Consider the following 57,671-nt stretch of genomic DNA (forward strand, 5'->3'; position numbering starts at 1 on the left):
ACCTTCGGTCAGGACGACATCCGCTGCGCGCAGGCCTGGATGGCGCAAAACCAAATCCGCACCCTGATCCGCACCGCCGCCGCCGAGGGCGCGACCGCCATGCAGGACGGCACCCTGTTCACCGCGGCCGGCTATGCGGTCGAGGTCGCCGATGTCACCGGTGCCGGCGACACCTTCGGCGGCACTCTGGTCCATGGGCTGGAACAGGGCTGGACCCTGCAAGACACCCTGGCCTTCGCCGTCGCCGCCGCCTCCCGCTCCGTCACCCAACACGGACCCCGAAGCGGTCGAACAACACCACAAAATGTCAAAAACTGGATCCAAAAAAACCAGAACAAGAAGGGCTGAGACGTCAGAAAAATCATACTGTCCCGCGCTCCAGAAATAATGCGCGGGGCATGGTTGCGTCAATCCCCGGCCGGGTTAGGGGCTGATTGAAAGACCTGACTTGCCCTTGGCGGTGGATTAGTCATGCACTGCCCAAAACCGCCCCTCGGGTCGCGGCCAAGCTTGCTTGGGTCGATCCTGATCCCATTACCCACCGATGGCGATGCCTTCGCGGCGGGGGTCGGCGCCGCCCTCAAGTCCATCGGGGGTGATCGCGATGGCTTGCAGGCCAGAATTCAGCTCGGTCTCGTTCACCTCGAAGCCCATCTCGGCAAGCGGGGCGGTCAGGGCCGCGGCCTTGGTTCCTGCCTCGATATCGACGGGGCCGAAGCGCGACAGGAGATGAGGGGCTGCCACCGCCTGCTGCACATCCATCCCCCAATCCAGATGCGCGATGATCGCTTTCGCGACATAGCCGATGATCCGGCTGCCACCCGGAGAGCCGATGACCAGCACCGGCTTGCCACCCTTCATCACGATGCTGGGCGCCATCGAGGATCTCGGGCGCTTGCCCGGTGCCAAGGCGTTCGCGATGGGCAGTCCCGCCTTGTCATGGGTGGTGAAGCTGAAATCGGTCAGTTCGTTGTTCAGCAGGAACCCCCGCACCATCAGGCGCGAGCCGAAGCCGTTCTCGATCGTGGTGGTCATCGACAGTGCATTGCCCTTTGCATCGACGATCGAGATATGCGTGGTCGAGGGCAGTTCCAGCGCTTGATCCGCACCCCAAAGCATGGCGTGGCTCCAGCCGGGCGACCCGGCGCTGACCTCGGGCAGGCTGTCATCGCCCGCCAACAGCTTGCCGCGCTCGGCCAGATAGGCGGGGTCGACCAGCCCTTTGGTCGGCATCGGGGTAAAATCGCTGTCGGCCATGAAGCGTTCGCGATCCGCAAAGGCCAGACGCGAGGCATCGGCGATCAGCCGCCAGCTTTCGGGATTTTCGGCCCCCAGCGCCGCCAGATCATAGCCGCCCAGCATGCCAAGGATCTGCCCCACGCTCAGCGCCCCCGATGAGGGTGGCCCCATGCCGCAGATATCATGATCGCGATAGGTGGCACACAGGGCAGGGCGCTCGATCACGCGATATGCTGCCAGATCGGATATGGCCAGCAGACCGGGATTGACCGGGGCGTGGCGCACGGCGGTTACGATGTCCTGCGCCACCGGCCCGGCATAGAAGCCTGCCGCCCCGTCGCGCTGCAGGATGCGCAGCGTATCAGCATAGGCCGGGTTCCTCAGCGGCGCGCCCGCGGCGATGGGTTTGCCGTCGGGAAAGAAATAATCCGAGGTTGCAGGGTCGCGGCGCAGCGCGTCGCCCTCGGCGGCGACCAGACCGGCAAGGCGTGGCGAGACCGCAAACCCATCATCCGCCAATGCAATGGCGTCTTGGAACAGGCTTGCCCAATTGGCCCGGCCCCAGCGTCGATGCGCGGCCTCAAGCAGCGCGGGAGTGCCAGGCGTGCCGACCGAGCGTCCGCCGACAACCGCTTCCATGAATTTCAGCGGCTCGCCCTTGTCGTCCTGAAACAGCGTCGGCCTTGCCGCCATCGGCGCGGTCTCACGCGCGTCGAGTGTGGTCAGCTGACCGGATTGCGCGTCATACCAGACCAGAAAGGCCCCGCCGCCAAGGCCAGAGCTTTGCGGCTCGACCAGTCCCAGCACCGTCTGCACCGCGATCATGGCATCGGCAGCGCTGCCGCCCGTCTCCAGCACCCGCGCACCGGCCTGCACCGCCAAGGGGTTCGCGGCGCTGATCATCCAGTTGGCTGCCTTGACCGGCTGGCCTGCTGCCTTGGCCTGCAGCGCCGCCTGCGCGGGTTGGCCCAGATCGCCAAAGGTGACGGGTGCCGCAGCGGTAGCGGCCTCGGGGGCGACGGCGTCGGTGGCCTGTTGCGCCCATGCGCCGGTGCCTGCACAGAGAGTCAGAGCCGCCAGCAGAGATCCTGTCCGCGTCATCCGCTTTCCTTTGCGTTGGAATGTTCCAGAGGAAGTCTGATCCCCTTGTTCCTTTGGCGCAAGGCGTGGTGACGCGAGGCTGTCGCAACGCAGACCGAAGGTCCGCAGACTTTCCGGCGTGGCATTCTGACCTTACGTCGCGCGCCAGATAAAACATTGATTCGATTGAATGCGCCCAACAGTATGCCGCTGTTTGCGACACCTATCTGACCATCTCGATCAAATTCGGATTCCACATAGAATGCTGACTAACTTTGGTTCCGCGCCGAATGGCAAGGTGGCCTTGGCCACTTCCGCCATGGCGCTGTCGGCGGCTTTGACCGCCCCCGCATTTGCACAGGCTGCTGATGCCTCGGCTGAAAAACCCAACGTCCTGATCATCCTCTCGGATGACATGGGCTGGTCGAATGTCAGTGCCTATGGCAATGGCGTCATGGGCTACAAGACCCCGAATATCGACAAGCTTGCTGAAGCGGGCGCGATGTTCACCGAACATTACGCGCAGCCTTCCTCGACGGCGGGCCGGGCCGCGCTGATCACCGGGCAATATCCGATCCGCTCGGGCATGACCACGGTGGGCCGTCCGGCGGCAAAACTGGGGCTCAAGCCGGAAACCCCGACACTGGCCGAGGTGCTGAAGGAACAGGGTTACGCCACCGGCCAGTTCGGCAAGAACCACCTTGGCGACCGCAACGAACACCTGCCGACGCTGCATGGTTTCGACGAATTCTATGGCAACCTGTACCATCTGAACACGTCGGAGGAGCCCGAGCAGAAGGACTATCCGGCTGCGCCCTTCTTTGACAAATACGGCCCGCGCGGCGTCATCCACAGCTGGGCGACTGACGCCGACGACCCGACCGAGGATCCGCGCTTTGGCCGCATCGGCAAGCAGAAGGTCGAGGATACCGGCCAGCTGAACATCGAGCGGATGAAGAATGTCGACGAAGAGTTCATGGATGTCTCGGTCGATTTCATCAAGCGCGCGCAGGACGCCGACAAACCCTATTTCGTCTGGCTGAACCCCAGCCGGATGCACATGTTCACGCATCTGGACGACAAGGACCGCTATCTGGCGCAGGAAGCCACGACCGAGGATGACCTGTACGGGTCGGGCGTGATCCAGCATGACCGTCAGATCGGCGAATATCTGGCCGAGCTGGAAAAGATGGGGGCGCTGGACAATACCATCGTCATCTATTCGACCGATAACGGCCCCGAGGAAAGCGCCCGCTATCATGGTGGCACCACGCCTTTCCGGGGTGAAAAGATGACCACCTATGAAGGCGGCGTGCGCGTGCCCTTCATCGTCAGCTGGCCCGGACATATCCCGCCCGGTCAGGTCATCACCGGCATGCAGTCGCATATGGATGTGATGACCACGATCGCGGCGGCGGCGGGTATTCCCGATGTGAAGGAAAAGGTGCTGGCCGAGCAGAACCAGGTGCTGGACGGGGTCAACAACCTCGACCTGTGGCTGGGCAAGACCGACAAGTCCAACCGCAACGATTTCATCTATTACTACGAAGGTGACATCAAGGCGCTGCGGGTCGGTAACTGGAAGCTGCACTTCCAGACCTCCGAGGGCTATTATGAGCCTTGGGTGAAGCAGAAATTCCCGATGCTCTACAACCTGCATTTCGATCCCTACGAATCCCACGATGACATCACCCAGCGTTCGGACATCACGCAGCGCAAGCAATGGCTGTCCGAACCGGTGCAGGTCCTGCTGGGCGCGCATCTGAAATCGCTCAAGGAACACCCGCCGGTGCAGGTCGCGCCGACGCTGGATTTTTCGGAGTTGATCAAGCAGATGACCGCCAGCACCAACTAAGCCCAGAGTGGCGTGTCCCGCAGCGGCGCGCCACCGTCACATCCGAGGTTTGACGTGAATCCCCAATATCCCGCCCTCGACCGGGCCGGTCTTTTGCAGGGCCGGACCTATCGCTTTCACGCGATGGTCAAGCCCTCGGGGGCCGAATGCAATATCGACTGCACCTATTGTTTCTACCTGCACAAATCCGGGCTGCTGCATCACCGCCCCCAGTCCCGGATGGGCGATGACCTGCTGGAAAACCACATCCGCCAATATATCGAGGCCCAGACCGGAGAGCAGGTCGTCTTCTCGTGGCAGGGCGGCGAACCCACGCTGATGGGTCTGGCCTTCTTTGAAAAGGTGGTGGTGCTGCAGGCGAAATACGCCAAGCCCGGCCAGCGGATCGAAAACGACCTGCAGACCAACGGGCTGTTGCTGGACGCGCGCTGGATCGGGTTTCTTAAGGCGCATGGCTTTCATGTCGGCCTGTCGATCGACGGCCCGCGCCAGTTGCATGACCGTTTCCGCGTCACCAAGAACGGCAAGCCGACCTTCGATCTGGTGATGAATGCTGCCCGCATGTTGCGTGAGGCCGGGATTCCCTTTGCCGCGCTTTGCGTGGTGAACCGCGAAAACGCCCTTCACCCGCGCGAGGTCTATCGCTTTCTGGCCGATGAGCTGGGCACATGGCGCATCCAGTTCACCCCCGCCGTCGAGCAGCGCCAGTTCGAAACCGACGCCCCCGCGCGGGTTCAGGACCAGCCGCTTGAGGACGACCCACGCGCCCGCCCCGGCCATCCCGATTCCATTGTTACCGACTGGTCGGTTGATCCGGTCGATTACGGCCGCTTCCTGTCCGAGGTCTGGGACGAATGGATCGCCACCGATATCGGCCGCGTCCATGTGAACCTGTTCGAAACCGCGGTGGCGCAGGCGGCGGGCCAGCCGGCGCAGATGTGCACCCAATCCGAATTCTGCGGCAAGGCCGTCGCAGTCGAGCATGACGGAGAGGTCTATTCCTGCGACCATTTCGTCTATCCCGAATACCGCATCGGCAATATCGCCGACGCGCATCTGGGCAATCTGGCCTTTTCCCCGGCGCAGCAGGATTTCGGCCACGCCAAAAGCGCGACTCTGCCGCGGAAATGCCGGGACTGCGCCTATCTGCGGCTGTGCTGGGGCGAATGTCCCAAGAACCGGCTGATCCGCTCTGATACGGGTGAGGCTGGGCTGAACTACCTGTGCGCCGGGCTTTTCGCCTTTTACGACCATATCGGCCCGGACGTGGTGCGTATCCTGCAACGGCTGGGGCGGATCTGAGCGCATCGACCGAACGGGGCCCTCATTCGGATTACACTGCCTGATCATTCATGTTTCGAATTGGACGATAGGTTTTCCATACGGATAACAAATATGGCGCGACCTGGGGAGGGGCAGCCATGTTTGACCAGCCAGCCGATAAACGCTTGGATTTCGACCTGTCGGATCGTCTGACCAAAACCGAGGGTTGGGTCTATATGACGGGGATGCAGGCGCTGGTGCGTCTGCCCTTGCAGCAGCGCAAGCGTGACATGGCGGCGGGGCTGAAGACCGGCGGCTATATCTCGGGCTATCGCGGCTCGCCGCTTGGGCGCTACGACATGGAATTGTGGCAGGCCCATGCCGAACTCAAGGCGCATGACATCGTCTTTCAGCCCGGCCTGAATGAGGATCTGGCCGCGACCGCCGCCTGGGGCAGCCAGATGGTCGGGCTGTTTCCGGGGGCCGAGGTCGAGGGCGTCTTTTCGATCTGGTATGGCAAGACGCCGGGATTGGACCGGGCGATGGACCCGATCCGGCACGCCAACCTTGCCGGGACCAATCCCAAGGGCGGCTCGCTGCTGCTGGTCGGGGATGATCACGGGGCAAAATCGTCCTCGGTCGCCTGCTACTCGGATTTCAACTTCGTCTCGGCGGGCATTCCGCTGCTGGCCCCGGCCAATGCGCAGGAGGTGCTGGATTACGGGTTGCACGGCATCGCGCTAAGCCGTTTTGCCGGTTGTCTGGCCGGGATGAAGCTGGTGACCGATGTGGTCGAGGGCGGTGGTTCGGTGCGGATTTCGGCGGATGAGCCACGGATCACGCTGCCCGAGGCGCCGCCGGTGCCGGGCATCGCGGTCTTTGCCACGGTGCTGCAACAGGAGCGGCAGCTTTACGACGCCCGGCTGGCGCGGGCGCTGGATTACATCCGTGCGAACGGGCTGAACCTCATCATCGGGGCCGGCGCTGCGCGCATCGGCATCGTCGCCGCGGGCAAGGCGTGGCAGGACCTGTCGCAAGCCCTGAACGAGATGGGCTGGTCCGAAGGCCGACTGGCCGGGATGGGGCTGCGGCTGCTGAAAGTCGGTGCGGTCTGGCCGCTGGACGACCGCATCGTCCGCGACTTTGCCGAGGGGCTGGATACCATCGTCGTGGTCGAAGAAAAGCGCCCGCTGCTGGAGGACCAGATCCGCGCCACGCTTTATGGTCAGGCGCGCGCGCCGCGCATCATCGGCAAGACCTTTGCCGGACAGGCCTATGCCAGCGACGCGGGCGAGGTTGCGTTTCAGAACTACGGCGAAATCGACCCGAACCAGATCCGCGGCGTCTTGACCCGCGCCATTCGCGATCTGGACCCGGCCGCGCCGATTTCCGCCCCCAATGCCGCCAGCGGCACGGTCCTGCTGGACACGCCCGGCGCGCTGCGGATGCCGTCCTTTTGCGCGGGCTGCCCGCATGGCCGTTCGACCAGGGTTCCCGATGGCAGCCGGGCGCTGGCCGGGATCGGCTGCCACACCATGGCGGTGCTGCGCGACCCGATGAAGACCAACTCGATCACCCAGATGGGCGGCGAGGGGGTGGCTTGGCTGGGCCAGTTTCATTTCACCAAGGAAAAGCATGTCTTCGCCAATATGGGCGACGGCACCTATTTCCATTCCGGTCTGCTGGCGATCCGCGCCGCCATCGCCGCCAAGGTGAACATCACCTACAAGCTGCTGCATAACGGCTTTGTCTCGATGACCGGCGGTCAACCCGTCGACGGAGAGATCGACCCCTTGCGGATGATCGATCAGCTGCGCGCCGAGGGCGTCGCCGCCATCGCGCTGGTCGCTGATGAGCCGCAGAAATATCAGGGCACCGCGCTGCCCGCCAATGTCACCCTGCATCCGCGCACCGAAATGGATCTGGTCCAGCGCCAGATGCGCGAGCGTACTGGCGTCACCGCGATCATCTATGACCAGCCTTGCGCCACCGAACGCCGCCGCCTGCGCAAGCGCGGCAAATGGGTCGATCCCGACAAGCGCGCCTTCATCAATCCCGAGGTCTGCGAGGGCTGCGGCGATTGCTCGACCGTCTCGGGCTGCATGGCGATCGAACCGATAGAAACCGAGCTGGGCCGCAAGCGGCAGATCAACCAATCCTCCTGTAACAAGGATTTTTCCTGCGTCGAGGGTTTCTGTCCCAGCTTTGTCACCGTCGCGGGCGTGAAACCCAAACGGGTCAAGGCCGCGCACGTCAATATCGATGCCGGGGCGCTGCCGCAGCCCGTGCTGCCTGCGGTCGCGGGTTCGTGGGCGGTGCTGGTGTCGGGGATCGGCGGCGCGGGTGTGGTGACGGTCGGGCAGACTCTGGCCGTGGCCGCCCATGCCGATGGTTGGTTCAGCTCGAACCTCGATATTACCAGCCTGTCGCAGAAATACGGCGCGGTGCATTCGCATATCAAGATGGCCCGCACGCCCGAGGACATGGCCGCGACCCGTATCGCCACCGGCGAGGCTGATGCCCTGATCGGCTGCGATCTGGTGGTTGCCGCGGGCGATGAGACGCTGTCGAAGCTGAACCTTGGCCATGCGCTGGCTGTCACCGACACGACCGTGGTGCCGACTTCGGAATTCGCCAAGAACCCCGACTGGCAGTTGAACGGAGGTGAGCAACTGTCGCGCCTGACCCGCCTGCTGGGCGACCGCGCGCAGGGTCTGGACGCGCAGGGGCTGGCCACGCGCCTGCTGGGCGATGCGGTCTATGCCAATATGCTGCTGGTCGGTGCAAGCTGGCAGTCGGGCGCTCTGCCATTGTCGCTTGAGGCGATGATGCGCGCGATCGAACTGAACGGCGTCAAGATCGCCGAAAACCGCCGCGCCTTCGATCTGGGCCGGTTGGCGGTGGCCGATCCGCAGGCCGTCGCCGCCTTGCTGCGTGGCGCGCAGGCCCCGGTCGATCTGGGCGGCCGCCGCAAGCAGTCGCTGGACGATGTGATCGCCCATCGCGCGGGCGAACTGACCGCCTACAAGAACGCTGCCCTTGCACGCCGCTATACCGACATGGTCGCCCGCACCCGCAAAGCCGCCGATGCGGCAGGTTTGGGCGAGGCCCCGGTCATGGCCGTCGCGCGCTGCTACTACAAGCTGCTGGCGGTGAAGGACGAATGGGAGGTCGCGCGGCTTTATTCCAAGCCGGAATTCGCGAAATCCTTGGCCGAGAGTTTTGACGGTCAACCCGAACTGACCTTTTATTTCGGCGCATGGCCCTATGGCGGGCGGGACGAAAAAACCGGCGCATGGGTCAAGGGCGCGGTCAGCGGGCGCAAGGCCTTGCGCTTGTTTGGACTGATGCGCCGCCTGGGCTGGTTGCGCGGCACGTTGCTGGACCCCTTCCGCAACAGCGAGGAAGCGCGCCTGGCCCGTCGCCTGCTGGCCGAATACGAGGCCGACATCGCCTTTGCACTGGCACGTTTCGGAACGGCCGCGGGGTCCGATCTGACGGCGCTGCTGTCGCTGCCCGAACATATCCGCGGCTATGGCCATGTGCGCGAACGCCACGCGGCCGATGTCGACACCCGCCGCGCCAAGCTGCGCGCGGCCCTTACGACCACGACGGCTGCGGCCGCCTGATCCCAGGAGAATGAACATGAAACTGCGTTCCGACGCCGTCACCAAAGGTGTCCTGAATACCGGCGCGCGCGCGCTGTGGCGCGCCACCGGCACCAAGGCAAATGAATTCGGCAAGCCGATCATCGCCATTGCCAATTCCTTCACCCAATTCGTGCCGGGCCATGTCCATCTGCGCGACGTGGCCCCGCTGGTCGCCGAGGAGATCCGCGCAGCCGGCGGTGTGCCCAAGGAGCTCAACACCATCGCCGTCGATGATGGGATTGCGATGGGCCATCAGGGGATGATGTATTCGTTGCCCTCGCGCGATGTGATCGCGGATTCGGTGGAATACATGGTCAATGCCCATGCCGCCGATGCGCTGATCTGCCTGTCCAATTGCGACAAGATCACCCCCGGCATGATGATGGCGGCCTTGCGGCTGAACATCCCGACGATCTTCGTGTCGGGCGGGCCGATGGAATCGGGCAAGCTGAACTACCGGGGCAAGTCCATGCGGATCGACGCCATCGACACGCTGATGGTGATGGGCGATCCCACCGTCACCGCGCTTGAGGTCGATACGGTCGAGGAAGCCGCCTGTCCGACCTGCGGTTCCTGCGCGATGATGGGCACGGCCAATTCGATGAACTGCCTGACCGAGGCTTTTGGTCTGGCTCTGCCCGGAAACGGCACGACGCTGGCCACCCACAAGGACCGCGAGCGCCTGTTCCGCAATGCCGCCCGCCGCATCGTCGGCATGGCCGAGGAGTATTACCGCGACGGCAACAGCCGCGTGCTGCCCCGCGCCATCTGCTCGCGCGAGGGGTTTGAAAACGCGGCGCGGCTGTCGATGGCGATCGGCGGTTCGACCAACACCATCCTGCATCTGATGGCCGCCGCGCAGGAGGCCGGGGTGGACTGGACGGTCGAGGATTTCAACCGCGTCTCGAATTCGACGCCCTGTCTGTGCAAGGTCTCGCCCAATGCACATGAGATCTTTGTCGAGGACATGCATCGCGCCGGAGGCGTCATGGGGGTCATGGCCGAGTTGAAGCGCGCGGGCCTGCTGCATACGGGCAATCCCGCCGTTTCTGCCGACACCATCGGCGAGGTCGTCGACCAATGGGACATCACCCGTCCCGGCAATGACGCGGCCGAGACGCTGTTCCGCGCCGGTCCCGGCGGCGTCAGGACCATGCGCCCCTTCAGTCAAGAGATGCGCTTCGCGGAACTGGATACCGACCGCGATGCAGGCGTGATCCGCAATACCGCCAATGCCTTCAGCGAAACCGGCGGGCTGAGCGTGCTTTACGGCAATATCGCCCCCGACAGTTGCGTGGTGAAATCGGCGGGCGTGCCTGCGAACCTGTTCGAGTTCACCGGCCCGGCGCGGATCTTTGAAAGCAAGGACGATTGCGTTCTGGCGATCAACAGCGACCAGATCAAGCCGGGCGATTGCGTGGTCATCCGCTACGAGGGTCCGCGTGGCGGGCCGGGGATGCAGGAAATGCTGACGCCCACCGGGATGATCAAGGCGCGCGGTCTGGCGGATAAGGTTGCGCTGATCACCGATGGCCGCTTCTCGGGCGCGACCTCGGGCCTGTCGATCGGGCATATCTCGCCCGAGGCGGCCTCGGGCGGAGTGATCGCGCTGATCGAGGAAGGCGACCAGATCCGCATCTCACTCAGCGACCGCCGCGTCGAACTGCTGGTGGACGAGGCCGAGATCACGCGCCGCCGCGACGCGATGTCTGCTCGCGGCGCGTTGGCGTGGCAGCCGGTCGCGCGGGTGCGCGAGGTCTCGACCGCGCTGCGTATCTATGGGCTGATGTCCAGTTCAGCCGACAAGGGCGGTTCGCGCGACACCGAACGTCTGGCCCGTCTGGAACTGGCCGCCGCGAATATGTGACGAGATATCGCCCCAAGCCGCGAACCCCCGCGCATCGAACGATGCGTGGGGGGATAGTTGGTTATGGGGAAATATCCCCGTCATTGTTGTCGGGAAGATTCCCGATCAATGTGCTTCCGGAAACTCATAGTTAAATCGGTCCGGCATTCAAAAAAATATTACGCTGACGCGTTGCGCGGGAAAAAAAGCCGAAGTCATGGCAAGAAATAGCCGCGCTACGCAAAGCCGATCAAGGTGATGATCGCGGCAGCGCTGTCGTGCCGCTGCCCCCCCGAAGTTCGTCTATGGTCCGCACGAGTTTTCTTGAGGTCCAGGCGTAAAGATGGGCCAGGGCGACTCCGACAATGACCGACGAAATCAACGCCATCCATGGTTTCTCGACGCCGAATATTTTCCTTACGACGGATATCATCACGTAATGGGTAAGATAGATAAACAGTGATGCCCCGGCAATTTCCGCCACCAGTACCTTGATGGGAATTGGCACAATGAATGCCTCAACGAACAGAACGAGTGCGCATCCACCAGCCACATAAAAAGCAGCAGAAGTTGCACCCCACTTTAACAAGACCGCCGCAATGGCCACGAACAAGGCCAGTAGCCGTTTGCTCGGGTCCTTTGCGAGCGCCAAAACAATGCCCAAAGCAAAGGCCCACGCATAGTTCCAAGGTGTTCGGTGGTAATTATAAGTGCTATCCCAGAAGAACTCGATGATCTGATTGAGCGCGGCGACTGCCAGAAGCAGAACAAGCGCGCTCAGCATCGGGCGGCTCTTGAACGAATCCTGTACTTTCGAGAATGAAAAGAATGCCGCTGCTAACACCAGCAATTGCAGATAGAATTCCGAGAAGTAAAAAATGAAACCCTTAAGCTCACGAGGATCGAGATAATTCGAGACCAGCAGCAGCGGCAATATTTCGAACCGTTGTGTCGCCCCTTGTAGAAAGGCGACCATGAGTAGCGTGGGTATCGCCACATATTTGATCGTTCCCCAAAGGGTTCTGGTACTGCCGGTGCGGATGATTTCGGGCAGTTGAAAGCGCGCGACCGAATACCCGGCAAGCAGGATCAGGAAATAGGCTGCGCCCCAATTCGAACTGTAGACAAACGCATCGGTATGCAGCGCGACGATGCAGATCATGAAAAATGCGCGCGTCAATGTCGCGGATTCCAGCCGTCGCCAATTGGACTTCTTGGTCGTGCCCAGACCTTGCTGCAACTCGGCTGCGCTAAGTTGCGGCCAGTTGTTCGGCAATTGGCCGAAGCGCTGTTCAAAACTCAGCGAGAACTGAATGTAGTGAAGGGAGTCGCCGCCAAGGGACTCGAAGGAATCTTCAGGCCGAACCGGTTGCCCGGGGAACTCATGCCGGAACAAGGAAAGAACGTCGCTGATCTCACCTGTCGGGACATGCGATCTGTCGGGGGTCAGCTGCGAGACGAACTGCTCTGCCAGAACCGAACGCTTTACCTTGCCGGTTCCCGTGACGGGCAGGGCATCCACGGCCATGACATGCAGTGCGCTGCCCGCCACAACCCCCATACTCTGCAACGCGGCAGCCGCCAGTTCCTTCACCCGTGCGGTGCCAGAGGGACCGGCCTTGACGGCGACCAGAACGCCATCGCCACGCTGGGCATCGGGGACTTTCGCCACCGCAATCTGCATGCCCGGCTCAAGTCCGGATCGGATACGCTCCTCGAGCAGGTCGGGCGAGACCTTTACGCCGCCGCAATTGATCAGATCGTCCGCGCGGCCGTCAAAGAAAAGACAGCCGTCCCGCATGTGCCCAAGGTCGTTGGTCTGCAGCCAGCCATCCGCATCCTGCAGATTGTGCAAGCCCTTGGCGTCGATGCGCCACCTGGCGACATGGGGTCCGCGGATCCGGATACGACAGTCCGCGCCAAGCTGGATCTCGGTTCGTCCCACCGGTCGGCCTACGGAGTGCAATTGGCTCTCTGACGCGGATGAGACCTGCAGGAAGGTGCTGCGCGAGGCCTCGGTCAGACCATAATGCTGCACGATCAGCGCATTGGGGAACATCGTCCGAACGCGGAGCTTTTCATCCGCTGTCATATGCTGCGATCCGATTTCCATCCAGCGCAGGTTCTTGCCCGCCTCGCCGATCAGGTCGGGAGCATCCAGAAGGATGCGAAGCAAGGTCGGCACAGCCGACAGCGCGTTGACCTGATTGGCGGCCAGCATGCGGGCAAGCTCAAGCGGGTCGAAACCGCGGGGCGGCAGGTAAGCATGTCCGCCCACGGCGCTGATTGCCCGGTAGCGCCCCATGCCAAAGCTGAATGTCGCCGGGACACCGACATATTCGCGAATCTCGGCCGTCATCTGCATTTCGGCGATGATTCGCTCGGCCGCGTCGGCCAGGTTCGCGTAGGTCAGAAGAACGCCTTTGGGTTGCCCCTCGGTCCCCGACGTATAGCTGACTTGCGCTGGAAGATCGTCATGGATCAGCGGATGCCTGGCGGTGTACCAGCCCGACTGTTCCGCCGGAGTGATGCAGCGGTCAATCACGATTCCGGACAATCCGCTTGCTTCTTTTGCGTCGTTGACCATCACGAATGGCCGCCGCGCGTCATTCAATGCAAATACATTCTCGATGAAGGCTATCGAATTCTTGCGAATGACCGCGGTTGCTTCGAGCTTCTGAAAGTCCATGATCCCTGCAAATCAGTTAATTGTTAAAAACAGCTTTGAGTCTGGAATTGCTCTTTGGTGACTGGCAGTTGGGCGCAACGGATTGGTCTCATTGCGTTCCTGACAATCGGGTCGGTATGGAAGTTCTCATCCCACTTTTATTGTTTTGCAAGTAGAGGTTTGATTCAATTTGCGCAGCATGTCGAAAATGACAGTTCCAGGTGCCGCTTGCATCTAAGGGTTGATGTTCTTTTGCATTAATATCGGTTTGCGGGTTGCGGCGCGCTTCGCGGAATTTTCCGGTTGCTCTGGCAACACTCTAGGGTGGTACGTCTTTCGGTGCCTTCACCGCGCAGTCCAGCACTGCTCAGGCAACAGGGTGGAAAGCGGCGGTGATCTTGCCCCGTAATCCCGGACCGGGTCATGTTCACTATGCGACCGTTGCGAAGGATCGTGTCGATCTTCGCCTGCTCCGCTATGCGCAATCCGATGCTCGGATGTCATCGGTACCGGTTACAGAAGCTGGCGACCTACGCGAAGAGTGTAGTTTGACTTTCGCGTTGCGTACTGAAACGGGTGCGACGAACTAGGTCGTTCTACGAAGCGCCAAGCAGGCTTTCAGTCAGGGTGTTCTACGCCTTCCAAACGTTCAGCAGCGTTGGTGTTTGCTGCTGGCATCCATGATCGGAATAGCAGATCGTGTCTAGGGCGGGGGCGGTTTGGCAGCGCGATGCGCAGGCCGCTTTTCAGATAAAGCAAGTCCTCGTTGCTAGGATCATAACTGATGCTAGATATCCTTACCCTGTCGGGCGCCACGAGATAGGATTTTCGTTCGCGATCAGGATTTCAACGGCAAATGCGCAAAAAGCCGAAGCTTTCCGCTTCACGCCCACCTCCTCAGACAGTCGACGGTTTCGCTGCTACTCAACCAATTATCCTACCTCTACCTTTTGACGCCTCATCGTCTCGACGGAGCCAACCGTCCCAAGTTCGAGCCGCCAACCTTTCAGTTGTGACGATGTGAGGTAAAGCTTCTGACGACGCTAACCTGCGTAACGATTCGCTTGGACAGGCGCGCAACTGCCTGTTCCTTAAGTTCCGGTGTGTTGCTGCAACTGACCGGGGCCTTGCGATGCGCCGAGGCGAAGGCGACATTGTGCGGGCTGTGATCGCGCATTCCCTCACCGTCACTGCGCTTGTTGACGGCGTGTTCGCTCAGTCATCTAGGCTATCGCTCCAGCGCTTCCAGAGGTGTTCGCTGGGCCGTATTCCTTCGGAGCATCACACCACCTCAACCCATCGCGACCGACGAAGATTATCCAACTCAGCCCGCGTCGGTCATCAATGAAGGGCTTGCCATCGCAGGCGGGCAGAGCGATTTCACGCATTCCATCTGCGCGTCAGTCGGCTGATCGATAGTCTCCTTCCGTCGCCTGAACCGCGCCGGCCGCCCGAAATCGGTGGTTCCTGAGTTTGAAGTGGTCAGATACGGACCCCCAATCTGGCTAGCGCGGTCATCACCCGCGCGGTCTAGCTCTGCGGCGGACTTGCAGAGGGGGGAACATGTCCGCCATCCAGAACCAATTCGCGGCCCTGCTGCGGCAGAATGCCAAAGGGGCCTCGCCGCCGGTGCTGACCCCGGACTTGGCGCGAAAGCTGACCCAACGGCTCGACGGCATCCGGCTGTTTGCGCATGGCTATACCTTGCTGACCAACCTGACCCATGGCCGGGCCACGCCTTGGGACTTGCTCGATTTCGCTTGGCGGCACGAATTGCAGGGGGTCTGCCTGCATGTGCTGGACGGCGGCCGCAACAGCCTGTCCGGGATGGACGATCAGGCGCGGCAGGCATTCGGCCGACGCGCGCGCGAATATGGGCTGGACCTGCATCTTGAGATCAGTTCGACCCTGCGCCCGGATCTGGATCAGGCGGTCGCGATCGCCCTTGCGACGGGTTCGTCCAATATCCGTGTCTATTCCCGCTATGAGGGGCTTCTGTCCGAGGTCATGGCCCGGATCGCGACCGATCTGCGCTACATCTCCGAGCTTGCCGACCGGCACGGGCTGAACTTCGATTTCGAACAGCATGAAGAGCTGAAAAGCCACGAGATCGCCACGCTGCTGCGCCGGATCAATCATCCCCGGCTGAATGCGCTGTTCGATTTCGGCAATATGATCAATGCCAATGAACACCCCCTGCCAGCCTTGCAGGCGATGGCGCCGTTCATCCGGCAGGTCCATCTGAAAGGCGTGCGGATCGTGCCGCAGGGCAAGGGAACGGGCCATTACGGCGTGTTGCAGGGCAGCGCACAGGATGACCTGCCCGGTCCGCGGATGTTCTACGAATTGCTGATGCTGGGTGAGGACGCGCCGCAGGTCATAGCCTTCGCGCTCGAACAGGAAAACCATTACGCCGCTCCGGCCTTCCGCATGTCGGACGAGGCTGACGACCCCTTCATCCCCTATCGCGAGATGAGCGATACCGCCCTGCCGCCCGGCCATACGCTGGACAGCATGATGGCGGCCGAGCATCGCTGGCTGGAAAACCAGCTGGCCTATATGCGCGGGCTCATCCGCGAGCTGCGCCTTTTGGCTGCGCTTGTTCTGGCCGAGGCCGAGCAGCCCTGCAAACCCCATGCCCTTGTCGGAGACCAGCAATGACAACCGCAAACCGCGCGAAATGGCTGCGCTTTCTTGTCCTGATCCTTGGCGGCGGGACGATCTACAAGTTGGCGAATGTCAAGGACGCCTTCTATGTGCCGCTGCAAGAGGTCATGGGCCTGTCCCATACCCAGATCGGAACGTTGCTTAGCGTCAACTCCATCGTGGCGACGGCGCTTTTTGTTCTGGGGGGCATGCTCGCAGACCGCTTTGGGACGCGAAAGCTGATCCCTCTGGGGCTGATCGGTGCGGGGCTTCTGGGTCTCTATATGGCGACCTTTCCCGGCTTTGGCGGAATGCTGGTGGTCTTTGCCTTGCTGGCGGTCTGCGCCGATTGCCTTTACTGGCCCGCGCTCTTGAAGGCCGTGCGCAATCTGGGCAGCGATGATGAACAGGGCCGGATGTTCGGCTTTCTGGAAGGCGGGCGGGGTGTCGTCGATACGGTCGTCGCCTTCTCGGCGCTGGGGGTCTTCGTGGTCGCGGGCTCGGGTGCGCTGGGGCTGAAATCGGCGATCCTGTTCTATGCGATCATCGATATCGTCGCAGGTATCGCGGCATGGTTCCTGCTGAATTCCGCCGCCGAGAAACGCGCGGAGGCCGAACCTGTGGGCCTGTCCGGCCTGATCGAGGCGATGCGCGTGCCCGCCATCTGGCTTGTCAGCCTGAACGTGTTCATGGTCTATACCGTCTATTGCGGCCTGACCTATTTCATTCCCTACCTGAAAGAGATGTACCAGCTGCCGGTCGCGCTGGTTGGGGCTTACGGCATCATCAACCAGTATTTCCTTAAGGTTCTGGGTGGTCCGGCAGGCGGCTACATGGCGGATAAGTCATTCCGCAGCGCCAGCCGCTATATCAAATGGGCCTTCCTTGCGCTGCCGCCGGTGATGGTCCTGATCCTCGGCCTGCCGACGGGGGCCGCCTATATCTATCCGGCGATGGCTGCGATGCTGTCATTCGCCTTCATCGTCTTCAGTATGCGCGGCGTATTCTGGGCCCCGATGAGCGAGATCGGAATTCCCTCGCGCATCACCGGCTCGGCCTTTGGTCTGGGCTGCCTGATCGGCTATGCGCCGGGCATGTTCGCTTACATGGTCTATGGCGCGATCCTTGACCGCTTTCCGGGCCAGCAGGGCTATACCTATGTCTTTGCCCTGATGAGCGTGCTTGCGGTAATCGGCTCGCTGGTGGCGGGGCGGCTCAACCGCATCATCGGCGGTCCCGATGCCAAGGCGGCGGTGCCCGCCTGAGCCTTAGCGCAAAGCGTCCGCGACGATGCGCGCCAGCGCCTCGAGCCCCGGCTCGAGCTGCTGGGGCGTGACCCCCGAAAAGCCAAGGATCAGGCCCGGACGCGCAGACGGGCGCATCCAGTAGTCGCTTAGCGCATAGCCATGCACCCCCGCATCTTTGGCGCGTTCGGCAATCATCCGGTCGTCCAGCCCATCGGGCAGCCATAACAGCGCGTTCATACCGCTATCGGGCCGCTCGACATGGAACAGTCCCGCGCCGACTTGCCGCGCCACGGTCAGGAACCGGTCGCGGCGCTCGCCGTAAAGCTCGCGCATCTGGCGCAGATGCGTCGCGAAATGCCCCTCGGAAATGAACTCGGTCAGGGTCATCTGCGAGGGCAGCGGCGCGCAGCGGAACATCAGCGCCATGGCATTGCGGAACATGTCGATCAGAACCGGCGGCAGGACCAGATAGCCGACGCGCAGGGCCGGGAACAAAGCCTTGCTGAAGGTGCCGACATAGATCACGCGGCCAAAGCGATCGGCGCTGTGCATGGATGGCAGGGGCCGCCCCGTATAGCGAAATTCGCTGTCGTAATCGTCCTCGATGATCCAGCCGCCATGGGCCTCGGCCCAGTCCAGAAGCTTGAGCCTGCGTTCCAGCGCCAGCGTGGTTCCGGTCGGATGCTGGCGCGAGGGCATGACAAAGACCATGCGGATGCCCGGATCCTTGGCAAGGATTTCTTCAAAGGCCATGCCGTCGCCATCGACCGGGGCCGTCACGATCCTGCGCCCGAGCGACGCGAACATATTGCGCGCGATATAGGGGCCGGGGTCCTCGACCAGAATGCCGTCGCCGGGATTGGTCAGAAGCATTGCGGCCAGCATGAACCCGGCATGGGCGCCGGGCGTGATCACGATCTGGTCGTGATGACAGGCGTCACTGCGATGCAGCGCAAGGTAATTGGCGATGGCCTTGCGCAGCGGCGCATAGCCCTGCGGTTCAGCATAGCCCAGATTGCTGCGATAGCCGAGGCGGGTTTGCCGGTTCACGCATTTCTGCCACAAGGCAAAGGGAAAGCGATCATAGGCGGGCGTGTTGGGCAGAAATGGCCGCGCCTGCCGCGCCTCGATGTCGATGGTCAGATCCTGCAGCCTCGCGCCCATCTCGGAGAGTTGCGGATGGGCACCGGCGCCTGCGGCCGCGTCCTCGCGGGCCATGGCGCGCGGCAAATGCTGGGGTACCGAGCCCGCGACAAAGGTGCCCGCGCCGTGGCGCATTTCCAAAAACCCCTCGGCCTCGAGCCCTTCCAGCGCCAAAACGGCGGTCGGGCGCGAGATCGAGAATTCGGCCGCCAGCATCCGGCTGGAGGGCAGCTTGGCTCCGCCGGGCAGCACGCCCGAGACGATTGCATTGCGCAACTGTTCCTTAAGCTGCTGCGCCAGCGAGACATGGCTGCCACGATCCAGACTGATCCATGTCAGGATTGCTCCGGACGGGCGTCGCGCCATGTTTCCTCGCGTCAGTCGATCTTCAAAGCGGCCAGTGCCGCGCGGTGCAAGACCGCATTGGCCGAGATCAGGACGGTATCGAATACCCGGCCGTCGGGCAATGGCAAGCCCGCCCAATCGGTGATGATCCCGCCCGCGCCAAGAATGATCGGGGCCTGTGGCAGGATGTCGTAATCGTAGACATTCGCCTCGGCCAGAATATCGACCAACCCCAGTGCCAAAAGCCCCGCCGCATAGCAATCATGCGAGCTGCGGTTGAAGCGCGTGCTGCAAGCCAGCCGGTCATAGCGCGGCGCCTGCGTCCCATCGAAATGGTCCCGCGCCGAGGTGTACAGCACCGCATCGGCCAGATTTTCGACGCTGCTGCACCGAATGGGTTGCGTGCCGAACAGGGTGGGCAGGCCCGTCCGACCCAGCCATCTTTCGCCGGTGATCGGCTGGTCGATCAGCCCCAGCACGGGACGCCCGCGATACAGCAGCGCGATCTGCGTGCCAAAGGCCAATGAGCCCGAGATAAAGGATTTCGTGCCATCGATCGGGTCCAGCACCCAGACCCATTCCGCATCCGCCTGATGCAGGCCGAATTCCTCGCCACGGATGCCGTGATCGGGAAAGGCATCGGCGATCATCGCGCGCATCAGCGCCTCGGCCTCGCGGTCGGCGATGGTCACGGGGCTTGCATCATCCTTGGTCTCGATGGTCAGACGTTTGCGGAAATGCTGCGCGATCAGCGGGCGCACGGCATCGGCCATGGACAAAGCCAGTTCGGTCATGGGTTCGGGGCTGGATATGGTCTGGTCGCTGGTCACGACGCGCTCCTGAAATAAGGCAGATGGTCATGCTTGGCGTGCAATCCCGCGCTTGCGCAGGACGCCCCAAAGCACGGCACAGATCACCGTCAGCGCGACGAAGATGATTCCGATGGCATTGATCATCGGGCTGATGCCAAAGCGCATCCGCGCGCCGATCTCGGTGACCAGGGTATGATCGCCGCCGATTGAAAAGATCGTGGTGTTGTAATTCTCGAAGCTTTGCAAAAAGGCGATGACGGCGGCGCTGATCATGGTCGGGCGCAGAAAGGGCAGGGTGATGCGCCGAAACGCCCGCGCCGGGGTTGCGCCAAGGTCAAGGGCTGCCTCTTCCAGCGTGATGTCCTGCCGTTGCAACCGGGCCATGAACATCAGCATCGCATAGGCCGAGATGAATGCCGATTGCGCCAGAATGGCGGTCAGGACGCCGCCAGAGACGCCCAGTTGCGACCAAAGCGTGACCGTCGCAATGCCGATGATCAGCCCCGGCGTGAGCAAGGGCGAGACCATGATGATGTAAAGCAACCCCGCCGAGCGCCGCCCCAGCTTTGACAAAAGCAAGGCCCCGGCCAGACCCATCGGCAGGGACAGCGCGACCACCGCCCCCGCGATCATCAGCGAATTGGCCAGTCCCGACCACATGCGGGCGTCCTGCCAAAGCGCGCTGAACCAGCGCAGCGTAAAGCCTTTCCAGACGGTGATCGAGGGGGGCGAATAGTCGTTCACGCCCGCCAGCATCATCGCGATCAGCGGCAGGAACATATAGGCAAAGAACAAAAGCATATAGACATGCAGCACCAGATCGCCTGCCTGTCTGCCGCCGCGCGGGGAATGCGTCATTTCGCGATATCCTTCAGGCTGACTTTCAACAGGCGCATCATCAGAAAGACAAAGATCATGCAGACGATCAGCAGGCTCAGCGCATAGGCCGCGCCGACATTCCAGTTGGTGGCCTCGAAGAAGCGGTTGTAGATCAGCTGGGTGAACCACGGCGCGGCGGTCCCCCGCGTCATGATATAGGGCACCGAGTAAGACCCGACCGACAGCATGAAGGTCATGATGCAGCCCACCGCAATGCCGGGGCGGGCATGGGGGATGACCACGCGCCGATGGATCTGCCAGACGGGCGCGCCCAGATCGCGCGCGGCCTCGATCTGGTTTTTATCCAGCGTTTCCAGAACGTTATAAAGCGGAAAGACCATGAACAGGATATAGGCGTAAACCATGGCGATAAAGACGCCCGCGCCGCTTTCCAGAAACGGCACGGCAGGCAGGCCCAATGCGCTCAGGACCGCGTTCACCGGCCCATTCGGGCCAAGCAGCATCTGCCACGCGAAGATGCGCAAAAGCTCATTGATCGCATAGGGCACGACCAGCATCAGCATGATCAGCGCGGCGGTTCTCGCGGTCTTGAGTTGCGCCACCGCAAAGGCAATCGGATAGCACACCACCAGCGCAAGGGCGGAAACCGCCAGCGAGGCCAGGATCGTGCGGACAAAGATCGCGAAATGCGCCGCACCCATCTGGCGGAAATTGTCCAGCGTATAGGTCTTGACCGGGGTGGTTTCGGCACGCTCCAGATCGGCGATCTGGGCTTGGATCGTGCTTGTCTCGGTGTCGATCGCCGCCAGCTTTTCCGGCTGATCCGCAACGGTGCTGCGGTCCAGCGCCAGCAGGTCCAGCCGGTTGTAAAGCCCGTCGATCTGCACCGACAGTTCGGCGGCACCCACGGGACGCTCCATCCGCCATAGGGATTTGTCAATCATGATGATCTGGGGCGCGGCGATCAGCCCCAATACCCAGACCCCCGAGAAGAACAGGATCAGGCAGGTCAACGGCCCGCCAAAGGCCCGGATAAGGCTAGTCATGCGAGATCTCGCCCTTGGGCAGGATCAGGGCCTCGGCTGCTTCAAAGCCCAGCCGGACCTCGCCCTCGGGCGGCGCACCGCGCCCGTCATTCGGCATATTGACCAACAGCTTGCGGCCTTGGGCCTCGGTGACGATCATCGACCATGCGCCTTCCATGTCGCGGCGCGTCACGCGCGCGGGAAGGGTGTTCTCGGCCTCCTCGCCGGGGGAAAGCGGGCGCAACCGCTCGGGGCGGATGAACAGCATGGCGTCAGAGGAAGCGGGCAGGGCATTGGGATTGCTTGCCCTCAGCAGGCCCAAAGGCGTCTCGCATTGGGCGATTGGGCCAGATTCGGTCAGCTTGCAGGGCAGGGCGTTCATCTCGCCGACGAAAGTGGCGACGAAACTGTCGCCCGGATGGTCATAGATCCGCGCGGGTGCCCCGATCTGGATGATCTGGCCCTTGTTCATGACAGCCACGCGGTCGCTCATGGTCAGTGCCTCGCCCTGATCATGGGTGATATAGACAAAGGTGATCCCGGTCCGCGCCTGTATCTGCTTGAGTTCCGCGCGCATATGCTGGCGCAGCTTCAGATCCAGCGCCGAAAGCGGCTCGTCCAGCAGCAGGACAGCGGGCTCGACCGCCAGCGCGCGGGCAATCGCGGCGCGCTGCCTTTGCCCGCCGGAAAGCTGGTCGGGCAGTTTCCCGGCATGGTCGGCCAAGGCCACGGTCGCCAGCAATTCCTCGGCGCGGGCGCGGCGCTTGGCGCGCGGCCAGCCCCGCATTTCCAGTCCGAAGGCCACGTTTTCCCAAACGGTCATCAGGGGAAACAGCGCGAGGTTCTGAAAGATCAGCGCCGTCGGGCGATCCGACGGCCCCAGCCCCAGCATCGAACGGCCGCCAATGCGGACATCCCCCTCGGTCGGCTCAAGAAACCCCGAGATCATGCGCAAAAGCGTGGTCTTGCCGCAGCCCGAGGGGCCTAGGATCGAGAAAAACTCCCCCGCCCTGATCGTCAGGTCGGTGGGTTGCACGGCCTGAAAACGGTTGAAACGCACCGATGCGCGCTGCAACTCGATTTCCATGCCGATCGTCTGGCCAGTCATATGGGACTCCGTCGCGATCTTGGGGGCGGCGCGGGATTGGTCGCGCCGCCCAGCCGGGGCAATCAGGCGTTGGTCAGCTTCTCGACATATTCTTCGCGCACGGTCGAGAACCAGGGCGTGAACATCGGCCACCACCACAGATTGTCGATGGCATTGCCGGAATAGGCGAATTCGAACGCGGCCCGGCTGGCCTCGGACAGATGCGGCGCGGTGCCGCCCGCGGCCGAGTTGTAGCCGGTATTATCCGCGAACATGGCCCCGATCTTGGGCGTCAGCATGAAGTTCAGCAGCTCATAGGCCTGCTCGATATTCTCGGCCCCCACGGGAACGGCGGCGGTGTCCATCCATGCCAGCGCCCCTTCCTTGGGCGAGGCATAGCGCCATTTCGGCGCGGCATCGGAATGCAGCTTGATCCCCGTCGTGTCCCATGTCTGCCCGATCGAGCAGCCGCCATCGGTAAAGGCCGAGGTGGCCTCGGTCGAGTTGTTCCAATACGAGCCGATATTCTTCTTATGCTTGGCCGCAAATGCCACGCAGGCATCGAAAATGCGGCGGGTATCGGCCTCGGTCTTGTAAAGGTCCATCGCCCGGTTCGAGGGCAGTTCGCCCGTTGCATCCAGATGGATCGCAAGGGTGATCAGGACCGATTTCTGGCGCATGGCAACCTTGCCATCCAGCCCGTCCTTCCACAGGTCGCCCCAGGACAGCGCGCCGGGGGCGAAGTCATGGGTCTCGCTGTCATAGGTGATGCCCTCGGTCCCCCAGCTAAAGGGGATAAGATAGCGCTTGCCACGCCGCGCCGCGCCCAGCGTCAGCGAGTTGCGCCACAAGGGCGCCTCGATCTGGTCGACCCGCAGACGGTTTTCGTCGATGGGGGCAAGCAGATTGCCCTCGTCGTAATTGGGGCGGGTGTCGACCGAGGGGAAGATCAGATCGAACCCCTTGCCGCCCGCGGCCCGCAGCTTGCTGACCGCTTCCTCATTCGAGCCATAGGTCGAGATGTTGATCTTGATCCCGGTCGATTTCTCGAAGGCCTCGACGATATTGGGCTGGAAGTAATCGCCCCAGGCAAAGACATTCACAGAGCCGGACGAGGCCAGCGAGCGTCGTGCAAAAAGCGGAGCGGCTAGTGCGGCGCTGCCCGTTGCCAGAAGCGCGCGGCGGGTGAGATCGGTCATGGACTTATCCTTGTCTGGACAGAGGCGGGTTCATGGGGAACGGACCTGCCGTGCAGGTCTGCGACGATGAAAACCCGTCGCAGCCAAGGGCCCGGAAGGCGAAACAGGCGTCTTGTGGAAGCCGGTCTGCGGGTGCTGGTGTTGCCTTCATGCGGGTCCTCACACGGCTGTGACGGGTGATGTCCCCGACATGCCAGCAATCCCCGATCTCGGATTTAGCCACTCAAATGGATTCTTGCTGTTCACTTTCACGCAAACGCAATATTCGGAGTCTGGTCACAGATATGTCCGTGAAAATAATATGTTGCGGTCGGTCTGGCCGCCGCAACATGGGGTCGGATTTCGACCTTTTCGACCAGTCGTTGGTGCTGGCCAGTTTCACGTCTGGGGCGTCGTTCGCGCTCAGGCAGCTTTGCGCAACACCGACACCATAAACGGGCCTTTCCACTGCGCCGCGACCGATTGCGCGACGAGCTCGGCGGTGGCGGCGGACAGGGTCCAGCCCAGATGGCCGTGGCCGGTATTATAGAATACGCCTTCGCGCCGTCCCGGCCCCACCCGCGGCATCATCGAGGGAGTCATCGGGCGCAATCCGGCCCAAGGCACGCATTGCCGGGTCGAGACCTGGGGGAAATGCCGGTTCACCCATTCGACGATCGGACGGATGCGGCAGGCGCGGATATCGCGGTTCTCACCGGCGAATTCCGCGGTGCCGGCAACACGGAAGCGGTCGCGGCCAAGGCGGCTGGTGACGATCTTGGCCGCGTCGTCCAGCAGGCTCAACTGCGGCGCTGCGTTGCGCGACACCTCATCGGGCAGGTTCACGGTGATCGAGTAGCCCTTGACCGGATAGACATTGATCCGGTCGCCAAGCGCATGGGCCAGATCACGACTGCCGATCCCGGCGCAGATCACGATGGCGGCATGGGTGCTGTCTGCGACGCCCTGTGGTCCTTGAGCGCGGATCGCGATGCCCTGCGCGTCATGGCGGCAGGACAGGATCTCATGCTCCATGGCGAAATCGACGCCCATCCGGCGGCAGGCCTCGGCCAGACCTACGGTGAACAGATGGATATCCCCGGTCGCATCGCCCGGCGTGTGAAAGCCACCGATGAAGTCGCCCTTGAGGCGCGGTTCCATGCGACGCACCGCATCGGCGTCCAGTTCGACCCGCTCGACCCCGCCCTTGGCCAGCAGATCCGAGACGCGGCGGGCATGGTCCATCTGCCGCTGATTGGCGTAGAAATGCAGGATGCCCCGGTCGTCGCGGTCAAAGGCGATGCCCTCGGCGCTGGCGATGTCTCGCATCCGCTGGCGCGCGGCGACGGCCAGACGGGCGGTGGCCGTGGTATTGCTGCGATAGCGCGGAATATGGGCCAGAAACTCGGCCAGCCAGCTGTATTTGTGCCAGCTGGGCGACAGGCTTAGCGACAAGGGCGCGTCAGGCTTCAGCATCCATGACAGGCCCTTGATAATGGTCGAGGGATGGTTCCAGACCTCGGCATTCGAGGCCGAAAGCTGGCCGCCATTGGCAAAGCTCGTCTCCATCGCGGGGTAGCGCTGGCGGTCATAGACGGTGACGGGAAGGCCGCGCGAGGCAAGCTCATAGGCGGTGGTGATGCCGGTAATCCCGGCACCGATCACGGCGATCGATTGCATCATTCACTCCGATATTCAGGCCAGAACTTCGCCGCGATCGACCATGATCGCCTGTCCGGTGATGTTCTTGGCCGCGTCCGAGGCGAGGAACAGATAGGTCGCGGCCATGTCCTCGGGCTCCATCAGGCCGGGCAGGATCTGGTTGCCGACGATTTCATCGAGCAGATCAGCCTCGCTGCGGCCCGTTTCCACCGACATCCGCGCCAGCGAGCGCATCGAGGCGACCGTGCGCACCCAGCCCGGACAGACGCCGTTCACGCGGATGCCGCGCGGGCCCAGTTCCTTGGCAAAGGTCCGGGTCAGGCCAAGGCTTGCATGTTTCGAACTGGCATAGGCGGCGAAGCCCGGCTCGGAGGTGCGGCTCCAGATCGAGCAGGTATTGACGATATTCGCGCCGGGACGCGTCATCAAAGGCAGGGCCGCGCGGGTCATCAGGAATGTCCCGGTCACGTTGATATCGACGATGCGGCGGAAGTCGCTTTCGATCTGCAGGGCATCACCGCCTTCAAGCGGGGTCAGCAGTTCCAGCCCGGCATTGTTGACCAGAACGTCGATCCGGTCGAGCTGCGCCACGGCACCGGCAACCGCCTCGGCCGAGGTGATATCGCAGGCTAGCCCCCGCACCGCCACGCCGCAATCCTGCGACAATTGGGCTGCGGCGGCGTGGACATCCTCGCCTTCGGCCAGAATGGTCAGATCGGCCCCGGCGCGGGCAAAACCCGTCGCCACGCCGTAACCGATGCCACGGCTGGCGCCCGTCACCAGCACGCTTGTGCCGCGAAAATCAAAACTGGTCGTCATCCCTACCTCCTGATCTTGTGGCCAGCATTTCCCGGTTGTCCGCTCCGGAAAAATAGGAAAAACTGGCATTCACTTCGAAATATCCGATATGAATGTGGTACCAATCCGGGGGAACCAATGCGCCGCCTGCACGATGTCGATCTGAAATTGCTCAGGACGTTCAAGGCCATCGTCGAGGCGGGCGGGCTATCGGGCGCGCAGGCGACACTGAACAGTTCGCAATCGACGCTATCGACGCAGCTTGCCGATCTGGAGAAGCGGCTGGGCTTTCGGCTGTGCCAACGCGGGCGGGGCGGATTCGCGCTGACGCCTCAGGGGCAGAAACTGCTGGACGCGCTCGAGGATTTTCTTGCCGCCGCCGATCATTTCCAGAATGAGGCGGCCTCGATCTCGGGCGAGATGCGGGGCGTGCTGCGGCTGAGCGTGGTGGACGCGATGCTGTGCAATGCGGCATGGGATCTGTCCGCGATCCTGCGCGACTTCAATGCCCGCGCCAAGGCGACCCTGATCGAACTGTCCGCGGCCTCGCCCTCGGATATGGAAAGGCTGGTGGCCGAGGGCAAGCGCGACATCGCCATTGGCCCGTTCTTTCGCCGCAATGCCGGGCTGAGCTATGTGCCGCTGTTTCAGGAACATCACGCGCTGTTTTGCGCGGCCGCGCATCCCTTGGCGCGATCAGGGCCGGTTCAGGCCGCGACCCTGCGCCAGCACGCTTTCGTGGCGCGCGGCTACCTGCATCGCTATGACGTCGAGCGGGTCGGCCATGTCGAACCGGCAGCCCTAGTCGATACGATGGAGACACAGGCGCTGCTGATCCGCTCGGGGCGGTTCATCGGCTATTTGCCCAGCCATTATGCCCAGACCGTTGACGGGCTGACCCGGATCGAGACGGTCGAACCCGTCGATTATCTGTCCCCGATACAGCTGGTCCACAGCACCGGGGCCTCGGAAAACATCCTGATCCGCAGCTTTCTCAACCGCGTGGCGGAACATCCGTTGCGGCTGGACGGACCGGCGGGGCAGGGGCCGATCCGTCCGTTTTAAGGGGGCGTTCAGCGCCCCAGATGCACCGGGCGCTGGTAATAGGGCAGGTTCTCGACCCGCACGCCGCGCCCGGCGCGATGCTCGGCCTGGACGTGGCGGGCGATGTCTTCAAGCGGCGCGAACCAGACATCGTCGCGGGTCCGCACCTGTTCCAGCCATTTTTCCATCTGCATCCAGCGCGCCAGACGCCCGGTCAGGAAGGGATGCAGCACCGGCATCCAGAAGCCGCCCGCCTCATAGGCGGCGTCGAATTCCTCAAAAAATGCGCGCAGCCCGTCCGAGGGGGCCCGCACCGGCATCAGGTAGCCGATCTCGGCGTAATGGGCGAAGGGGGGCCAGTCGTCATTGCCCCAATGCACCGGCATCTCGATCAACTCACCCGCATCGGTGCGCATGACATAGGGATTGTCATCGGCCATCAGCGAGCTTTCATACAGGAAGCCCCGCGCGATCAGCCGGTCGATGACCTTCTGCGTGACGTTATAGACCGGGGCGCGATAGCCGCGCGGCTTCTGGCCGGTCATCGCGACATGCACATCGGTGGCCTTGTCGAACCAATATTCCTGCTCGGCATCGGATTGCGCCGAGGGGTCCTCATGCAGGTAGCTGTGATGGGCGATCTCGTGGCCGCCCTGCAGGATCGTATCCACGGCCTGCGGATATTGCTCCATCACCCAGGCGGGCATGAAGAAGGTCTGCTTCAGGCCGAGGCGGCGATAGGTTTCAACGATGCGCGGCACGCCGACGGTCGGGCCATAACGGCCCATGCTGATCGGGGACAGGCGGTCGAAACCGTCGGTGGGCCGCGAGATATGGATCAGGCTGTCCGCATCGACATCGAAGGTGATGGCGCAGGCGCAGCGCGCGCCATTCGGCCATTGGATCTTGTTGCTGAGGATCATGGGGTTTCCTTAGTGCATCGCCGCGCCGCCATCGACGCTGTAGCATTGCCCGGTGATGAAGCTGACCTCGGGAGAGGCGAGGAAGGCCGCGACCGCCGCGATCTCGCGCGGCTGGCCGATGCGACCCAAGGGATTGGCGGTCTCGACCGCCTGCTGTTCGGGGGTCATCTGGTCAAAGGCCAGAAGCGGCGTCTCGACCGGGCCGGGGGCGACGGCATTGACCAAAATCCCGCGCGGCGCCAGTTCCCGCGCCCATGAGCGTGTCATGGTCAGCGCGCCGCCCTTGGTTGCGGCATAGGCCGACAGGTTCTGCCGCCCCAGATAGCCCAGTTCCGAGGCGATGTTCACGATCCGCGCGCCGCGCTCCATCAGGGGCAGTACGGCTTGGGTCACTAGGAAGGGCGCGCGCAGATTGACCGCCAGCATCAGGTCAAGCGCCGCCAGCGTCTGTTCGGGCAAGGGGGCCTCGATCAGCACCCCGGCATTGTTGACCAGCACATCCACCCGCGCCGTCATCGCGGCAAGGCGTTCGCCCGCCGCGGCGATCTGGGCGGCGTCGGTCAGGTCCAGTTGCAGCCATTCGCCCACCTCTGGCTGATTGCGGTCCAGCACGATCACCCGGCAGCCATCGGCCAGCAGCCTTTCGCAAATCGCCCGCCCGATGCCGCTGGCCCCGCCGGTGACCACTGCCACCCGTTTGTCATTCGCCGTCATTTTTCTGCCTTTCGTGTCTTATTGATTTCGGGATGCGATCACCGGGCCGTCGCGCTTATCTGCCGGACCGGCGTGCCGGTCCGCTGGCGGGTTTCCCAGCCCTCGGCCAGCCCGATGGGGGCGTTCGATGCGGGCAGCGGCGGCTTGCCAAGGATCAGGTCCGAGGCGCGCTCGGCCAGCATGATCGTAGGTGCGTTCAGGTTGGCGTTGGGCTCACTCGGGAAGACCGAGGAATCGATCACCCGCAGCCCCTCAAGCCCGTGGACGCGCAATTCGCTGTCGACGACGGCCATGGCATCCTCGCCCATGCGGCAGCTTCCGCAGGGGTGATAGGTGCTTTCCATGGTCTGGCGGACAAAGGCGTCGATCTCGTCATCGGTCTGGACATCGGCGCCGGGGGCGATTTCCTCGGCGCGGAACGCGTCCATCGCGGGCTGGGCGATGATCTCGCGGGTCAGGCGGACGCAGCGGCGGAAGCCCTCGCGGTCCTCCTCGCGGTCAAGATATTTGAACAGGATCTCGGGATGGATGCGCGGATCGTCCGAAACGGCGCGGACATGGCCGCGGCTTTTGGGCTTGTTCGGCCCGGTCAGGACCATGAAGCCATGGCCCTTCAGCGGCTGCTTGCCGTCATAGCGCATGGCGGCGGGCAGGAAATGGAACTGGATATCGGGCCATTTCACCGTCGCATCCGAGCGGATGAAGCCACCGGATTCGAAATGGTTGGAAATCCCTAAGCCCCGCTTGAACAGCATCCATTCGACGCCGATGCGCAGCTTGCTGAGCAGGCCCATCTTGCCATTCAGCGTGATCGGTTGCTTGCAGGCATATTGGATATAGATCTCGGAATGGTCCTGCAGGTTTTCGCCGACGCCGGGCAGGTCGTGGCGTATCGCGATGCCCGCCGCTTGCAGCACCTTGCCCGGCCCGATGCCTGAGCGTTGCAGCAGATGCGGCGATCCGATCGGCCCGGCCGAGACGATGACCTCGCGCCGGGCCAAAGCGATCTGGATCTTGCCGTCCACCTCGAACTCGACCCCGGTCGCGCGGCCATTTTCCAGCAGGACGCGGCGCGTCATCGCATGGGTGACGACGCGCAGGTTCGGGCGGCTCATCGCCGGTTTCAGATAGGCATTGGCCGCCGACCAGCGCACGCCGTCCTTGACGGTCATATGCATCGGGCCAAAGCCCTCTTGCATATGGCCGTTGGGGTCCTCGGTCCCGATATAGCCCGCCTCGATCCCGGCATCGACAAAGGCGCCATAAAGCGGGTTGGCCATGCGATTGCCATTGTTGACATGCAGCGGCCCGTCATTGCCGCGATATTCATCGCCGCCAAAGGCAAAGGTCTCGGCCTTGCGGAAATAGGGCAGGCAATGGCGATAGCCCCAGTCCCGCGCGCCAAGGCTTTCCCATTCGTCGAAATCACGCGGATGGCCGCGCATATAGACCAGCCCGTTGATCGAGGACGATCCGCCCAGCACCTTGCCGCGCGGGCAATGGATGCGGCGACCGTTCAGGCCCGGCTCGGGGGCGGTCTCATAGCGCCAGTTGTATTTGGTGCCGTTCATCGGGATCGACAGCGCGCTTGGCATCTGGATGAAGACGCTTTTGTCGCTGCCGCCGAATTCCAGCACCAGCACCTTGTTCGCGGGGTCCTCGCTGAGCCGGGCGGCCAGAACGCAGCCTGCCGAACCCGCGCCGACGATGATGAAATCATAGGTTTCGGCCATGGCCGGTCCTCCTCTGTTCAGATGGGAATGCGATGCCGCCGCCCGCCGCATCGGGGCGGGCGGTGGATCGGTTCAGGGTTTGCGCGGGTAGCCGCCCCAGCCGCGCGGCTGCGTGATCGCCTTCGTCAGCGCGACATGCACCAGCGCCGCCGCCACGCAGGACGGGATCGAGGCGCTCAGCCAGACAAAGACCGGCAAATGGTCCAGCGTCTGCGGGTTGAAAATCACCACATAGACCAGAACGCCCACTGCCAGCGCAACCAACCCCGCCGGATTATAGCCATGCCAGAAGCCATAGGCGTGGTCATGTCCTGGGGTGAAAAGCGCGCGCATATCAAGGCGTTGGCGGCGCAGATAGAAGTAATCGGCCAGACCGATCCCCGCCAGCGCGCTGTTTAACGCCGAGGTCCAGACGAGGAAGCGGAAGAACCCGTCATAGACGCCGGGCGTGAACAGAACCAAGCCCAGCGGGATCAGGCAGAAGACCAGACACAGGACTTCCCAGCGCAGGCGGCGGATCGCGTCGGTGCTGACCTGCCGCAAGCCGATGACCGAGGTGTAAAGGATATTCGCCATGCTGGTGATATTGGCGAAGGCGACAAATCCCAGTGCAATGACACCCACCGCCACCCCACCGATCTGCGCCATCCAGATCGTCGGGTCGCTATTGCCAAGCGCCACCGCGGCCAGCAGCCCGACCACCTCGCCCAAGGCCGCCGCCGCGAAAATGCCGATCAGGTTCGGCCAGACGGCGACGCGCTCATTGCGGGTCAGCCGCGCAAGGTTGCCGATATAGGGCCACCATGACATTCCGGCCGCGATATTCACCTCGACCGCGATCATGAAATTGGCGGCGCGGCTGTCAAAGGGCGGGTCCAGCGGCGGCAGGCTCATCAGTTCCGAGAATGAGCGTTCGGACAGGATCAGCCACATCATCACGATCATCAGGATGACCAAGGCGGGCGAGACGATCATGTTGAAGAACTTGATCGAGGTCGGCCCCTTGGCCACGATGAACCATGTCAGCAGGATCGCGCCCACCCCGGCGATGGTGACCGCACCGCCCGAGGTCGCAGCCGCCGGATCGCCGCCTTCTATCAGCGCGCCAAGACCGCTGATCGAGCGTCCGAACATCAGCCCCAACACCGCAAGCCAGCCCATGGTCAGGACGATCACCGCCAAGACATAGACCAGCCTGCTGCCATTGCCGCCAAAGGCGCTGCGCAGAAAGACGAATTGCTCGAGCCCGTAGCGCCCGGTCGCGACGCAGGTCGCAAGCGCGGTGATGGCGACGCCGATCACGTTGCCGATGACGATGGCGGCGATGCCCTCGCGCGGGCCGACGAACAGCCCGACCGCGCCGCCGATCAGAAAGGCCCAGGTCGCGATGGCAAGGGCCGAATTGGCATAGGTGAATTCCCAGAACCCCCACAGCCTCTCTGAGGGCAGTAGCGGCAGGTCGCCGCGTTCCGCCGCAAGGCGGTAGTCCCGGTCTTCGGTAGCGGCCATCAGATGCCCCCCCACGCCCAGAACCCGCCAGCCAGAACCACGACCATGGCGACCAGCGCGGTGTAATCCACCATGCCCAGCCGCCCCGCGATCCCGCCGTTCTGTTCCAATTCCTCATAGACGCGGATGCGTCTTTCGATCTCGTCGTCCCATGCTGTCGACATGGCCATACTCCCCGTTGCGAAGGTTTTTCCCTTCGATGTTCTGAGATGCGGGCACGGGACGTCCTGATCTGGCATGGTGCGCCCCGGACCGCGCGGATGCCTGCTGTCCATTGGGGCGATCCGGCCCCGGAAAGCGTCGCACCCTTGGATGAAACGGTCAGCCGATTGTTTAGAAAATATCTGTTTCATTATATTCACTTCAGGTATTTCTAATGTAATGCAGCAGAAATCCGGCCTTGGGCGCCCGTCCTTCACCGATATCGACCTGAAACTTTTGCGGATCTTTGCCGAGATCGTGCGCTGCAACGGCTTTTCCGCCGCGCAGATCAGTCTGGGGATGAGCCAGGCGACGATCTCGCAGCAGATGCGGCATCTTGAGGAACGCCTTGGCCTGCGGCTATGCGAACGGGGCCGTGCCGGGTTCTACCTGACCGAGCAGGGACGGCAGGTGCATGGTGCGATGCTGGACCTGTTCGGCGCGATCGAAAGCTTTGGCACCGCAATCGGTGATGTGCGCGGCGAACTGACCGGACGGCTGAATTTCGGCACGGTGGATGCCATGGTGACCAACCGGGCGCTGGGGCTTGATCGCGCCATCGGCGCCTTTCACCAGTCTGCGCCCAAGGTCAGCCTTGATATCGACATCGCGCCGCCGCAGGCGTTGGCGCAAGGTCTGCTGACACGGCGATACGAGGTAGCACTTCTGCCGGTCCGCGATGCCTTGCCGGGGCTCGACTCGCGGCGTGCCTTTTCCGAGCGGCAGTTTCTTTACTGTGGCCAAAAGCACCCGCTTTTCGGGCGTCCCGACGGTGGGATCACCGATGCGGATCTGGCCAGGCAGGCCTTTGCCGGGCGGACCTATATGCCGGATGAGCGGATCTGCGGCATTGATTTCCAGTGGAGCGCGCAAACCGCCCATATGGAGGGAACGTTGACCTTGCTGCTGTCGGGGGCCTTCATCGGTTTTTTGCCCGACCATTTCGCGGCAATCCCGGCTCGCGAAGGACAGTTGCGTGCGATTGCCCCTGAACGGCTGTATTTCGACGACATCTTCCACATCGCCTTCAGCCCCGGACGTCGCAACCGCACCGCCCTGCTGCTGGCCGATCTGATTGCGCGCGAATGCGATATGGCGGGCGCCTGATCACATCCGAAATCCCGAAGCAATGATCAATAATATGGGATATATCGAAGAAACTCGCGGCCGATAATCGACGTGAACCGGTACCAGCCGGCCCATGTCCCATCGGAGCGATTGATATGCACGACACCTCGTCCTCGCACGGCTATGCCAGCGGCCGCCTGAACCTGCCGTTCGTCGGCATCTCGACCTTTGGCAAGCGCCCCTATGTTGCGGATTGGTCCCAGATCGACGCCGATGTCGCCGTGCTGGGCGCGCCCTTTGATTTCGGCACCCAGTTCCGCGCGGGCGCGCGCTTTGGGCCGCGGGCGCTGCGCGAGGCCTCGACCCTGTTCAGCTTTGGCCATGCCGGGGCCTACGATCACGAGGATGACTGCACCTATCTGGGCGCGGATGTGCGCATCGTGGATATCGGTGACGCCGATATCGTCCATACCGACACGGTGAAAAGCCACGCCAATATCAAGGCAGGGGTCAAGGCGATCCTTGATGCCGGGGCCTTTCCGGTTGTGATCGGCGGCGATCACTCGATCAATATTCCCTGCATCGACGCCTTCGAGGGGCAGGGCGACATCCATATCCTGCAGATCGACGCGCATCTGGATTTCGTCGACGAACGCCACGGCGTCCGCAACGGCCATGGCAACCCGATGCGCCGCGCGGCGGAAAAGTCCTATGTCACCGGGCTGACGCAGGTCGGCATCCGCAACGTGTCCTCGACTGCCAAGGAAGGCTATGAAGACGCGCGCCGCATGGGTTCGGATATTCTGTCGGTGCGGCAGATGCGGGCGCTGGGGCCCAAGGCCGTGATCGACCGTATTCCCAAGGATGCGCGGGTCTATGTCACGCTGGATATCGACGCCTTCTGCCCCTCGATCGCGCCGGGGACCGGCACGCCCTCGCATGGCGGCTTCGTCTATTACGAAGTGCTGGAGATGTTGCAGGAACTGGCCCGTCGCAATGAGGTCGTGGGCATCGATCTGGTCGAGGTCGCGCCCGATTACGACCCGACCGGCGGCACGGCCATTCTGGCCGCGCAGGTCCTGCTGAACTTCCTTGGCTTCGTTTTCCACGAACGCAGCAAGCGCTGACCACAAGGACAGCTAGAACAGACGCCCCGCCCGCCAAGCGGGCGGCGGGCATCGGCAATGTGAGGAGGCACATTCACCATGACAGCACAGGATACCCTTGCCGGCAGTCGCCCGGCCCCCGCAGCCCCCCATGAGTTGCGACGGCGGCTGAAGGTCAGCCATGTCGTCTGCCTTGCCATGGCCGATGCCTCGCCCGCGATGGCAGTGCTGCTGCTGTCGGGCGGCGTGTTTCAGGTTGGCGGCACCTTTGCCGCAGGCGCGATGCTGGTGCTAAGCGTCGTCGTCATCCTGATCGCCATGTGCCTTGGGGAATTGGCCTCGACCTATCCCTCGACCGGGGGGTCCTATTCGATGGTGCGCAGCGTGTTGCCCGAGCCGCTGGCATGGATCACCCTGTTCAATTTCGTGACGCAGGGCATCGTCATCCCGGCCTCGCTGCTGCTGGGCATTCCGATCTTTCTGAAACACCTGATGCCCGGCCTGACCGTCCCGAACGAGGTCATTGCCTTTGCGCTTCTGGTGATTTCAGGCGGCATCGCCATCACCAAGGTCGAGATCGGCGCAAGGGTGAATATCGCCATCCTGATCGTGCAACTGGTCGTGGTCGGGCTGATCGTGCTGGCGGCGGTGATCGCGCCCGCGCAGAACCCGGTCGACATCGTGCTGCATCCCGTCGCACTCAGCGATGGCCAGCTTGTCGCGGTGACGCTGGGCATGGCGCTGGCGACGCTGGCCCCGGCGTTCAACGTGCTAAACGGCTATGACGCGGTTTGCGGTTTTGTCGAGGAACTGGTGGGCGGCGCGGCCGATATCGGCAGATCGGTGATCTATGCCGCCATTCTGGCCTCGGTCCTGATCACGGTGCCACTGATCGCGGGCGTGATTGCCGCGCCGGATCTGACGGCCTTCCTGCAATCCGACGCGCCGATCGTCTATGCCGTCGAAAGCGCGCTTGGCCCATGGGCCAGCACGATTCTGGATATCGGCGTTATCGCCGCGCTGTTCAACGCCGCGCTGACCTTGCAGATGTATTTCGCACGCGGGGTCTTTGCCTCGGCCCGCGACGGGCTGTGGCCGCCGGTGGTCAATGCCCGGCTGGCGCAGCTGAACCGGTTCAGTTCGCCCGGATGGGCAGTCGCGGCGCTGCTGGTGCCCTCGGTCTTCCTGATCGGGATGTCCAGCCTTGACTGGCTGATCATGTTCGCGGGCACGATGATCGCCACGGTCTATTTCTTCGTCGCCGTCGCCGCCCTTTTCAGCCGCATCGCACATCCGGGGATCAAGCGCCCCTTCCGCATGCCGTTCTGGCCGCTTGCCCCGCTGATCGTGATCGCTTTCACCGGCTATGCGCTGCTGACCCAGACGCGGGACTTCCTGATCGGAGAGTTGGTCCTTGCCGGGATTGCCCTGCTGGCATGGGCGCTGTCGAAGTTGTGGCGTCGCGCGGGGTAGTTCGACTATGCCAAAGCGCGACCCGACTGAGCAAAGAAATGCATGTGCTCGGGGTCAAAGCGCAGCGCGATTGGTTCGCCCCGCTGCAGCGCCACATTGCCGTTGAGGCGCGCCAGTATCGGGCCGACCTGCTCGACCGAGGTGTAGACTTTGGTGTCCGAGCCCAGCCGCTCGACCAGCAGCACCTCGGCATCGACATCGCCGGCTCAGCGCGCGGCGATGTCCAGATGTTCGGGGCGGCTGGCCTGCGACGGTCCGCGCAATGTCATGTTGTTCTTCAGCCGCAATCCGCCCGCGCCGGGGGGCACGTCAAGGATGTTCATCGTGGGTGAGCCGATGAAGCGCGCGACAAACAGATTGGCGTGCCGTTCGTAAAGCTCCAACGGCGTGCCGACCTGCTGGATTTCGCCCGCATTCAGAACCACGATACGGTCGGCCAGCGTCGTCGCCTCGACCTGATCATGGCCCCGAATAGCGGCAGCGTAAGTGCGCGGATCTGGCCAATCAGCTCATCGGTCGAGACGACGACGCCCGCGACCGTGTCGGAATGACCCGAAATGTATTTCGAGGCCGAATGCAGCACCAGATCGATGCTCAGTTCCAGCGGTCACTGGAAAACCGGCGTGGCCCAGCTGTTGTCCACGACCGTCAGCGTGCCGTGGCGCTTGGCATGTTCCGCCGTCCGGCGCAGGTCCATGACCTGCATCATCATCGAATTCGGGCTTTCCAGATAGGCCGGCCGCACACCGTTGAGCAGATCGGGGTCGCTCTCGAACCCGGTCATCGGGTGATAGGTGATCTCGACTCCCCAAGGCCGCAGCATCTGTTCGAACAGGCGGTAGGCATCGGGATAGACGTGTTCGATACAGGCGATCCGATCGCCGGGTCGGACAAGCGCAAAGATCGTCGAGGAAATCGCGGCCACCGCCGCCGCACCGTTTTCCAACCGGGCCATCATCTGTTCGAAGGCGGCGACCGTCGGGTTCTGCACACGGGAATACAGCGTCCGGTTGGGACATGCGGGCCTCGAAGGCGGCAAAATCGTCGAATGTGAACAGCGACGACTGATAGATCGGCGGCGTCACCGAGCCTTCGGCCCCGCCATGCGTCTGCGCCAACAGGGTTTCGATGGCCAGTTCATTCATGCGACAGCTCTCCAACTCCGATCCTGGTTTCCTCGGCCACGAGGCCGATGATCTCGTTCATCAGCGCCACTGCCCGGTCTGAATGGCCGTTGCGGATCGCCTCGGCCAGCGGCAGATGCAGCCGAAGCGAAGAGGTCCCAAGCTGCGGTGCCCCGATCGGGTCGCGATAGACCGTGTGAAATGCGTGCTGCAGCTGATCCACCAATTGCTGGAACAGCGGGTTTCCTGCAGCATCGTGGATCGCATGGTGAAAGCTGTGATCCGTCGGCCGCCAGTCATCGCCCGGTGGATGATTTCCGTGCGTTGCCGGTCATTTGCCCGAAGGGCCGCCAGCCTGCAGGCCTCGGCCTCGATCGGGCGTCTGACTTGCATCGACTTGCCGGAAATGGGCACACGAAGGACGGTCCCCGCGCCCTTGTTGCGCGACACGACCCCCATGCCCTGCCATGCCTTCAAGGCCTCGCGCACGGTAGAACGTGCCGCGCCCAGATCGCGTGCCAGATCCAGTTCCGGGGGCAGGCGCTCTCCTACGCCGATGCCACGCGCGACGATCATCTCTGCGACCGCTTCAAGTACGGTGCGCTGCTTATCTGTGCTGGCTGTTTCGTGTGTCGATTCCATGGCCAGATCATGAAATCATGTCAGACAAAGCCAATAACGATGTCTGACATTGTTTGATGCGAAAACGAAACCCGGCCCTTCAGATGGCCGGACGCCGGTCGGGCCTGCCCTTAGCAGGTGCCCAGCATCCAGCGTCGCGAGGTTGGCGGCGCGGCTTTCTTGCACATGTTGCAGCCGCATGTGGGCAGGTGACCGCGCTTCATCACCTTCGGCTCGGAGGAACTGGCATCCGCGCGGCTTTCGGCGCGGCGCAGGGCGCTGGACATGGTGCTGATCTGCGGGATCGAGGGCAGCACGGTGCAAACTCCGCCGCAATCGGGGCAGGGCGCGCCTTGGCGGCTGGCATCATAGCTCATCCAGTCCGAAAAGATGCCGTGGTCGGAGCAGTTGAAATCATAGACGGGCATGGCCGTTCCTTTCACATCATTCCGTCAAGCAGCAGCATGCCGGGCAGCCAGCCGGTCACGATGCCGGCGACAAGCGTGGCCCATGCGGTTGCCTTTAAGATCGGGCGTCCCAGCGCCAGAAGCAGGAAATACATGAACCACAGTGCCGCCCAGATCAGCCAGTTGGTCGCCAGCCAGAAGCTGCCGCCCGCCCCGACCCCGGCATAGGCCCTGAGGATCACCGGGATCAGGGTGATGGCGACGAACAGGCTGAACCAGCCCAACCCCCGCCCGTCGACCCCGGTCACGCGGTTATGGGCAATCCAGAAATAGGTAGTGGCGAACAGCAGGGTCAGCGCGCCCGCCCGGATCGATTCAGCATCGGCAGCCGTGCCGAAGACCGACTTGATCACGACACCCGCAGCCACCAGCCCCGAGACGATGTTGATGACCACGATCTCGCGGTCTTCGATCTTGCCCAGCAGCCATAGCCCGTTCAGAAACAGGACCGCGCCCACCCAAAGCAGCAGAAATCCAAGCATCATGGTGACTCTCCTGAAAGAGCCGCCCCCGAGAAGCCGGGGGCGGAGGTGGGGAGGGAAGGTTCAGCTGGTCTTGGCCCAGGGCGTTTCCGGGACCATGCGCTTGGGCCCGTCGCCATTCGGGCGGATGTCGAAGTCGAAAATCCCCGTCGGGATGGCCAGCGTTGCGCAGACGTTGGGAATGTCGACGATGCCGGCGATGCGCCCCTCGACCGGGGCAGTGCCAAGGATCATATAGGCCTGCTCGCCAGAATATCCGAATTTTTTGAGGTATTCTATGGCGTTAAGGCAGGCGCGACGATAGGCGACATGGGCGTCCAGATAGTATTGCTCGCCCGTATGCTCATCGACCGAGATCCCCTGGAAGATCAGGTAATCGTCGAAATGCGGGTCGATCGGGGACGGGCGGAAGATCGGGTTCTGCACGCCGTATTTGTTCATGCCGTCCTTGATGATCTCGACCTTGATCTCGATCCAGCCGGCCATTTCGATGGCACCGCAGAAAGTGATTTCGCCGTCGCCCTGGCTGAAGTGGATGTCACCCATCGAGAGACCGCCGCCCTTCACATAGACGGGGAAGTAGACCTTGGAGCCGCGCGACAGGTTCTTGATGTCGCAATTGCCGCCATGTTCGCGCGGCGGCACGGTGCGCCAGGCCTCTTTGGAGGCGGCATCGGCCGCGTTGCCCGACATTGACCCCATCAGCGAGGTGGGGCCGTAAGGCGGATTGGCCAGCGGTGGCACGCGGGTCGGATTCGTGGCGATCAGCGCGGCCTCGCGGCGGTTCGCTTCGGCCAGCAGCTTGTGATCGGGCAGACAGCCGATCAGACCGGGATGGATCAGCCCCGGATAGCGCACGCCCGGAATATGGCGCGAGGTGGTGTAGATGCCTTCGAAATCCCAGATCGATTTCGACGCATGAGGATAATGCTCGGTCAGAAAGCCGCCGCCGTTTTCCTTGGCAAACAGGCCGTTGAAACCCCATCTGGACTCCGGCAGCGCGCCGATATCCAGAATGTCGACGACCAGCAGGTCGCCCGGCTCGGCACCCTCGAACGCGAAGGGACCGGACAGGTAATGCACCCGCGTCAGGTCGGCATCGCGAATATCGTTGGCGCTGTCGTTGTTGCCGATCTGGCCCCCGGTCCAGTCATAACATTCGACGCGCAGCACCTCGCCGGGCTTGAAGCTCTCGACCATCGGGATGTCGGGATGCCAGCGGTTATGCGGCTTCTGTGCGGCTTCTTCGGGTGCCCTTTTCAGATCGACTTCGAAAACGGTTCTGGACATTCTACCCTCCCTGTCCGTCGGACGGGCCAGCGCGTTGCGGGCCTACCCGGAACCAAGGTCATCGGGCCGTGTAACCGCCATGCCCTTTGACCGGGCCAAGTTTGTAAAACTGTGTAAGCGTCTTGTAACCGGGGCTGTCGCACCATCGACAATGGGAATTCACAGGACCGGCAATCGCTTCTAGGATCGCTGTCATCGTGTGGCCCGATCGCCCGCGACACCCGGGGGGAGGGTCATGGACAAGTCGGTTGCCGAGGCAGGTGCAGACCTGCGCGGAGGTGTTCCTTTGCCCGCCGCCCGGGCGGCCTTCCCCGGTTTCGAACCCGAAGAGCGCAGCTACCAATCCTGGGTCGCCGACGAGACCATCGAGGATTACGCCCTGCGCTATGCCCCGGTGAACCACCGCCGCTGGAGCCCCTTCACCATCGCCAATACCGCGCTTGGCGGCATTTCCTTTCTGGCGCTGGAGGCCATCGGCGCGGCGCTGACCCTGTCATGGGGGGTGCATACGACGGTCATCGCGGTGCTGCTGGTCTCGGTTTTCATCTTTGTCACCAGCCTGCCCATCGCCTATCACGCCGCCCGGTCGAATGTGGACATGGACCTGCTGACGCGCGGGGCGGGCTTTGGCTATATCGGGTCGTCCATCACCTCGCTGATCTATGCGACCTACACGATCATCTTCTTTGCGCTTGAAGGCGTGATCATCGCGCAGGCGCTTTCGGTCAGCACCGGATTGCCTTTGCCGGTGGGATATCTGCTCTCGACGCTGGTGATCCTGCCCTTTGCAGTGCGGGGGATGACGGCGATTTCGCGCTTTCAGATGGTGACGCAGATCCCTTGGATCGTGCTGGGCCTGATGCCGTTTGCGGCGATCGCGATCCTGGAGCCGCAAGAGATACGCAGCTGGCTGGATGCGACCGGGCCGACGCTAGGCTGGCTGTCGCTCGGCGGGGCGATCGGCGTGCTTTGTGCGCTGACATTGCAGATCGGAGAGCAGGTCGATTACCTGCGCTTCCTGCCGCCAAAGGAAACCACCCCCGCCTTGCGCTGGTGGTCGGCCCTGATCCTGGCCGGACCGGGATGGATCCTGATCGGCGGCACCAAGGTGCTGATGGGCAGCTTTCTGGTGACGCTGGCACTTGGCGATGGCATGGCCGCGGATTTTGCGTTGGAGCCGATCGGCATGTTCTGGCAGGCCTATCAGCATCTGTTCAGCCCCGCCGTCGCGCTGGCGGTGGCGACCGTCTATATCCTGCTGGCGCAGATCAAGATCAACGTGACCAACGCCTATGCCGGGTCGCTGGCGCAGTCGAACTTCTTTCTGCGGGTGACGCGATACCATCCGGGGCGGCTGGTCTGGCTGATCTTTCACATCACGGTCAGCTGTGCGCTGATGCTGATGGGGGTCTTTTCCACGCTCGAGGCGGTGCTGGCCATCTATGCCAATCTGGCGCTGGCTTGGCTTGGGGCGATCTTTGCCGATCTGGTGATCCTGAAGCCGCTGGGCCGCAGCCCGAAGCGGATCGAATTCAAGCGCGCCTATCTGCCGGATTTCAACCCGGTTGGTTGCAGCGGCATCGTCGTCGGCGGCGTGATCGGCATCGGGCTTCTGCTGGGGCTGGGCGGGCCGATGCTGCAGGCTTGGGCCCCGCCGATCGCCTTTGTCGTCGCGATGCTGACCGCCTCGGCGGTGGGGATCGTCAAGGGAAAGCCGGTCTATTTCGCGCGCGAACCGCATGATTTCGGCCCGGTCGAGCGCTGCGATTGCGCCATTTGCAGCCACGGCTATGAAATCCGCGACATGGCCTATTGCACCTTTTACGAGCGCCCGATCTGTTCGCTGTGTTGCAGCCTGGAACCCCATTGCCGCGATTTCTGCAAGCGCCCACGCCTTGCGCCGTCCATACCCGTTACCCCGGACGGGCTGCGACTGCATCGGGTGTCGCCACGGATCTGGCAGCGGATCTGGCAGATTGCCGCGGTTTTCGCGGCGCTGTTGGTGGGGCTGGCCGGGTTTTATCTGGTCGCCCGACATCTTTCCTCATTGCTTGAGGATCGCCAGCTGGTGACGCATTTCTTTCTTGGTTCGGTCCCGATGCTGGCCTTGCTGGCGATCTGGGTGGTCATGGCCAATGAACGCAAGCGCCTGACCGAAGATGACCTGCTGGGCGCGTTGACCCGGCTGGGTCAGGCGCAGCGCGAACTGGCGCTGAACCAGCGCCTCGCCGCCGTGGGCGAGGTTGCCGCCACCATCAGCCATGAATTGCGCAACCCCCTTGGCACCATCACCAGTTCGGTCGAGGTGCTGTCGCGTCACCCCGGGCTTGGTCCCGAGGTGACCGAGGATGTGGACCGTATCCGGCGCAACATCCGCCGCTGCCGCCGCATCATCGACATCCTGCTGGACTTTGCCCGGCAGGGCGCAACCGAGATCGTCCCGATCGACCTGCCGGCATGGCTGAACGCCGTCGTCGCGGATCACTCGGGGCAGCGCTTTGTCAGGATGCAGATTCCGGTGGGAATGCGGTTGAAATGCGATCCCTCGCGGCTGCAATTCGCCGTCCACAACCTGATCGACAATGCCCTGCATGCCGCCGAGGCCGCTGGTCGGTCGCCCTGCATCACGCTGAGCGCGCGGCGTCGCGGCAGTGTCACCGAAATCGAGGTCGCCGATAACGGCCCGGGCATTCGTACCGATCTGCAGGCCCGGATCTTTGATCCGCTGTTCTCGACCCGCGATACCGGCGTCGGGCTGGGGCTGCCTCTGGTCCGCCGCGTGGCCCAGCTGCATGGCGGCGAAGCGTGGATCGCGCGCAGCAGTCCGAACGGCACGGCCATGTGCCTGTCGATCCGGGATAGGTCATGACCGTGACGCCGCGCCCGAAAGTGCTTATCGTCGATGATGAACGCGACTTCGCCGTCTCGACCGCGCGGGCGCTGGCGCTTGAGGGGATCACCTGCCTGATTGCCCATGACAGCGCCACGGCCCTTGCGCAATTGACGGAAAACCCGGCGATGATCGCCTTGGTCGACATTCGCATCCGCCATGAGGACGGCACCCAATTGGCCGCGCGGCTGCGCGCGGTGCGGCCAGAATTGCTGGTCATCATCATGACGGCCTATGCCTCGATCGACAGCGCGGTCGCGGCGATGCATGCAGGGGCGCATGATTACCTGTCCAAGCCCTTCTTCCTTGATGAGCTGATGCGGGCGCTGAACCGCTGCTTCGAGGTGCTGGCGCTGCGCGAGGACAAGGCCCGTGCGGAACAGGATCTGGCCATCCTGCGCCAGCTTGAGGCGACATCGCGCCTTGCGACCGGGCTGTCGCATGATTTCAACAATATGCTTGCCGTCATTCAGGCCAATGTCTCGGTCATTCTGGATCGGCTTGGCCCTGACCACGCGCTGGCGGCTTATGCCGACGATGCCGACCGGGCAGCCCGTGCGGCGGCCGAGCTGGTCGCGCGGCTGATGAATTTTACCCGCAGCGGCCAAGCGCTGCCCGAGCCGATCGACCTGCGCGAACCTGTCGCCACGGCCTGCCGCATGATGCAGCATACGCTTTGCGTCGATATGAGGATTGCGCTGGACCTGCCTGACGTCCCGCTTCTGGTGCCGGTCGCGCCCACGATGCTTGAAACCGCGGTGGTTAATCTGCTGATCAATGCGCGCGACGCGACCGAAGGCCGGGGGCGGGTCATCGTCACGCTGTCCTTGCTGCGTCAGGGCGGCAATTACGCCCGGCTGGTCGTTCAGGACGACGGTCCGGGCCTGTCCGCAGAGGTTGAGGCGATGTCGCTGCATCCCTTCTTTACCACCAAGCCCAAGGGTACGGGGCTGGGCCTGCCGATGATCCAGCAACTGGCGCTGGCGGCTGGCGGCGCGTTTCGGATTGGAACCGCACCCGAGGGCGGGGCGCGCGCGGTGCTGGATCTGCCGGCAACCACTCAGCCGGACGGCGAGAACATGTAACCCGCCCCGCGAATGGTGCGGATCACGCGATGCTCCGGTCCGGTATCCCCGATCTTGCGGCGGATCTTGCCGATCATCACGTCGATCGAACGGTCAAAGGGCGACCAGTCTCGATTGGCCGCAAAATCAAGCAGTTGATCGCGGCTGAGGACCCGACCCGGTCGTTGCGCTAAGGCACTGAGCAGGTTGAATTCCTGTGTCGTCAGCGACTGGACCCGACCCGTCGCGTCACGCAGCATGCGCGATTCAAAATCCAGCGACCATCCGTCGAAATGGGCCATGCGCGGATGATCCGGGCGGGGCGGGGCCGCAGGTTCGGCGGGCAGGCGGCGCAGGATCGCCCGCACCCGCGCCAGCAATTCGCGCGGCTCGAACGGCTTCACCAGAAAGTCGTCTGCCCCGATCTCCAACCCGACAATGCGATCAATGGCCTCCTGCCGTCCCGACAGGAACAACAGCCCGCCCTTGTGTTGCCCCCTGATCTCGCGCGCAAGGGCATAGCCGTCATCCCGACCGGGCAGCCCGACATCCATCACCACCAGATCGAACCGCGTCTGCGCCAAAAGCCGACGCAGCCCCACGCCGTCATAGCACATGTCGACCTGATAGCCTTCCTCGCCGAAATACCGCCCCAGAAAGGCGCAAAGGCTGGGGTCGTCCTCGACAAACAGGATCCGTTGTTTGGTGGAATCGGTCCGCAATGTCGCTTGGGTCATGCCTCCTCCTCGCCAGCAGGGCGGCAACCATGCTGACCGAAGATTAACCAACCGTCGAGGCGTCGAATAGCCGACTGGACGGGATTTGCGATGATGATGCGGTTGCCAAGCGCAAAGCCGCAGAGTCACGGTTTCCGAAACAATCCAGACCGCAGCACCGCGAAATGCCGCCCGACAGGAGTCGTTACAGGTCGAAATCCGTGCCGGACAGATTGATCGACTTGCCGATCCGGATCGAAAAATCTGCGCTGCCGTCGCCGTCCACATCGCCATAGACGAAGGTGGCGTCGGCGGTGCGGACCCAGCGCAGCTCCCCGGCATCGCCGCTGAATTTGTCATTACCGATCAGGGTGAAGGCCTGATCGCCCCGCGTGGCGATATCGGCATCGATGGCCGAAAGATCGATCCGGTCATTCTGCGCCGAGCTGAAATCGACGATCAGATCGCGGCCGGCAGCAAGAACGGTGGACTCCGCCGTGCTGTAGAAAACGAAGACATCCGCACCGGCACCACCGACCAGCGTATCGGCACCGGTCCCGCCGATCAGTGTGTCGTTATCCGCGCCACCCTCCAGCAGATCCTGACCGGTGCCGCCGATCAGCCGGTCGGCCCCCGCCTCTCCGTAAAGTTTGTCATTGCCGCTTCCGCCATTCAGGGTATCGGTGCCGATACCACCGCCAAGCCAGTCGTGACCCGTGCCGCCAAGCAGCGAGTCGTTCCCGGCCTCTCCGTAAAGCAGATCGTTCCCGTTGCCGCCGTCGAGGGTATCGTTGCCCTCTCCGCCACTTAGCTTGTCGGCTGCATCGCCGCCGGACAGCAGGTCGTTGCCGGCTTCGCCATAAATGGTGTCCGCACCCGCGCCGCCATAGGCGCGGTCGTTGCCGATACCCGAATAAATGGTGTCATTGCCGGCCTCGCCCCACAACTGATCCGCGCCCGCCCCACCCCAAAGAATATCATGCCCCTGACCGCCCTTGAGGGTGTCCGCGCCGACATTCCCGTACAGAAGGTCATTGTCGTCGCCACCATAAAGCTTGTTGTTGCCGCCCTCGCCCAGAAGCGTATCGGCCCCGGCACCGCCAAACAGGACGTCATTGCCCGCGCCTCCGAACAGCTCGTCGTTCCCGGCGCCGCCGTTCAGCGTGTCGTGACCGTCGTAGCCCGTCAGCGTCTCATTGCTGGCGCTGCCGGTGACGGCGTCGTTTCCGCCCAGAAGCAGGCGGCTGAAGGCCAGATCGTTGAACGACTTGAAGGCCTGAGCAAGCCCGGCCGCCGAAATGGACAGCGCGGTTGCCTCGAACACGGTGACGCCCGCCGAGACGATGCGCAGCGAGGTGATCGTTCCCGACTTCAGCGCCCCGATACCCGTCCCGCTATAGCTGAGTTTCGTCCCGCCAAGCACCGCATAGTCGGATGCGCTGTCAAATAGCCGCAACGAGGTCGCCTGCTGCGAGGTTTTCGCGTAATCCAGCCTATTCGACCACGCGATCAAGGTCATGTCCCGGGCGAATCCGGCTTTCGCGTTAATGATGAATTTCGCCATGACAAAGACATACTCTAAAACTGCAGGTTGCGGGCAAGATGGAGGCCGCAGCGCCTGAGTTCAAGACAAACCCGCCCCTCGGTGGCCGGTCCCGGTCAGTTGTGATGATCTGCCGTGGTCGATGCCCATTCCTTGGCCTGCTGAAGGGTCAAGGGGGGCGCGTAAAGATAGCCTTGGGCATAGTCGCAACCGATCCGGCGCAGGAATTCGGCCTGCTGCTCGGTTTCGACACCTTCCGAGATGACCTCCAGTCCCAGCGCCTTGCCCATCGCCACCGCCCATTCGATGATCTGTTCGCCCTTTGCCGTGCCCGACAACTCGCCCAGAAGGCTGCGGTCGAGCTTCAGCCGGTCGAAATCGAACTTGCCCAGTGCCGCGAGATTGCTGAAACCCGCGCCAAAATCATCCATGGCAATCGCGACGCCCAGTTCCCGCAGGGAGCGGATGCAGGTGGCGGCCTCATCCTGCAGGCATTTGCTTTCGGTGATTTCCAGTTCAAGGCGATGGGCGGGGAAACCGCGCTCTGCCAGAATCCGCGCAATGCGGTCGGCAAAGCCGGAATGGCGCAATTGAATGACCGAGACATTGACCGACACGCGCACCGGCGTGGGGGAGTCGATGGTCGCAAGGTCGGACAGCGCCTTGTCCAGCAGCCACATGCCGATTTCGTCGATCAGGCCATGTTCCTCGGCGATGGGGACGAATCTGTCGGGCTCGACCTCGCCCAGCACCGGGCTGTACCATCGGGCCAGCGCCTCGAAACCGGCAAGGGTCCCGTCGGACAGTCGGATCTGGGGCTGATAGCGGATGAGCAATTGATCCTTGCGCAGCGCCTCGGCCAGTGCCGAGATAAGGTGCCGATCGTCCGGGGACGGCAGCACAGGACCGCCCGTTGCGGTCTTGTCCATATCGTCCATGCCGAACACCTCCATCGCTACCCCGCAAGTAAGGGCGGAATTGGCAGGAAAAGCAATAAGCAGAAGTGTCGCAGGCACTTAGCCACGGATACGTGACGCCAACCGGTCACGGCGGGTTTTCTGCGCGTAGAGCATCCGGTCGGCGCTGGCCAGCAGCTCGGTCTGGTTCCAGGACGACTCGCTGGCCAGCGCGATGCCCAGACTGATGCCCACGACAACCTCTTCGCCGTGATCGCCGACGGCAATCGGTTGACGGACGGCCTCGATCAAGCGACGGGCCATCTGCTCGGCATCGCTGCGGTCGTTGCAGACCATCAGCACGGCGAATTCGTCCCCGGCCCAGCGGGCAACGATATCCTCGGTCCGCACGCAATCGTTCAATCGTGAGGCAATGACCTTGAGCACCACATCGCCTGTCGCATGGCCATAGGCATCGTTGATCGGCTTGAACAGGTCCAGATCACCGAACAGCAGCGCCAGATCGCATTTCTGCTCGGCCAGCAGCACCTGACATCGCTTGTTGAAACCGGCCCGGTTGAGCAGACCGGTCAGCGGGTCGGTCTCGGCCTCTCCGATCAGAGCCAGTTGGCGGGCATAGGCATCCGAGGCGTCCTGAAAGACGATTACGCCGCCGATCATCTCTCCTTCCGTATCCCGGACAAGCGAGGCGGATCTTGTCACCGGCAACAGCGCGCCCGCTTTCGTTCGCAGCATCGTCTGGGGCTCGTCGGTGCGAAGGCCGCCATTCTGCGAGGGATCGAACAGCCCTTCATTCATCGGCATCCCGTCGGCGGAAAGCAGCGGAAAGACCTCATCCAGATCCTGACCGCAGCCGCTGTCGGCCAGCCATTCGGTGATCCGCTGCGCCGAGGGGTTCATCCACGACACGCGATTGCCCCTGTCGGTCGCGATGACGCCGTCGCCCACCGCATCGAACGTGGCCTGAAGGATCTGCCTTTGGCGATGTACCTCCCTCAATGCGCTGACAAGGCGGTTCTTGTTCTGATGCAGTTCCAGGAAAATCAAAACCTTGGAAATCAGGATCGTTTCATTGACGGGCTTGGGAATGAAGTCGATGGCCCCCGACATATAGCCATGGATCTGGTTGATCTCATCCGCGTTCGAGGCCGTCAGGAAGACGATGGGCGTTTCTGCCGAAAGCGGGTTGTCCTTGAGGTAACTCGCGACCTCAAAGCCGTCCATCTCGGGCATCTGTACGTCCAGAAGGATCAGCGCGAATTGCATATCAAGCGCCAGCGACAGCGCCTCGTTGCCGGAATGCGCCACGACAAGGTCAGCACCGACATCGCGCAGCAGGATCTTCATCGCCAGCAGATTTGACGGGATGTCGTCCACAATAAGGATTCTGGGCCGTTCGTCGGCTTTCCCGAGTTCTTCAAGCGAAATGTCTGTCATTGGCCGCCACCCTTTTCGATCAGGCCATCACCCATGCTGATTTGGCTGCGGGCTGGCTGCAGCGGGCGATAGATCAGGTTGCACCCCGGCTCTTTGCAATAGGCCGCTCCGGTGCTGATCGGTGTCTCTCTGCTGCCGAGGCACAGAAATCCACCACGAAACATGGAATCTTGAAACAGGTCAAAAACCCGACGCTGAAGCTCGGGGCCGAAATAGATCAGCACATTCCGGCAAAAGATCAGATTTGCCTCACAGAACACGCCATCTGTCGCCAGATTGTGCTGGATGAATGTGACATTCTTCAAAAGCTGCGGGTCAAAGCGATACCTGTCGCCGGACCTGATCGTATAGGACGACAGCGAGCCCGACCCGCCGCCTTGCGCATAGCGCCGCTCGATCGCGGCCAGTTGCTTTTCATCGATCTCTGCGCCGTCCCTTGCCGCGCTCAGGCAACTGGCCGAAATGTCGCTGGCGAAAATTCGGCTGCGTGAATACAGACCGGCCTCATTCAGCAGGATCGCCAGCGAATAGACCTCTTGGCCCGCGGCGCAGCCCGCATGCCAGATGGTGATGTTCGAAAAGCTTCGCAGATGCGGAAAGACGTGCTCCTTGACCTCGGCAAAGGTCTCGGGCTCGCGAAAGTAATCGCTCACCGGAACGGTGATGTTTTCAACGATGAAATCGATCCGGGTCGGGTTGTCCAGAACCCAGGCGGTCAGGGCGTCAATGCCCGGCAGCTGAAGATTTGCGCAAAGGTTGCGCAGCCGCTTTTCAAGCGAGCTGGACCGATACCCGCGAAAGTCGCAGCCATATCTCTCGAATAGATTTCGAGTGAACGTCGCGACTTCATCTTCCATGCGGAAGGTTCTCGCTGATCATCGACAGCAGCTTGGGCACATCGACGGGCTTGGTCATGTAATCCGTCGCGCCGGCGGCAAGGCACCTTTCGCGATCCTCCTTCATCGCCTTGGCGGTCAGGGCGATGATCGGCAGGTCCGACCATGCGCCGCCGCGTTTGCGGATTTCGGTCATCGCCTCGTAGCCGTCCATGTTCGGCATCATCATGTCCATCAGGACGATCTGGATGTCGGGATGAGCTTCAAGCTCGGTCAGGGCCTTGAACCCGTCCTGCGCCAGAACGACATTCATGCCCTTGCCACGCAGGATCTTGGCCAGCGCATAGATGTTTCGCATGTCGTCATCGACCAGAAGCAGCTTGCCGTTCAGCCCGGTATCCTGTGGCGGGTGCTGTCCGTTCATCTTCGGCTGCTTGGCTGCGGGCGCGGCCTGCGGTTGGGGACCGCGCTGCAGGAACTGTTCGACCTCTTCCAGCAGGCGTTTCTGCGAATATTCGCCCTTCAGGATGATGCTGTCGGTATAGGCGCGCAGGTCCATGATCTCGTCCGGGGTCAGGTCGCGGGCCGAGTAGATGATGACCGGGGGCGTGTCGCCAAGCTCTGATATCTGCTTCAGCAGCTCAAAGCCGCAAAGGTCCGGCAGGCCGATGTCCAGAATGAGGCAGCCGAACTTGCGCGTGGCCAGCATGCTCAGGGCGGTTTCGCCATTCATCGCCGAGACCGAGTCGATACCCGCGCGGGTCAGAAGCTGCGAAATCGCAAGTTGCGTGCCGGGATCGTCCTCGATGACCAGCACCGTCCGCTGACCGGGCGAGGGTGCGATCGGCGCGGCCCCGTTCTGTTTTCGCGCAACGGGCGGCGCGGGGCGCGGCGGTTCCGGCGTGTCGCCTTGGTCCTCCTCGGGTGCCAGCGGCAGCGACAGCCTGAAGGTCGAGCCCTTGCCCTCGGCGCTTTCGACGGACAGGTCGCCCTGCTGCAACTGGGCGAGCTGCCTTGAGATCGCCAGACCAAGCCCGGTTCCGCCGAATTGCCTGCGGGTGCTGCCATCGACCTGCTCGAAGGGTCGGAAGATCGTCTCAAGCTTGTCGTCCGGAATGCCGATGCCGCTGTCGGTGACCGAAATTTCCAGCACCTGCCCACCCTCGGCGAGTTGCAGCGACACGTGGACGCGGCCCTCGGCGGTGAACTTGATCGCGTTGCCGATCAGGTTGTTGGCGATCTGCTCCAGCTGGCCGCCATCCGCCCAGATATGGTCGGGCAGGGCAGGGTCGCGTTCCAGCACGAATTCCAGCCCCTTCTGTTCGGCAAGCGGGCGGAAGGTGCGCTCGATGGTGTGGCACAATGCGGTCAGCGAGACCCGCTCGCGATGCGCTTCCAGCTTGCCGGCCTCGATCTTGGACAGGTCGAGGATGTCGTTGATCAGACGCAGCAGGCTGACGCCGCTGGCATGGATCACCCCGGCTGCCTCGACCTGATCGCTGTCCAGATTGCCCTGACCGTTCTCGGCCAGATCCTGCGCCAGGATCAGCATGCTGTTCAGCGGCGTGCGCAATTCATGCGACATATTGGCAAGGAAGCGCGACTTGTACTGGTTGGCGCGCTCAAGCTCTTCGGCGCGAGAGATGGCTTCCTGACGGGACTCGACCAGTTTTTCGCCTTGCAGGGCCAGTTGCTTGCTGCGGCGCTCAAGTTCGTCATTGGTGGCCTGCAATGTTTCCTGCTGGGCGCGAAGCTCTTCCTCGGCGGCTTGCAGTTCTTCGGTCTGCTGCTGGCTTTGTTCCAGCAGTTCCCGCGTGCGCAGAACCCGCCGCAGGTTTTCCAGCGGCAGTGCGACCACGGCGGGGGCATCCTCGACAATGCGCTGTCCGACCTCATCCAGCTTGTCGAAGGTCGCGAACTCCATCACGCCGATCAACTGTTCCTGCACCACGACCGGGACGACCAGCACCAGTTCCGGCGTTCCCTCGCCCGAGCCCGAGTGGATCTTGACGTAATTGTCGGGCACCGGGGTCAGCACGATGGTCTTGCGCTCCAGCGCCGCCTGCCCGACGAGACCCTCGCCCAGCATGTAGCGCGTGGCGACGTGGCGCCGTTCCTTGTAGCCATAGCTGGCATACAGGTTCAGCGACCGGCTTTGTTCGTCATAGGCAAAGAACACGCCGACCCCCGCCTTGATCTGCGGGGCAAGTGTCCGCAGCGCGGCATCCGAAAAGTCGATCAGCGTCTTTTGCTGCTGGATGGTCTGGGACAGCTCGGTCAGCAACCGCCGGACCTGCAGATCCACGCTGCGCTCCACTGCGAGGTTCCTGAAGATCAGCAGCGACCGGCTCATGGCGCCGATTTCATCGGGGCGTTCCTGAAACGGCACAGTCGCGCTGCGGTCGTCATTGGCCAGACGCTCCATCGTCGTGGCCAGCCGCTTCAGCGGGGAACCGATGCGATGATAGAGCAACGCATAGGCCAGAAGGGCGGCAATGCAGACAAAAATCGCAGACATGACGGTCGCGTTGCGCATCCGGTCGATCAGGGCGTTACGCTGGGCGCGCGCCTCGTCCAGTTCGTCCTCGACCAGCCCGGACAGGCGGTCAAAGGATTCCCGCGGGAAACTGTCCACCAGATCGGTGGCATTGGTCGTCAGGTAATGCGCCAGCGCCTGTGCGCGGGCCGCCGGGGTCACCGTCCCCTCGATGCGTGTCAGCAAGGGCAATGCGCGCTGATTCATCCATTGAGTGGCGGCGACCTGAATGGCGACCGCATCCGCCACCGCCTGCGCGTCAAGGCCGGGCAGCCGCAGCAGGTTCTCGATGGCGGTCAGGGTGTCCTTGTGGGCCTGTTCGAATTTTTTGCGCGATTCTTCGGTGCCTCGGGACAGCGTGTCGACCAGCGCCAGTTCGCGGGCCAGAATCGACCGCTCGACCGCCTCGATCGAGGTCAGGCTGGCGGTCAGGTCACGGACGTGGTTCTGCGTCGATGACAATTCCTTGGTGCCCCAATAGGCAACCGAACTGACCGCGACCACCACCAGCAGAAAGCTGAGCATGACCGCGCCAAGTTGCGAGCCAAGAGAAAAGCTGATCGAACGTTGGGCCAAGGCTTCGCTCCAAACTGCAGAAATCGAATGATTTTATGATCAATTGTTCCGTGTTTCCAACCACCATATATCGCCTGCAGGCTTAGTCGAAAAGGTGACAGGCACCTGTCACGCATCTGCCGCACTGCAGCGATGCAGATGCGCAAGCCTGAAAATTCGATCTGGAACCGACAATCGGTAGTGGTAAGGGGTGGCGCTTACTCTTGCGCTGACCCTTTTTGCACCGTTCAATGACTGCAATCGAAGGGTGAACTTGCCCTTTATGCCACAATCATATCATGCTTTGTCCTAGGAAAGGGCAGGCTCCCGCCCTCACCCCCGTCAAGGTTACGAATGGAATTTTAGGAAGTACGATGATCGCTGGATGTGACCGCAAAATCGATCAAGGCTTGCTGTCTTGTGATGCTCTTGCAACCATTAGGAAATTCGGACTTCTTCTGTGCTTGTGCCTTGCAACCGCGATGACGGCGGGTTGCGCCGTGGACGCGCAGAACTTCGGCCTGACCCGTGCCCAGATCGATGAGCGCACGCCCTTCGTCGCCGTGTCCGCCAGTCAGGCCTGGGTCAATGCGCCGGATATTCGCAGCGTGTTCCAGCGTCATCTGGGGATCGAGGCCGAACAAAAGATCGGTCTGGTGAACAACACCACGGTTCCCGGCGACAACATGATCCTGCTGCGGACGCGAACCGGCTCGGCCGGTCTTGGCCGGCTGCGGTTCGAGGATCTGGTCGCCCGGTTTGGCGGTCTGCCCCAGCCCTTCACCAACCTGAGTTCCGGCGACCTGCTGCAGGCCGAAGACGAGGCTGGCAGCTATTTCTGGGCGGGGCAAATGGTCGGCGGCAGCACCAATTGCATTCTGGGCATCCGGCGGCTGGACAGCGGTATGCGCCAGCTGCCCGGCGGCGCAGGTATTATGGACATAATCGTGCGCAATTGCGTCAACGGCAGCCAGCAGGACGCGCTGGCACCGCTGCTGGCGGCCAGCACGGGCGTCAGCGCCGCCGTTCGCGCGCCGGATGGTTCCAGCCGCATGTTGTCACCTTTGGCGGCGCCGTCCGGGAATTTGAGCCCGTGACGGCACGTTCAGGAAGTATTGCGAGTAAGCAAATGCCTTTGCGAATTGTTCTTTTGGCGCTTTGGGTCGCGACGCTGATCCCCGTCTTCATCCTCAGTTCGGCCCCGGTTTCGAACATGGCGCAGGGCATGTTGGGCATCGTTGCCGTCCTGATGGTGATGCTGCTCAAGCCCTTTACCTCGAACATCGTGGCGCGGACGGCCTTTGTCGCGGTCGCCAGCGTCGTGGTGCTGCGTTACTGGTTCTGGCGCGTCACCGCGACATTGCCCGAGCCCGGACTGAACGCCTCGTTCGTATTTGCCGTGCTGCTGCTGATCGTCGAGACTTATTCGATCCTCGTCTTCTTCCTTGGTGGCTTCATCACCGCCGATCCGCTGGAACGGGGACTGCCGCCCAAGGTCGAGCTGGACCAATTGCCCACGGTCGACATCCTTGTGCCGTCCTATAACGAACCGACCGAGATGCTCAGCATCACGCTGTCGGCGGCCAAGAACATGGTCTACCCGGCCTCGCGTCGGCGGGTGGTTCTGTGCGACGATGGCGGGACGGATCAGCGCTGCAATTCCCCGGACCCGGAACTGGCAGCCCGCTCGCGCGCGCGCCGGGCCGAACTGCAGGCGCTTTGCGCCGAGCTGGGCGTGATCTATTCCACCCGCGCCAGAAACGAACACGCGAAAGCCGGCAACATGAGTGCGGCGCTTGAGCGGCTGGACGGCGATCTGGTCGTGGTCTTTGACGCCGACCACGTGCCCTCGCGCGATTTTCTGGCCCGCACTGTCGGCTATTTCGCGCAGGACCCCAAGCTGTTCCTGGTGCAGACGCCGCACCATTTCATCAACCCCGATCCGATCCAGCGTAATCTTGGCCTGAAATCCCCGCCCGAGAACGAGATGTTCTACGGCATGATCCACCGCGGGCTGGACCGCTGGGGCGGCGCGTTCTTTTGCGGCTCGGCGGCGGTGCTTCGCCGCAAGGCATTGGACAGCGTCGGCGGCTTTGCAGGGGAAACCATCACCGAGGATGCCGAAACCGCGCTGGAAATCCATTCGCGCGGCTGGCGCAGCCTGTATATCGACCGCGCCATGATCGCGGGGCTTCAGCCCGAGACCTTCGTGTCCTTCATCCAGCAGCGCGGCCGCTGGGCCTCGGGCATGGTCCAGATGCTGATGCTGAAGAACCCGCTGTTCCGACCGGGCCTGAAGCCGCTGCAACGGCTGTGCTACATCAACTCGATGTCCTTCTGGTTCTTCCCGCTGATCCGGCTGGTCTATATCATCGCGCCGCTGACCTACCTGTTCTTCGGCGTCGAGATCGTCGTCACCACCTTCCAGGAAGCGATGGCCTATGTGCTCAGCTACATGGCTGTGGTCCTGATGGTGCAGAACGGGATATTCGCGCGCTACCGATGGCCGCTTATCTCGGAGATCTATGAGGTCGCGCAGGCCCCCTATCTAGCAACCTCGATCTTTCGGACCATCCTTCGCCCACGGGCCGCCAAGTTCAACGTGACCGCCAAGGACGAGACGCTGGCCGAGAATTACATCTCGCCGATCTACAAGCCGCTGCTGGGACTGTTCGGCCTGACGCTGGCGGGAGTCATCGCGCTGGTCGTGCGCTGGATCGCCTTTCCCGGCGACCGCAGCGTGCTGTCCGTCGTCGGGGTCTGGGCGGTGATCAACCTGCTGCTGGTGTCGCTGTCGCTGCGCGCCGTATCGGAAAAGCAGCAACGCCGCGCCGCGCCGCGTGTCGCGATCGACGTGCCCGCCACGATCAGCTGGGCCAATTCGGGTCCGTTCCCGTTGAAGGCGACGGTGCTGGACGTGTCGACCAGCGGCGCCCAGTTGCGGGTGGACCAGCCACCTTCCGGCAAGGATGCGCGCATGGTCCGCGTCGGGGACGAGATCAGTTTCCGTCCGCGCTTCGACAATGCCCCGCATCTTGAACAGAACGTGCGGGCGGTGGTCCTTGGCATCAAGAACGGCGCGAACAATGCCAATCTGCTGGGTGTCCGGTTCCTGCCCGACCAACCGATCGTCGTGCGCGAGGTGGTGGCCCAACTGATCTTCGGCAACAGCGAAACTTGGTTAATGCAGCGCGAGGCCAACCGCGAGGGCAAGGGGCTGCTGGCCGGGCTTGCCTATATCATCGGGCTGATGGTGACCTCGATCCCCAAGACGATTTCGGACTTCATGCGCGAACCGGCGCGGCGGCGCAGGAATGCCCGGATGCAGCATCAGGGTCAGAAACCCGCGCATCTCATGGCTTTCGGCGCGGATTTCGACACGGATGAACACCGCAGCGAGGCCATGCCCCAGCCCATCGACGCCTTCATCGGGATGGAGGGCAAACGATGACGCCGCGCGCCAGACTGTCCCCGGGCGGGGTCGCCTTGATGCTCAGCCTGCTTGCCTCGACCGCTTTTGCGCAAGCCGTGCCCGAAATCCAGATCGCGCCACCCGAGGCTGTCGAAACCGCCCCGGTGGAGCAGCCGGAATCGGTGCCGGTGCCGATCCCGGCACAGCGCGACGCCACCGCGCCCCTGAGCGAAGCGCCTGATCGCAAGCTGCTGCTGACGCTGCGACCGCCACCCTCATTGCCGCATAGTGTCGTCATGGGCACCAGCCTGCCGGAACCGGGCGTGGTGCGGCTGACCGGCGAAACCGCGACCAGCGAGTTTGTCCTGTGGCTGCCCGATGGGGTGCCGTTGCCCCCTGAACTGGTGCTTAGCGTCCGGTCATCCATCAACGTTCTGGCCGATACCGCCGGAATGCAGGTCACGATCAACGGCGCTACTCCGGTCGAGCTGCCGCTGAACAAGTTCGACGGTTTCGGCACGTTGCGGGTTCCTGCGCCGGACCTCGTGCCCGGACCGAACCGGATTGCCCTGTCCTTGCGGCAGCCCCACCGGATCTTTTGCGGCCCCGATGCCAGCTTTGACGTCTGGACCGAGATCGAGTTGACCCGCAGCGGCGCGGAATATCCGGTCGATGCGCTGGTGCCGAATGCCGACCTGTTCTCGCTGGCCGTCGGCAACCAGATCAGCGCCGGGCGTCCCGTGAACCTGCTGGCCGATCCGGGGATCGAGCCTGCGGCCTTGCGCGGGCTGGCCACCGCATTGGGCGGGGCGATGCAGGGGCAGGGGCAGGTCAATATCCAGTCCTTCTACATGCCCACGGCCCGAAACAGCGCGACGGTCGCCCTGATCCCTTCGGACCGGTCCCTTGTCAGCTATCGTCAGGATGCGAATGGCGCGCCGGTGCTGCAGGTCGAATCCGCCAATGGCGCGCTGCCGGATCTGGGCGGGGTGCTTTTGCCCGACACCATGCCGCAGGCGGCACCCCCTCCGATGCTGACGCCGGGGCAGACCAGCAGTCTGGCCGATCTGGGCGGAACCGATCTGATCGGCAACACCCATTATTACCGCCACGATTTCCGCTTCCGCCTGCCTTCGGACTGGCTTCTGCTTGCCAATCAAAAGGCCCATCTGGACCTGCAATACGGCTTTGCCGACGACCTGCCGAAAGGCGCGATGCTGCTGGTCAAGGTCAATGACGAAACCATCCGGCTGCTGCCTTTGGATCGGAACGGTGGCCGGATTGTCGATCCCCTGACCATTCCCTTCGGTGCGCGGCTGCTTAACCCGGGGCAGAACACGCTGAGCTTCGAGATGATGGTGCCGGGCGATCCCGCTGACGCGGCCTGCGCGCCGCGCCGTACCGATATGCTGGTGGTGACCAAGGAAACCACGATCGAAGTGCCGAAATCGCCGGCGATGCAGCTTTCGGGCATCACCAGCCCGCTTTCCACGCTGACGCCTGCGGGTATCACCGTCGATCCGCAGGCGATTGACGCCAAGCCTCTGGATCTTTTCGCGACGCAACTGGCAGCGGGGCTGACGCCAAGCGACCAGCCGGATGATCAGGTCAGCCTGAGCCTGGTCG

Annotated in this window: 43 protein-coding genes and 3 pseudogenes (1 of these 46 running past the window's edge); 16 read left to right on the forward strand and 30 right to left on the reverse strand. The window is 62.9% G+C overall.

All coding sequences use genetic code 11. The features are described from left to right. The coding region (locus GL300_RS17330) for a carbohydrate kinase family protein (RefSeq protein ID WP_246195232.1) at nucleotides 1-348 on the forward strand (348 nt) is incomplete at its 5' end. Nucleotides 349-534: 186 nt separating this feature from the next. Here GL300_RS17330 and ggt read toward each other — a convergent pair. Beyond that, the gene (gene ggt / locus GL300_RS17335) at nucleotides 535-2,340 is read right to left on the reverse strand and encodes a gamma-glutamyltransferase (protein ID WP_155040924.1); all 1,806 of its coding nucleotides are present in this window, start codon (nucleotides 2,338-2,340) and stop codon (nucleotides 535-537) included. 241 nt (nucleotides 2,341-2,581) lie between these two features. Here ggt and GL300_RS17340 point away from each other — a divergent pair, with 241 nt between their 5' ends. From GL300_RS17340 to ilvD, 4 genes are all read left to right on the forward strand, one after another. Next, entirely contained in the window at nucleotides 2,582-4,174 is a 1,593-nt protein-coding gene (locus GL300_RS17340; protein WP_211595170.1) for an arylsulfatase, read from the forward strand. Between the two features lie 54 nt (nucleotides 4,175-4,228). Further along, complete coding sequence (locus tag GL300_RS17345; protein ID WP_211595173.1) at nucleotides 4,229-5,476, forward strand: anaerobic sulfatase maturase; 1,248 nt, start codon at nucleotides 4,229-4,231, stop codon at nucleotides 5,474-5,476. A 119-nt stretch (nucleotides 5,477-5,595) separates the two neighbouring features. Continuing rightward, nucleotides 5,596-9,066 carry an indolepyruvate ferredoxin oxidoreductase family protein gene (locus GL300_RS17350; RefSeq protein ID WP_155040925.1) on the forward strand — a complete coding sequence of 1,157 codons (3,471 nt, stop codon included), beginning with the start codon at nucleotides 5,596-5,598 and terminating at the stop codon, nucleotides 9,064-9,066. 16 nt (nucleotides 9,067-9,082) lie between these two features. Next, nucleotides 9,083-10,954, forward strand: a complete 1,872-nt coding sequence (ilvD, locus tag GL300_RS17355) for a dihydroxy-acid dehydratase (RefSeq protein ID WP_155040926.1) — start codon at nucleotides 9,083-9,085, stop codon at nucleotides 10,952-10,954. 229 nt (nucleotides 10,955-11,183) lie between these two features. On the opposite strand, the gene GL300_RS17360 is transcribed toward ilvD, so the two are convergent. Both GL300_RS17360 and GL300_RS17365 read right to left on the reverse strand, forming a co-directional pair. Further along, nucleotides 11,184-13,622: an AMP-binding protein gene (locus GL300_RS17360; RefSeq protein WP_155040927.1), complete on the reverse strand. Its 2,439-nt coding sequence runs from the start codon at nucleotides 13,620-13,622 to the stop codon at nucleotides 11,184-11,186. 1,209 nt (nucleotides 13,623-14,831) lie between these two features. Beyond that, nucleotides 14,832-14,994: pseudogene (locus tag GL300_RS17365) on the reverse strand (transposase); the annotation flags it as partial. 170 nt (nucleotides 14,995-15,164) lie between these two features. On the opposite strand from GL300_RS17365, the gene GL300_RS17370 reads away from it, so the two are divergent. Both GL300_RS17370 and GL300_RS17375 read left to right on the forward strand, forming a co-directional pair. Then, complete coding sequence (locus tag GL300_RS17370; RefSeq protein ID WP_155040928.1) at nucleotides 15,165-16,262, forward strand: sugar phosphate isomerase/epimerase family protein; 1,098 nt, start codon at nucleotides 15,165-15,167, stop codon at nucleotides 16,260-16,262. Further along, nucleotides 16,259-17,512: an MFS transporter gene (locus GL300_RS17375; RefSeq protein WP_155040929.1), complete on the forward strand. Its 1,254-nt coding sequence runs from the start codon at nucleotides 16,259-16,261 to the stop codon at nucleotides 17,510-17,512. Before GL300_RS17370 ends, GL300_RS17375 begins: the two co-directional genes overlap by 4 nt. Before the next feature lie 3 nt (nucleotides 17,513-17,515). Here the strand turns inward: GL300_RS17375 and pdxR are convergent, their stop codons facing one another. The 8 genes from pdxR to GL300_RS17415 form a co-directional block, all read right to left on the reverse strand. Beyond that, a complete protein-coding gene (pdxR, locus tag GL300_RS17380) occupies nucleotides 17,516-19,003 on the reverse strand; it encodes a MocR-like pyridoxine biosynthesis transcription factor PdxR (protein WP_155040930.1) in 1,488 nt (495 codons plus the stop codon). 11 nt (nucleotides 19,004-19,014) lie between these two features. Continuing rightward, the gene (locus tag GL300_RS17385; protein WP_211595174.1) at nucleotides 19,015-19,812 is read right to left on the reverse strand and encodes an inositol monophosphatase family protein; all 798 of its coding nucleotides are present in this window, start codon (nucleotides 19,810-19,812) and stop codon (nucleotides 19,015-19,017) included. A 27-nt stretch (nucleotides 19,813-19,839) separates the two neighbouring features. Further along, nucleotides 19,840-20,652: an ABC transporter permease gene (locus GL300_RS17390; protein ID WP_155040931.1), complete on the reverse strand. Its 813-nt coding sequence runs from the start codon at nucleotides 20,650-20,652 to the stop codon at nucleotides 19,840-19,842. Continuing rightward, a complete protein-coding gene (locus GL300_RS17395) occupies nucleotides 20,649-21,680 on the reverse strand; it encodes an ABC transporter permease (RefSeq protein ID WP_155040932.1) in 1,032 nt (343 codons plus the stop codon). Before GL300_RS17395 ends, GL300_RS17390 begins: the two co-directional genes overlap by 4 nt. Beyond that, nucleotides 21,673-22,767, reverse strand: coding sequence for an ABC transporter ATP-binding protein (locus GL300_RS17400; RefSeq protein ID WP_246195233.1), 1,095 nt, complete (start codon nucleotides 22,765-22,767; stop codon nucleotides 21,673-21,675). Before GL300_RS17400 ends, GL300_RS17395 begins: the two co-directional genes overlap by 8 nt. A 62-nt stretch (nucleotides 22,768-22,829) precedes the next feature. Further along, nucleotides 22,830-23,945 (reverse strand): extracellular solute-binding protein, encoded by a 1,116-nt coding sequence (locus tag GL300_RS17405; RefSeq protein ID WP_192337006.1) that lies wholly within the window; start codon nucleotides 23,943-23,945, stop codon nucleotides 22,830-22,832. 402 nt (nucleotides 23,946-24,347) lie between these two features. Then, the gene (locus GL300_RS17410; RefSeq protein ID WP_155040933.1) at nucleotides 24,348-25,604 is read right to left on the reverse strand and encodes a D-amino acid dehydrogenase; all 1,257 of its coding nucleotides are present in this window, start codon (nucleotides 25,602-25,604) and stop codon (nucleotides 24,348-24,350) included. A 15-nt stretch (nucleotides 25,605-25,619) separates the two neighbouring features. Further along, the gene (locus GL300_RS17415) at nucleotides 25,620-26,405 is read right to left on the reverse strand and encodes an SDR family NAD(P)-dependent oxidoreductase (RefSeq protein WP_155040934.1); all 786 of its coding nucleotides are present in this window, start codon (nucleotides 26,403-26,405) and stop codon (nucleotides 25,620-25,622) included. A gap of 117 nt (nucleotides 26,406-26,522) precedes the next feature. Between GL300_RS17415 and GL300_RS17420 the strand changes: the two genes are divergently transcribed. Further along, nucleotides 26,523-27,449: a LysR family transcriptional regulator gene (locus GL300_RS17420; protein WP_155040935.1), complete on the forward strand. Its 927-nt coding sequence runs from the start codon at nucleotides 26,523-26,525 to the stop codon at nucleotides 27,447-27,449. Nucleotides 27,450-27,457: 8 nt separating this feature from the next. Here GL300_RS17420 and GL300_RS17425 read toward each other — a convergent pair whose 3' ends face one another. From GL300_RS17425 to GL300_RS26210, 5 genes are all read right to left on the reverse strand, one after another. Next, a complete protein-coding gene (locus GL300_RS17425) occupies nucleotides 27,458-28,348 on the reverse strand; it encodes a polysaccharide deacetylase family protein (RefSeq protein ID WP_343043107.1) in 891 nt (296 codons plus the stop codon). 12 nt (nucleotides 28,349-28,360) lie between these two features. Then, the gene (locus GL300_RS17430) at nucleotides 28,361-29,065 is read right to left on the reverse strand and encodes an SDR family NAD(P)-dependent oxidoreductase (RefSeq protein ID WP_155040937.1); all 705 of its coding nucleotides are present in this window, start codon (nucleotides 29,063-29,065) and stop codon (nucleotides 28,361-28,363) included. A 38-nt stretch (nucleotides 29,066-29,103) separates the two neighbouring features. Next, complete coding sequence (betA, locus tag GL300_RS17435) at nucleotides 29,104-30,798, reverse strand: choline dehydrogenase (RefSeq protein ID WP_155040938.1); 1,695 nt, start codon at nucleotides 30,796-30,798, stop codon at nucleotides 29,104-29,106. A gap of 72 nt (nucleotides 30,799-30,870) precedes the next feature. Further along, the gene (locus tag GL300_RS17440; RefSeq protein WP_155040939.1) at nucleotides 30,871-32,307 is read right to left on the reverse strand and encodes a purine-cytosine permease family protein; all 1,437 of its coding nucleotides are present in this window, start codon (nucleotides 32,305-32,307) and stop codon (nucleotides 30,871-30,873) included. Beyond that, nucleotides 32,307-32,471, reverse strand: coding sequence for a hypothetical protein (locus tag GL300_RS26210; protein ID WP_170297701.1), 165 nt, complete (start codon nucleotides 32,469-32,471; stop codon nucleotides 32,307-32,309). Before GL300_RS26210 ends, GL300_RS17440 begins: the two co-directional genes overlap by 1 nt. A gap of 217 nt (nucleotides 32,472-32,688) precedes the next feature. Between GL300_RS26210 and GL300_RS17445 the strand changes: the two genes are divergently transcribed. The 3 genes from GL300_RS17445 to GL300_RS17455 all read left to right on the forward strand — a co-directional run bounded on the left by GL300_RS17445 (nucleotide 32,689) and on the right by GL300_RS17455 (nucleotide 36,155). Further along, nucleotides 32,689-33,615 carry a LysR family transcriptional regulator gene (locus GL300_RS17445; RefSeq protein WP_170297702.1) on the forward strand — a complete coding sequence of 309 codons (927 nt, stop codon included), beginning with the start codon at nucleotides 32,689-32,691 and terminating at the stop codon, nucleotides 33,613-33,615. Between the two features lie 116 nt (nucleotides 33,616-33,731). Then, on the forward strand, nucleotides 33,732-34,703 hold the full coding sequence (gene speB, locus GL300_RS17450; RefSeq protein ID WP_155040941.1) for an agmatinase: 972 nt from the start codon (nucleotides 33,732-33,734) through the stop codon (nucleotides 34,701-34,703). A gap of 78 nt (nucleotides 34,704-34,781) precedes the next feature. Continuing rightward, nucleotides 34,782-36,155, forward strand: a complete 1,374-nt coding sequence (locus GL300_RS17455) for an APC family permease (protein ID WP_155040942.1) — start codon at nucleotides 34,782-34,784, stop codon at nucleotides 36,153-36,155. Nucleotides 36,156-36,160: 5 nt separating this feature from the next. On the opposite strand, the gene GL300_RS17460 is transcribed toward GL300_RS17455, so the two are convergent. The 8 genes and pseudogenes from GL300_RS17460 to fmdA all read right to left on the reverse strand — a co-directional run bounded on the left by GL300_RS17460 (nucleotide 36,161) and on the right by fmdA (nucleotide 40,139). Beyond that, nucleotides 36,161-36,340: a TOBE domain-containing protein gene (locus GL300_RS17460; protein ID WP_155040943.1), complete on the reverse strand. Its 180-nt coding sequence runs from the start codon at nucleotides 36,338-36,340 to the stop codon at nucleotides 36,161-36,163. A gap of 21 nt (nucleotides 36,341-36,361) precedes the next feature. Further along, nucleotides 36,362-36,580 (reverse strand): ABC transporter ATP-binding protein, encoded by a 219-nt coding sequence (locus GL300_RS27130; RefSeq protein ID WP_155040944.1) that lies wholly within the window; start codon nucleotides 36,578-36,580, stop codon nucleotides 36,362-36,364. Continuing rightward, nucleotides 36,571-37,113 (reverse strand): annotated as a pseudogene (locus GL300_RS17470) (PLP-dependent transferase). The gene GL300_RS27130 and the pseudogene GL300_RS17470 overlap by 10 nt, the downstream one beginning before the upstream one ends. Before the next feature lie 179 nt (nucleotides 37,114-37,292). Then, nucleotides 37,293-37,541: an FCD domain-containing protein gene (locus GL300_RS27460; RefSeq protein ID WP_425495925.1), complete on the reverse strand. Its 249-nt coding sequence runs from the start codon at nucleotides 37,539-37,541 to the stop codon at nucleotides 37,293-37,295. A gap of 170 nt (nucleotides 37,542-37,711) precedes the next feature. Then, nucleotides 37,712-37,921, reverse strand: a pseudogene (locus tag GL300_RS27465) (FadR/GntR family transcriptional regulator); the annotation flags it as partial. Nucleotides 37,922-38,031: 110 nt separating this feature from the next. Then, nucleotides 38,032-38,328: a zinc ribbon domain-containing protein gene (locus GL300_RS17480; RefSeq protein ID WP_155040946.1), complete on the reverse strand. Its 297-nt coding sequence runs from the start codon at nucleotides 38,326-38,328 to the stop codon at nucleotides 38,032-38,034. Between the two features lie 11 nt (nucleotides 38,329-38,339). After that, a complete protein-coding gene (locus GL300_RS17485; RefSeq protein WP_155040947.1) occupies nucleotides 38,340-38,852 on the reverse strand; it encodes an AmiS/UreI family transporter in 513 nt (170 codons plus the stop codon). A gap of 60 nt (nucleotides 38,853-38,912) precedes the next feature. Beyond that, nucleotides 38,913-40,139 (reverse strand): formamidase, encoded by a 1,227-nt coding sequence (gene fmdA, locus GL300_RS17490; protein WP_155040948.1) that lies wholly within the window; start codon nucleotides 40,137-40,139, stop codon nucleotides 38,913-38,915. Between the two features lie 235 nt (nucleotides 40,140-40,374). On the opposite strand from fmdA, the gene GL300_RS17495 reads away from it, so the two are divergent. Continuing rightward, a complete protein-coding gene (locus GL300_RS17495; protein WP_155040949.1) occupies nucleotides 40,375-43,008 on the forward strand; it encodes an ATP-binding protein in 2,634 nt (877 codons plus the stop codon). Further along, nucleotides 43,005-44,114 (forward strand): sensor histidine kinase, encoded by a 1,110-nt coding sequence (locus GL300_RS17500; RefSeq protein ID WP_155040950.1) that lies wholly within the window; start codon nucleotides 43,005-43,007, stop codon nucleotides 44,112-44,114. Before GL300_RS17495 ends, GL300_RS17500 begins: the two co-directional genes overlap by 4 nt. Here the strand turns inward: GL300_RS17500 and GL300_RS17505 are convergent. From GL300_RS17505 to GL300_RS17530, 6 genes are all read right to left on the reverse strand, one after another. Continuing rightward, complete coding sequence (locus tag GL300_RS17505) at nucleotides 44,090-44,830, reverse strand: response regulator (RefSeq protein ID WP_155040951.1); 741 nt, start codon at nucleotides 44,828-44,830, stop codon at nucleotides 44,090-44,092. The genes GL300_RS17500 and GL300_RS17505 overlap by 25 nt on opposite strands. Before the next feature lie 184 nt (nucleotides 44,831-45,014). After that, nucleotides 45,015-46,328: a calcium-binding protein gene (locus tag GL300_RS27135; RefSeq protein ID WP_170297703.1), complete on the reverse strand. Its 1,314-nt coding sequence runs from the start codon at nucleotides 46,326-46,328 to the stop codon at nucleotides 45,015-45,017. A 140-nt stretch (nucleotides 46,329-46,468) separates the two neighbouring features. Next, nucleotides 46,469-47,290, reverse strand: a complete 822-nt coding sequence (locus GL300_RS17515; protein ID WP_170297704.1) for an EAL domain-containing protein — start codon at nucleotides 47,288-47,290, stop codon at nucleotides 46,469-46,471. Between the two features lie 78 nt (nucleotides 47,291-47,368). Further along, entirely contained in the window at nucleotides 47,369-48,706 is a 1,338-nt protein-coding gene (locus GL300_RS17520) for a diguanylate cyclase domain-containing protein (protein ID WP_155040954.1), read from the reverse strand. Continuing rightward, a complete protein-coding gene (locus GL300_RS17525) occupies nucleotides 48,703-49,563 on the reverse strand; it encodes a CheR family methyltransferase (protein WP_155040955.1) in 861 nt (286 codons plus the stop codon). Before GL300_RS17525 ends, GL300_RS17520 begins: the two co-directional genes overlap by 4 nt. After that, on the reverse strand, nucleotides 49,553-52,654 hold the full coding sequence (locus tag GL300_RS17530) for a response regulator (protein ID WP_155040956.1): 3,102 nt from the start codon (nucleotides 52,652-52,654) through the stop codon (nucleotides 49,553-49,555). The genes GL300_RS17525 and GL300_RS17530 overlap by 11 nt, the downstream gene beginning before the upstream one ends. 479 nt (nucleotides 52,655-53,133) lie before the next feature. Between GL300_RS17530 and GL300_RS17535 the strand changes: the two genes are divergently transcribed. The 3 genes in view from GL300_RS17535 to GL300_RS17545 are tightly spaced (at most 32 nt apart) and all read left to right on the forward strand, a layout consistent with a single transcriptional unit that may run on beyond the window. After that, nucleotides 53,134-53,730 (forward strand): hypothetical protein, encoded by a 597-nt coding sequence (locus GL300_RS17535; RefSeq protein ID WP_155040957.1) that lies wholly within the window; start codon nucleotides 53,134-53,136, stop codon nucleotides 53,728-53,730. Nucleotides 53,731-53,762: 32 nt separating this feature from the next. After that, nucleotides 53,763-56,084 (forward strand): UDP-forming cellulose synthase catalytic subunit, encoded by a 2,322-nt coding sequence (gene bcsA, locus GL300_RS17540; RefSeq protein WP_155040958.1) that lies wholly within the window; start codon nucleotides 53,763-53,765, stop codon nucleotides 56,082-56,084. Next, nucleotides 56,081-57,671, forward strand: partial view of a cellulose biosynthesis cyclic di-GMP-binding regulatory protein BcsB gene (locus tag GL300_RS17545; protein WP_155040959.1) — the 5' portion only. Its footprint extends 656 nt past the window's final position; only the first 1,591 of its 2,247 coding nucleotides appear in the window; the start codon lies at nucleotides 56,081-56,083; the stop codon falls past the right edge of the window. Before bcsA ends, GL300_RS17545 begins: the two co-directional genes overlap by 4 nt.

The organism is Paracoccus litorisediminis, from assembly GCF_009711205.1.
In the GTDB taxonomy this organism is placed as follows: domain Bacteria; phylum Pseudomonadota; class Alphaproteobacteria; order Rhodobacterales; family Rhodobacteraceae; genus Paracoccus; species Paracoccus litorisediminis.

What these genes read in the sequence shown, in the direction of transcription:
- GL300_RS17405 (WP_192337006.1), bottom strand. Translation starts at nt 23,945, where the DNA reads ATGACCGATCTCACCCGCCGCGCGCTTCTGGCAACGGGCAGCGCCGCA.
- GL300_RS17525 (WP_155040955.1), bottom strand. Translation starts at nt 49,563, where the DNA reads ATGGAAGATGAAGTCGCGACGTTCACTCGAAATCTATTCGAGAGATAT.
- GL300_RS27135 (WP_170297703.1), bottom strand. Translation starts at nt 46,328, where the DNA reads ATGACCTTGATCGCGTGGTCGAATAGGCTGGATTACGCGAAAACCTCG.
- GL300_RS17420 (WP_155040935.1), top strand. Translation starts at nt 26,523, where the DNA reads ATGCGCCGCCTGCACGATGTCGATCTGAAATTGCTCAGGACGTTCAAG.
- GL300_RS17360 (WP_155040927.1), bottom strand. Translation starts at nt 13,622, where the DNA reads ATGGACTTTCAGAAGCTCGAAGCAACCGCGGTCATTCGCAAGAATTCG.
- GL300_RS17375 (WP_155040929.1), top strand. Translation starts at nt 16,259, where the DNA reads ATGACAACCGCAAACCGCGCGAAATGGCTGCGCTTTCTTGTCCTGATC.
- GL300_RS17505 (WP_155040951.1), bottom strand. Translation starts at nt 44,830, where the DNA reads ATGACCCAAGCGACATTGCGGACCGATTCCACCAAACAACGGATCCTG.
- ggt (WP_155040924.1), bottom strand. Translation starts at nt 2,340, where the DNA reads ATGACGCGGACAGGATCTCTGCTGGCGGCTCTGACTCTCTGTGCAGGC.
- betA (WP_155040938.1), bottom strand. Translation starts at nt 30,798, where the DNA reads ATGGCCGAAACCTATGATTTCATCATCGTCGGCGCGGGTTCGGCAGGC.
- GL300_RS17520 (WP_155040954.1), bottom strand. Translation starts at nt 48,706, where the DNA reads ATGACAGACATTTCGCTTGAAGAACTCGGGAAAGCCGACGAACGGCCC.
- fmdA (WP_155040948.1), bottom strand. Translation starts at nt 40,139, where the DNA reads ATGTCCAGAACCGTTTTCGAAGTCGATCTGAAAAGGGCACCCGAAGAA.
- GL300_RS17400 (WP_246195233.1), bottom strand. Translation starts at nt 22,767, where the DNA reads ATGACTGGCCAGACGATCGGCATGGAAATCGAGTTGCAGCGCGCATCG.
- GL300_RS17455 (WP_155040942.1), top strand. Translation starts at nt 34,782, where the DNA reads ATGACAGCACAGGATACCCTTGCCGGCAGTCGCCCGGCCCCCGCAGCC.
- GL300_RS17340 (WP_211595170.1), top strand. Translation starts at nt 2,582, where the DNA reads ATGCTGACTAACTTTGGTTCCGCGCCGAATGGCAAGGTGGCCTTGGCC.
- GL300_RS17390 (WP_155040931.1), bottom strand. Translation starts at nt 20,652, where the DNA reads ATGACGCATTCCCCGCGCGGCGGCAGACAGGCAGGCGATCTGGTGCTG.
- GL300_RS17480 (WP_155040946.1), bottom strand. Translation starts at nt 38,328, where the DNA reads ATGCCCGTCTATGATTTCAACTGCTCCGACCACGGCATCTTTTCGGAC.
- GL300_RS17485 (WP_155040947.1), bottom strand. Translation starts at nt 38,852, where the DNA reads ATGATGCTTGGATTTCTGCTGCTTTGGGTGGGCGCGGTCCTGTTTCTG.
- GL300_RS17350 (WP_155040925.1), top strand. Translation starts at nt 5,596, where the DNA reads ATGTTTGACCAGCCAGCCGATAAACGCTTGGATTTCGACCTGTCGGAT.
- pdxR (WP_155040930.1), bottom strand. Translation starts at nt 19,003, where the DNA reads ATGGCGCGACGCCCGTCCGGAGCAATCCTGACATGGATCAGTCTGGAT.
- speB (WP_155040941.1), top strand. Translation starts at nt 33,732, where the DNA reads ATGCACGACACCTCGTCCTCGCACGGCTATGCCAGCGGCCGCCTGAAC.
- GL300_RS17495 (WP_155040949.1), top strand. Translation starts at nt 40,375, where the DNA reads ATGGACAAGTCGGTTGCCGAGGCAGGTGCAGACCTGCGCGGAGGTGTT.
- GL300_RS17415 (WP_155040934.1), bottom strand. Translation starts at nt 26,405, where the DNA reads ATGACGACCAGTTTTGATTTTCGCGGCACAAGCGTGCTGGTGACGGGC.
- GL300_RS17445 (WP_170297702.1), top strand. Translation starts at nt 32,689, where the DNA reads ATGCAGCAGAAATCCGGCCTTGGGCGCCCGTCCTTCACCGATATCGAC.
- GL300_RS17440 (WP_155040939.1), bottom strand. Translation starts at nt 32,307, where the DNA reads ATGGCCGCTACCGAAGACCGGGACTACCGCCTTGCGGCGGAACGCGGC.
- GL300_RS17430 (WP_155040937.1), bottom strand. Translation starts at nt 29,065, where the DNA reads ATGACGGCGAATGACAAACGGGTGGCAGTGGTCACCGGCGGGGCCAGC.
- GL300_RS17395 (WP_155040932.1), bottom strand. Translation starts at nt 21,680, where the DNA reads ATGACTAGCCTTATCCGGGCCTTTGGCGGGCCGTTGACCTGCCTGATC.
- GL300_RS17410 (WP_155040933.1), bottom strand. Translation starts at nt 25,604, where the DNA reads ATGCAATCGATCGCCGTGATCGGTGCCGGGATTACCGGCATCACCACC.
- GL300_RS17515 (WP_170297704.1), bottom strand. Translation starts at nt 47,290, where the DNA reads ATGGACGATATGGACAAGACCGCAACGGGCGGTCCTGTGCTGCCGTCC.
- ilvD (WP_155040926.1), top strand. Translation starts at nt 9,083, where the DNA reads ATGAAACTGCGTTCCGACGCCGTCACCAAAGGTGTCCTGAATACCGGC.
- bcsA (WP_155040958.1), top strand. Translation starts at nt 53,763, where the DNA reads ATGCCTTTGCGAATTGTTCTTTTGGCGCTTTGGGTCGCGACGCTGATC.
- GL300_RS17500 (WP_155040950.1), top strand. Translation starts at nt 43,005, where the DNA reads ATGACCGTGACGCCGCGCCCGAAAGTGCTTATCGTCGATGATGAACGC.
- GL300_RS26210 (WP_170297701.1), bottom strand. Translation starts at nt 32,471, where the DNA reads ATGTCGACAGCATGGGACGACGAGATCGAAAGACGCATCCGCGTCTAT.
- GL300_RS17370 (WP_155040928.1), top strand. Translation starts at nt 15,165, where the DNA reads ATGTCCGCCATCCAGAACCAATTCGCGGCCCTGCTGCGGCAGAATGCC.